At 64.4% G+C, this 56,818-nt stretch carries 52 protein-coding genes and 2 pseudogenes (2 of these 54 only partly in view); 35 read left to right on the top strand and 19 right to left on the bottom strand.

Annotated elements, in window-relative coordinates; translation table 11 throughout:
* The 3 genes from FQ755_RS15235 to FQ755_RS15245 form a co-directional block, all read left to right on the top strand.
* Positions 1-719: the 3' portion of a DMT family transporter gene (locus tag FQ755_RS15235; RefSeq protein WP_144155546.1), read on the top strand. 208 nt of this gene lie to the left of the window's left edge; only the last 719 of its 927 coding nucleotides appear in the window; its start codon lies beyond the left edge, outside the window; its stop codon occupies positions 717-719.
* 111 nt (positions 720-830) lie between these two features.
* A complete protein-coding gene (locus FQ755_RS15240) occupies positions 831-1,406 on the top strand; it encodes a GNAT family N-acetyltransferase (protein ID WP_144155548.1) in 576 nt (191 codons plus the stop codon).
* A 9-nt stretch (positions 1,407-1,415) separates the two neighbouring features.
* A complete protein-coding gene (locus tag FQ755_RS15245; RefSeq protein WP_260858604.1) occupies positions 1,416-2,306 on the top strand; it encodes a MerR family transcriptional regulator in 891 nt (296 codons plus the stop codon).
* A gap of 598 nt (positions 2,307-2,904) precedes the next feature.
* Here FQ755_RS15245 and FQ755_RS15250 read toward each other — a convergent pair.
* From FQ755_RS15250 to tssF, 3 genes are all read right to left on the bottom strand, one after another.
* Positions 2,905-3,192, bottom strand: a complete 288-nt coding sequence (locus FQ755_RS15250) for a hypothetical protein (protein WP_144155550.1) — start codon at positions 3,190-3,192, stop codon at positions 2,905-2,907.
* Positions 3,182-3,343 carry a hypothetical protein gene (locus tag FQ755_RS37370; protein WP_186308538.1) on the bottom strand — a complete coding sequence of 54 codons (162 nt, stop codon included), beginning with the start codon at positions 3,341-3,343 and terminating at the stop codon, positions 3,182-3,184. The genes FQ755_RS15250 and FQ755_RS37370 overlap by 11 nt, the downstream gene beginning before the upstream one ends.
* A gap of 65 nt (positions 3,344-3,408) precedes the next feature.
* The gene (gene tssF, locus FQ755_RS15255; protein ID WP_260858605.1) at positions 3,409-5,652 is read right to left on the bottom strand and encodes a type VI secretion system baseplate subunit TssF; all 2,244 of its coding nucleotides are present in this window, start codon (positions 5,650-5,652) and stop codon (positions 3,409-3,411) included.
* Between the two features lie 543 nt (positions 5,653-6,195).
* Here tssF and FQ755_RS15260 point away from each other — a divergent pair.
* The 7 genes from FQ755_RS15260 to FQ755_RS15290 all read left to right on the top strand — a co-directional run bounded on the left by FQ755_RS15260 (position 6,196) and on the right by FQ755_RS15290 (position 14,039).
* Positions 6,196-7,224: a sulfonate ABC transporter substrate-binding protein gene (locus FQ755_RS15260; RefSeq protein WP_144155553.1), complete on the top strand. Its 1,029-nt coding sequence runs from the start codon at positions 6,196-6,198 to the stop codon at positions 7,222-7,224.
* A gap of 284 nt (positions 7,225-7,508) precedes the next feature.
* A complete protein-coding gene (locus tag FQ755_RS15265) occupies positions 7,509-8,408 on the top strand; it encodes a mechanosensitive ion channel family protein (protein ID WP_144155707.1) in 900 nt (299 codons plus the stop codon).
* Between the two features lie 153 nt (positions 8,409-8,561).
* Positions 8,562-10,148 carry a flavin-containing monooxygenase gene (locus tag FQ755_RS15270; protein ID WP_144155556.1) on the top strand — a complete coding sequence of 529 codons (1,587 nt, stop codon included), beginning with the start codon at positions 8,562-8,564 and terminating at the stop codon, positions 10,146-10,148.
* A 98-nt stretch (positions 10,149-10,246) separates the two neighbouring features.
* Positions 10,247-11,152 (top strand): SDR family NAD(P)-dependent oxidoreductase, encoded by a 906-nt coding sequence (locus tag FQ755_RS15275; RefSeq protein WP_144155558.1) that lies wholly within the window; start codon positions 10,247-10,249, stop codon positions 11,150-11,152.
* Positions 11,153-11,198: 46 nt separating this feature from the next.
* Positions 11,199-12,077, top strand: a complete 879-nt coding sequence (locus FQ755_RS15280; protein ID WP_144155561.1) for a metal-dependent hydrolase — start codon at positions 11,199-11,201, stop codon at positions 12,075-12,077.
* On the top strand, positions 12,074-13,006 hold the full coding sequence (locus tag FQ755_RS15285) for an alpha/beta fold hydrolase (RefSeq protein WP_144155563.1): 933 nt from the start codon (positions 12,074-12,076) through the stop codon (positions 13,004-13,006). The genes FQ755_RS15280 and FQ755_RS15285 overlap by 4 nt, the downstream gene beginning before the upstream one ends.
* A gap of 145 nt (positions 13,007-13,151) precedes the next feature.
* On the top strand, positions 13,152-14,039 hold the full coding sequence (locus FQ755_RS15290) for an urea transporter (RefSeq protein WP_144155566.1): 888 nt from the start codon (positions 13,152-13,154) through the stop codon (positions 14,037-14,039).
* Here the strand turns inward: FQ755_RS15290 and FQ755_RS15295 are convergent.
* Positions 13,979-14,284 (bottom strand): hypothetical protein, encoded by a 306-nt coding sequence (locus FQ755_RS15295; RefSeq protein WP_144155569.1) that lies wholly within the window; start codon positions 14,282-14,284, stop codon positions 13,979-13,981. The genes FQ755_RS15290 and FQ755_RS15295 overlap by 61 nt on opposite strands.
* Before the next feature lie 730 nt (positions 14,285-15,014).
* Between FQ755_RS15295 and FQ755_RS15300 the strand changes: the two genes are divergently transcribed.
* The 6 genes from FQ755_RS15300 (at position 15,015) to FQ755_RS15320 (ending at position 19,720) form a co-directional block, all read left to right on the top strand.
* Complete coding sequence (locus FQ755_RS15300) at positions 15,015-15,350, top strand: type II toxin-antitoxin system RelE/ParE family toxin (protein WP_144155572.1); 336 nt, start codon at positions 15,015-15,017, stop codon at positions 15,348-15,350.
* Positions 15,334-15,624 carry a helix-turn-helix domain-containing protein gene (locus tag FQ755_RS15305; protein WP_144155575.1) on the top strand — a complete coding sequence of 97 codons (291 nt, stop codon included), beginning with the start codon at positions 15,334-15,336 and terminating at the stop codon, positions 15,622-15,624. The genes FQ755_RS15300 and FQ755_RS15305 overlap by 17 nt, the downstream gene beginning before the upstream one ends.
* Before the next feature lie 282 nt (positions 15,625-15,906).
* Positions 15,907-17,337, top strand: coding sequence for a cytochrome ubiquinol oxidase subunit I (locus FQ755_RS15310; protein ID WP_144155577.1), 1,431 nt, complete (start codon positions 15,907-15,909; stop codon positions 17,335-17,337).
* A 24-nt stretch (positions 17,338-17,361) separates the two neighbouring features.
* Positions 17,362-18,366 carry a cytochrome d ubiquinol oxidase subunit II gene (gene cydB / locus FQ755_RS15315; RefSeq protein ID WP_144155580.1) on the top strand — a complete coding sequence of 335 codons (1,005 nt, stop codon included), beginning with the start codon at positions 17,362-17,364 and terminating at the stop codon, positions 18,364-18,366.
* A complete protein-coding gene (locus tag FQ755_RS37375) occupies positions 18,341-18,493 on the top strand; it encodes a hypothetical protein (protein WP_186308539.1) in 153 nt (50 codons plus the stop codon). The genes cydB and FQ755_RS37375 overlap by 26 nt, the downstream gene beginning before the upstream one ends.
* 504 nt (positions 18,494-18,997) lie before the next feature.
* Entirely contained in the window at positions 18,998-19,720 is a 723-nt protein-coding gene (locus tag FQ755_RS15320; RefSeq protein ID WP_144155583.1) for a response regulator transcription factor, read from the top strand.
* Between the two features lie 22 nt (positions 19,721-19,742).
* On the opposite strand, the gene FQ755_RS15325 is transcribed toward FQ755_RS15320, so the two are convergent.
* Entirely contained in the window at positions 19,743-21,527 is a 1,785-nt protein-coding gene (locus FQ755_RS15325; RefSeq protein ID WP_144155586.1) for a hybrid sensor histidine kinase/response regulator, read from the bottom strand.
* Positions 21,528-21,810: 283 nt separating this feature from the next.
* Here FQ755_RS15325 and FQ755_RS15330 point away from each other — a divergent pair, with 283 nt between their 5' ends.
* From FQ755_RS15330 to FQ755_RS15340, 3 genes are all read left to right on the top strand, one after another.
* Positions 21,811-22,602, top strand: a complete 792-nt coding sequence (locus FQ755_RS15330; protein ID WP_144155588.1) for a hypothetical protein — start codon at positions 21,811-21,813, stop codon at positions 22,600-22,602.
* A gap of 179 nt (positions 22,603-22,781) precedes the next feature.
* Positions 22,782-26,192 (top strand): GMC family oxidoreductase N-terminal domain-containing protein, encoded by a 3,411-nt coding sequence (locus FQ755_RS15335; RefSeq protein ID WP_144155710.1) that lies wholly within the window; start codon positions 22,782-22,784, stop codon positions 26,190-26,192.
* A gap of 122 nt (positions 26,193-26,314) precedes the next feature.
* Positions 26,315-27,094: a hypothetical protein gene (locus FQ755_RS15340; RefSeq protein WP_144155591.1), complete on the top strand. Its 780-nt coding sequence runs from the start codon at positions 26,315-26,317 to the stop codon at positions 27,092-27,094.
* 95 nt (positions 27,095-27,189) lie between these two features.
* On the opposite strand, the gene hutC is transcribed toward FQ755_RS15340, so the two are convergent.
* The 7 genes from hutC to FQ755_RS15375 form a co-directional block, all read right to left on the bottom strand.
* The gene (gene hutC / locus FQ755_RS15345; protein ID WP_260858611.1) at positions 27,190-27,957 is read right to left on the bottom strand and encodes a histidine utilization repressor; all 768 of its coding nucleotides are present in this window, start codon (positions 27,955-27,957) and stop codon (positions 27,190-27,192) included.
* A gap of 113 nt (positions 27,958-28,070) precedes the next feature.
* The gene (hutH, locus tag FQ755_RS15350) at positions 28,071-29,699 is read right to left on the bottom strand and encodes a histidine ammonia-lyase (RefSeq protein WP_144155594.1); all 1,629 of its coding nucleotides are present in this window, start codon (positions 29,697-29,699) and stop codon (positions 28,071-28,073) included.
* A gap of 8 nt (positions 29,700-29,707) precedes the next feature.
* Entirely contained in the window at positions 29,708-30,499 is a 792-nt protein-coding gene (locus tag FQ755_RS15355) for an ABC transporter ATP-binding protein (RefSeq protein ID WP_144155597.1), read from the bottom strand.
* Between the two features lie 34 nt (positions 30,500-30,533).
* Positions 30,534-31,286: an ABC transporter permease gene (locus tag FQ755_RS15360; protein WP_144155600.1), complete on the bottom strand. Its 753-nt coding sequence runs from the start codon at positions 31,284-31,286 to the stop codon at positions 30,534-30,536.
* Between the two features lie 15 nt (positions 31,287-31,301).
* Complete coding sequence (locus FQ755_RS15365) at positions 31,302-32,024, bottom strand: ABC transporter permease (RefSeq protein WP_144155603.1); 723 nt, start codon at positions 32,022-32,024, stop codon at positions 31,302-31,304.
* 195 nt (positions 32,025-32,219) lie between these two features.
* Entirely contained in the window at positions 32,220-33,080 is an 861-nt protein-coding gene (locus tag FQ755_RS15370) for a transporter substrate-binding domain-containing protein (RefSeq protein WP_144155605.1), read from the bottom strand.
* Between the two features lie 463 nt (positions 33,081-33,543).
* On the bottom strand, positions 33,544-34,368 hold the full coding sequence (locus FQ755_RS15375) for an arylamine N-acetyltransferase family protein (RefSeq protein ID WP_144155608.1): 825 nt from the start codon (positions 34,366-34,368) through the stop codon (positions 33,544-33,546).
* 635 nt (positions 34,369-35,003) lie between these two features.
* Between FQ755_RS15375 and FQ755_RS15380 the strand changes: the two genes are divergently transcribed.
* From FQ755_RS15380 to FQ755_RS15405, 6 genes are all read left to right on the top strand, one after another.
* Positions 35,004-36,530 carry a carbohydrate porin gene (locus FQ755_RS15380; protein ID WP_144155611.1) on the top strand — a complete coding sequence of 509 codons (1,527 nt, stop codon included), beginning with the start codon at positions 35,004-35,006 and terminating at the stop codon, positions 36,528-36,530.
* 78 nt (positions 36,531-36,608) lie between these two features.
* Positions 36,609-37,775 (top strand): hypothetical protein, encoded by a 1,167-nt coding sequence (locus tag FQ755_RS15385; RefSeq protein ID WP_144155614.1) that lies wholly within the window; start codon positions 36,609-36,611, stop codon positions 37,773-37,775.
* A gap of 2 nt (positions 37,776-37,777) precedes the next feature.
* The gene (gene efeB / locus FQ755_RS15390; RefSeq protein ID WP_144155615.1) at positions 37,778-39,073 is read left to right on the top strand and encodes an iron uptake transporter deferrochelatase/peroxidase subunit; all 1,296 of its coding nucleotides are present in this window, start codon (positions 37,778-37,780) and stop codon (positions 39,071-39,073) included.
* Positions 39,074-39,238: 165 nt separating this feature from the next.
* Positions 39,239-40,267, top strand: a complete 1,029-nt coding sequence (locus tag FQ755_RS15395; RefSeq protein WP_144155618.1) for an iron ABC transporter substrate-binding protein — start codon at positions 39,239-39,241, stop codon at positions 40,265-40,267.
* The gene (locus FQ755_RS15400; protein ID WP_144155620.1) at positions 40,268-41,872 is read left to right on the top strand and encodes an ABC transporter permease; all 1,605 of its coding nucleotides are present in this window, start codon (positions 40,268-40,270) and stop codon (positions 41,870-41,872) included.
* Between the two features lie 38 nt (positions 41,873-41,910).
* On the top strand, positions 41,911-42,969 hold the full coding sequence (locus FQ755_RS15405) for an ABC transporter ATP-binding protein (protein ID WP_144155622.1): 1,059 nt from the start codon (positions 41,911-41,913) through the stop codon (positions 42,967-42,969).
* Here FQ755_RS15405 and FQ755_RS15410 read toward each other — a convergent pair.
* Complete coding sequence (locus FQ755_RS15410) at positions 42,954-43,889, bottom strand: LysR substrate-binding domain-containing protein (protein ID WP_144155625.1); 936 nt, start codon at positions 43,887-43,889, stop codon at positions 42,954-42,956. The two genes, FQ755_RS15405 and FQ755_RS15410, sit on opposite strands and share 16 nt — an antisense overlap.
* A 101-nt stretch (positions 43,890-43,990) precedes the next feature.
* On the opposite strand from FQ755_RS15410, the gene FQ755_RS15415 reads away from it, so the two are divergent.
* The gene (locus FQ755_RS15415; protein ID WP_144155627.1) at positions 43,991-44,914 is read left to right on the top strand and encodes a DMT family transporter; all 924 of its coding nucleotides are present in this window, start codon (positions 43,991-43,993) and stop codon (positions 44,912-44,914) included.
* Between the two features lie 55 nt (positions 44,915-44,969).
* Here FQ755_RS15415 and FQ755_RS15420 read toward each other — a convergent pair whose 3' ends face one another.
* The 3 genes from FQ755_RS15420 to FQ755_RS15430 form a co-directional block, all read right to left on the bottom strand.
* Positions 44,970-45,275, bottom strand: coding sequence for a Txe/YoeB family addiction module toxin (locus FQ755_RS15420; RefSeq protein WP_144155630.1), 306 nt, complete (start codon positions 45,273-45,275; stop codon positions 44,970-44,972).
* Complete coding sequence (locus FQ755_RS15425; protein ID WP_144155632.1) at positions 45,232-45,525, bottom strand: type II toxin-antitoxin system Phd/YefM family antitoxin; 294 nt, start codon at positions 45,523-45,525, stop codon at positions 45,232-45,234. The genes FQ755_RS15420 and FQ755_RS15425 overlap by 44 nt, the downstream gene beginning before the upstream one ends.
* Before the next feature lie 317 nt (positions 45,526-45,842).
* A complete protein-coding gene (locus FQ755_RS15430) occupies positions 45,843-47,141 on the bottom strand; it encodes an MFS transporter (RefSeq protein ID WP_144155635.1) in 1,299 nt (432 codons plus the stop codon).
* Positions 47,142-47,339: 198 nt separating this feature from the next.
* On the opposite strand from FQ755_RS15430, the gene FQ755_RS15435 reads away from it, so the two are divergent.
* The 8 genes from FQ755_RS15435 to mdcH are packed head-to-tail and all read left to right on the top strand — an operon-like array spanning position 47,340 to position 54,436.
* Positions 47,340-48,119 carry a GntR family transcriptional regulator gene (locus FQ755_RS15435; protein ID WP_144155638.1) on the top strand — a complete coding sequence of 260 codons (780 nt, stop codon included), beginning with the start codon at positions 47,340-47,342 and terminating at the stop codon, positions 48,117-48,119.
* An 8-nt stretch (positions 48,120-48,127) separates the two neighbouring features.
* The gene (gene mdcA, locus FQ755_RS15440) at positions 48,128-49,804 is read left to right on the top strand and encodes a malonate decarboxylase subunit alpha (protein WP_144155641.1); all 1,677 of its coding nucleotides are present in this window, start codon (positions 48,128-48,130) and stop codon (positions 49,802-49,804) included.
* A complete protein-coding gene (locus FQ755_RS15445) occupies positions 49,804-50,805 on the top strand; it encodes a triphosphoribosyl-dephospho-CoA synthase (RefSeq protein ID WP_144155644.1) in 1,002 nt (333 codons plus the stop codon). The genes mdcA and FQ755_RS15445 overlap by 1 nt, the downstream gene beginning before the upstream one ends.
* Positions 50,793-51,098: a malonate decarboxylase subunit delta gene (locus FQ755_RS15450; protein ID WP_144155647.1), complete on the top strand. Its 306-nt coding sequence runs from the start codon at positions 50,793-50,795 to the stop codon at positions 51,096-51,098. The genes FQ755_RS15445 and FQ755_RS15450 overlap by 13 nt, the downstream gene beginning before the upstream one ends.
* Positions 51,095-51,991 carry a biotin-independent malonate decarboxylase subunit beta gene (locus FQ755_RS15455; RefSeq protein ID WP_144155650.1) on the top strand — a complete coding sequence of 299 codons (897 nt, stop codon included), beginning with the start codon at positions 51,095-51,097 and terminating at the stop codon, positions 51,989-51,991. Before FQ755_RS15450 ends, FQ755_RS15455 begins: the two co-directional genes overlap by 4 nt.
* Entirely contained in the window at positions 51,988-52,803 is an 816-nt protein-coding gene (mdcE, locus tag FQ755_RS15460) for a biotin-independent malonate decarboxylase subunit gamma (RefSeq protein ID WP_144155652.1), read from the top strand. Before FQ755_RS15455 ends, mdcE begins: the two co-directional genes overlap by 4 nt.
* Complete coding sequence (locus tag FQ755_RS15465) at positions 52,803-53,498, top strand: malonate decarboxylase holo-ACP synthase (RefSeq protein WP_144155655.1); 696 nt, start codon at positions 52,803-52,805, stop codon at positions 53,496-53,498. The genes mdcE and FQ755_RS15465 overlap by 1 nt, the downstream gene beginning before the upstream one ends.
* A complete protein-coding gene (gene mdcH / locus FQ755_RS15470; RefSeq protein WP_144155716.1) occupies positions 53,498-54,436 on the top strand; it encodes a malonate decarboxylase subunit epsilon in 939 nt (312 codons plus the stop codon). The genes FQ755_RS15465 and mdcH overlap by 1 nt, the downstream gene beginning before the upstream one ends.
* Before the next feature lie 45 nt (positions 54,437-54,481).
* Here the strand turns inward: mdcH and FQ755_RS15475 are convergent.
* The 3 genes and pseudogenes from FQ755_RS15475 to FQ755_RS15485 form a co-directional block, all read right to left on the bottom strand.
* Positions 54,482-54,745 (bottom strand): annotated as a pseudogene (locus FQ755_RS15475) (ABC transporter permease subunit); the annotation flags it as partial.
* A gap of 36 nt (positions 54,746-54,781) precedes the next feature.
* Positions 54,782-55,096, bottom strand: a pseudogene (locus tag FQ755_RS15480) (LacI family transcriptional regulator); the annotation flags it as partial.
* 84 nt (positions 55,097-55,180) lie between these two features.
* The gene (locus FQ755_RS15485) at positions 55,181-55,813 is read right to left on the bottom strand and encodes an alpha-ketoglutarate-dependent dioxygenase AlkB family protein (protein ID WP_144155658.1); all 633 of its coding nucleotides are present in this window, start codon (positions 55,811-55,813) and stop codon (positions 55,181-55,183) included.
* Between the two features lie 193 nt (positions 55,814-56,006).
* Between FQ755_RS15485 and FQ755_RS15490 the strand changes: the two genes are divergently transcribed.
* A protein-coding gene (locus FQ755_RS15490; RefSeq protein ID WP_144155661.1) for a metallophosphoesterase crosses the window boundary here: on the top strand, positions 56,007-56,818 show its 5' portion. Its footprint extends 352 nt past the window's final position; the window shows 812 of its 1,164 coding nt (coding positions 1-812); the start codon lies at positions 56,007-56,009; its stop codon lies beyond the right edge, outside the window.

A 56,818-nucleotide genomic window follows, 5' to 3' on the forward strand; every position in this document is an offset into this window, starting at 1 on the left:
GGCCAGCGCGGCGCGAACTGCTGCCGTTACTGATCGTCGCGCTGGGTGTCGTGGTCGGGTTTCCGTTGCTGACCGCCCTCGCCTTGCGTCATATCACTTCGGCGCATGCGGTCGTGTTTATCGGCCTGCTGCCGCTTTCCACCGCGATTTTCGGCGTGCTGCGCGGCGGCGAGCGGCCACAGCCCGCGTTCTGGCTGTTTTCCGCGCTCGGCAGCGCCGCAGTGGTCGCATTCGCCGTGCGTGACGGCCTGCATGCCTCGCCGGCGGGCGACGCCTTGATGCTGGCCGCCATCGTGGTCTGCGGGCTGGGCTACGCGGAAGGCGCGCGGCTGTCGCGCCATCTCGGCGGCTGGCAGGTGATCTCGTGGGCGCTGGTGCTTTCGCTGCCGTTGATGGCGCCGCTCACCTGGTGGGCGCGCCCGGCGTCGTTCGAAGGCGTCAGCCACGCGGCCTGGTGGGGACTGGCGTACGTGTCGCTCTTCAGCATGCTGATCGGCTTCGTGTTCTGGTATCGCGGCCTCGCCTTGGGCGGCATTGCCAGCGTCGGCCAGTTGCAGCTGCTGCAGCCGTTCTTTGGCCTGGTGCTCGCGGGCGTGCTGCTGCATGAGCAGGTGCCGCCGGTGATGATCGTCGTCACGGTGGTCGTGGTAGCTTGCGTCGCCGGGGCGCGGCGCTTTGCGCGAACCGTGCCGGTGCGGCCTGTTGATGCGGCGACGTAACGGCATTGGGCACCTGAGCGTGACGACATTTTTTGCCCGGCTTCAATTTCATGCAGACCGCTGGCATAGTGAAGTGTTTCCGGAGCGGCTCCGGTAACCAGAGGAATCCGTATGAGCACGGCCATGCCATCCAGCGCGAAAATATCGACCGCAGCAGCGCTCGCGCCGTTGCTGCGTGACGCAACCGAAGCCGATTTGCCCGCCATCCAGGCCATCTATGCGCACCATGTCCTGCATGGCGTCGCCTCGTTCGAAGAAACGCCGCCTTCCGTCGACGACCTGCGCGGCCGCCTTGCATCCGTGCTGAGCCATGGGCTGCCGTACATGGTTGCCGAGGTCGACGGCAAGATTGCGGGCTATTGCTACGCGACGCCCTACCGGCCGCGCGTTGCCTATCGCCATACCATCGAAGATTCGATCTACATGGACGACGCCTTTCGCGGCCGCGGGATTGGCCGCCTTCTGCTGGAAGCGCTGATTACACGCTGCGAAACCGGTCCGTGGCGGCAGATGGTCGCCGTGATCGCGGATGGCGGCAGCGGCGGGTCGCTGTCGCTGCATCGCAGCCTCGGCTTCGAGTTGACCGGCACGCTGAAGGCGGTCGGATTCAAGCACGGCCGCTGGCTCGATACGACGCTGATGCAGCGCACGCTGGGGATCGGGGCTGCCGCGCCGCCGTCGCGTTAAAATCCCCGCATGCCGAAAACGCCTCGCTCCACCCCTGCCGCAACCGCTGCGCCCCATGCGCCCGCTGTTCCGCGCAACGAATACACCGTCGACGAACTCGCGCGGGTGACGGACAGCACCGTGCGCAACGTGCGCGCCTATCAGGACCGCGGCCTGCTGGCGCCGCCGGAAAAGCGCGGACGGGTTGGCGTGTACGACGACACCCATGTCTCGCGGCTCAAACTCATCAACCATCTGCTGGCCCGCGGCTACACGCTTGCCAATATCCAGGACCTGATCAAGGCCGTCGACGAGGGCCACGACCTGCGCTCGATTCTCGGGCTCGAGACGGCCATCGGCAGCCGCTGGTCGCGCGAGCGGCCGAGGAAATACTCGCTGGTCGAACTGTTGCAGATGTTCGGCGACAAGGCTTCGCCCGGCGCATTGTCGAAAGCGGTCGACCTGGGAGTGCTCGAGCGCCACGGCCTTTCATTTGTCGCCAACAGCCCCGCGGCGCTGTCGGCGGGCGCCACCATGGCGCGCGAGGGCATTCCGCTCGCCGATCTGCTCGATGCCGTGCGCATCTCACGTCCGCATTTCAACGCCGTCGCCAAGGCCATGGTGGATCTGGTGGTGCGCCAGCTCGACCGCTACGAAGCCGACGCCCTGCCGCCGCCCGCCGATGTGCCGGCGCTCGTCGAAGCAATCTGGCGGGTCCGGCCGGTTGCGATGGTGCTGGTTGAATCCGAAATGAACCGCGCGCTCGAAGAAGCCTCCGGCGACTATCTCGGCGATCGCGTCGCGGCCATCATGGAAAAACTCGGCAGCACGCAGCATGGGGACGGGTCGCCGGTTTCGTCCGGCATCGAGGTCAAACCGGCACGCCCAGCCGGCGCGGGCAAAGCGAAAGCCAAAAAGTAACCGCCGCAGTGGTTAGCTGCCCTTGAGCGCGCGCAGCGTCATCCGCGGTCTAAACCCCGAAGCGCACCTTTCGTACCCGTCGTCGTGAATGACAATACAGTTTGACACTGCATAATCAATAAAATCAGCGGGTTGGCGGCGAACCGATGCAGACATGGAAACATTAAGGTTGACACAACGATCATGCAACGCGGGTGAACGGCCGACTAAATTTCCCGGACGTCAGTTCCCGGCAGGTGGCTGCAGGCCATCCTCGTCAACTACCCAATGCCAGCGGGCAATGGCTTCAACCTTGCATGCAAATCAGGAGGCGACGACGGGCAGGACGAATTATCAAGGTTCCTCATTTTTATCGAAACTCTGAACGTGCTTTTGCGAGTGTGATCAGTTGCGAGCAACTTGACCGAATCAGTCCTGTTCCAGCGTGCCTTGTCAGACTGAATGACCATACCGTATTGAATAAACGCCGACAAGCGCGGCCCGCCTCGGTCACTCGCTGCGCATATGCAGGACATTGGCCAGACAGCGCCAGCCCAGAGTAGCAGCACGACGGGATGCGTTCACGCCTGACAGCCCTGCCGGGCAACCCGGCCCGTTTCTACGCCGCAGCTTCGACAGTCGACGGATCGGGGTCCAGTCGCTGCAATGCCAGGTCCCATTCCGGCAACCCAACTGCCTCGTACCGGCGCCTGGACTTGCGGGTACGGCAACGCTCCACGATCGCGCATTCCGGGCACCAGTGACCGTTCTTCACGCTCGCGGCCATCGTCCACCACGCGTGGCCCCGATGACATTGCCATTGCAGCTTCTGCCTGCTCGAAACGTAGGTATCGGACAGGCACGCCCCGCCACGCGAATCCGCCAGTGCCTGCATGTCAGCCAGCATGACCCGTCTCCCGCTGCACCTCAGGCACCATGAACCCCGCCCGATACTGGTCGGCGCCGCGAGCCGTGACGACGACATCCATCTGCTTGACCTTCGTCTCGAACACCGCTTGCGTGGCGGCCGCGGTGCCATCCTTCACGGACCGCCACATGCCGCATCCGCTGAGGGCCAGCGCGAGGGTGACACCGCAAGCGTCCCGGATCATTTTCCTGTGCATCAGAACGGTGCCCCCTCGAACTCGATGCGTGGATAGACTATCTCCCGGCCGTCGATGCCCAGCGTCAGCCCCGTCGCATAGTGGACGGCCCCGTAACGCCCGATGAAATGATTCAGCACGTCGCCGAACAGCACGGCATCGCCCGGCCCGTCAAAGGCACTGGCATCGAGATCGACGTGAAGCCGGACCTCCTTGAGCAGGCCGCCATGCCTCAGCACCCGCCGCCAGGACACCCGCACGTCACGGATCGCGTCGATACGCCGTGCCGCAGCATCGTCCGGCGTCCAGTCGTAAAGCTCCAGCACCTCGCGCAACGCCGACGCGCCCTCCGGATGGAAACGGTTCAGTTCGTTCGCGCCGCCCGCGGTGTGGTGGCCCAGCACGCGCCAGTCGTAGCCCGGGTAATAGCGCGGCGGATAGAGTGGCAGGCTCGGTGCCGTGAGGTTGCGCACCGACGCGATGCCGGTAAAGCCGGTGACCGTCTCGGTGATCGTCGCCTCGGATAGCGCCATGCGCGGCAGGCGCCCGTTGTTGGCGAACACCCGCGCCGTCAGGTAGCGGTCCGGCGGTGGACGGTCCTCATCATTCTTCGCGTCCGCAATTGTGCCCTCCCATAGCTGTCCCGAGAGCGATACCCACAATTGCCGCCCCGCCGGGCCGAAGCGCGTCGCGGTATGGAAGTACCGCTCCGGTTGCTCGTAACGCAGCATCCAGCCGCGATGACGGAAACCCGTGAACGCCTTGTAGGAATACTGTGCGCTGTCCTCCGGATCGGCCGCATCCAGCGCGAGCACGTCATACGGTTCGACGTGATCCGCCAGGCCCTCCTGCACGCGGATCTGGTGCTCCCGGTCATGCCAGCCAGCAGGACGCAACGGCAGCGCGTCGACCTCGAACAGGTTGATCACGGGCGTGCAAAACAGGCGGAAGCTGTCCCGGGTCACCGGATAGTCGCCGGAGATGCGCCCATCGAGTTCGATCTCGAAGGTCATCCGCTTTTCCCCGGCGGGCAGCACAGCGCTATCGAAGCCGCACAGGTCGACAAAGTGGAACTTCTGCGGAAACACGAAGTACTCCAGCATCGTCTGCTCGCGGTCGAGTTCCTCGTCGCGCTTCGGGTCCAGTATGGGCCACAGCCGCGTCGACGGACCGAACCCTGCCGGCTCGAAGTCCACCCGCCTCAGTCGCTCCAGCGCGCCGTCGCGTACCGAAGGCAGGCGCAGGCCAACGGACTCCACCTGATGGATCAACGCCGCGTAGAGCGCAGCGGCGGCAGGCCGGTCGCCGTGCAGGTACAGCCGGATACGCGACAGGTCGATCCGTTCGCGCTGTTCGCCGAGCCAGAGACCGAATGTGAGACGGATCACCGTGCGCCCATCGGCACGCACCGCGACCGCCGCATCGTCGACCGAGAGCGGCAACAGTTCGACGGGCTGGGTGGTCCGGTAGAGACATTGCACCGCCTTCGGGCCGACAGGCGCCGAGCGCACCACGGCGCCGGCCGGAATCTGCGCCGTCGTCGTGGCATTGCGGTTCAGGGGACTGCATTCGATGATCGACAGCGACGGGATCGGTCGCGCGGCATACTCGAACAGGTTGTCGAGTGGCGCCTCCGTGATCTCCGGCAACCCGTCGTCGAGTTTCCCAAGCAGCCGCGCTACCAGAAACGCAAAGCCTTCATTGACCGCCCGGACCTGCTCATCCTCCTGACCATACTGCATGCCGAGATGCCGCGCAGCATCGGGCTGGTCGCGCGCAAACTCGCGACCGGCTTCGCGCAGGTAGCGCATCTCGCCATCGAATTTAGCCAGGAACGGATTCGCCTGGTCGGCCTGGTACTTCTTCCACGGTGCAGTCATGGCTGCAACTCCGGAGGCAATGGCGGCAGGGAAGGGAGTCCGGAGATCTGCCCGGCCCGGCCCGTTATGAAAATGCGCTCCGGCATCTGGAAGCCGCGCAGCTTGAGCAGGTCTAACGGCCCGGCCCCTGACCGAGGGCACGGCCACGCGTTCGTCGATCTGCAGGCCCGCACGCCGGCCGACGTACTGTTTGCCGTCGAGATCGAGCTGGGACGAGGTCACCGTCACATCCGCCGTATAGTCCTTGCAAAATCCCCCGCGCACCCGGAACTTCACCACATCGAAGTCGTGTTCGAGAATCCCGACCCAGACCCGCAGACGTTGGCTCAGACGCGCGCTCGGGTGGCGCAGCGCATCGGTGAAGCCTTTGGTCACAGCATTCATTCACACATCCCATTCCGGTTGAAAGGCACGAGGTAAATCGTTGCATTCGCAGCTATCGGCACCGAAATTTAGGGGTTGCTACAGAAAAACGTCAATCAACTTAAGTGGAGACGTCGAAATTCATCAACGATTTTGTCAATAAATGAAATATAAAACTCATTATATTTTTTGAGATTGAATTCCGTGGTACCGGTGCGCGCTGACTGAAGGGGCACTGTCTACGCATTTTCAGGAAGCGTGTTAGCACCGACTGCCGCACTTGAGGATTCTCAATCCGCGTCACTTCCGACGTCGATATGCGCGGTCCCGATAGCCGGACCTCGCCACGCAAGGGGGCCGTCCTATTTGATAGTGATTCCCGCTCCGGACAGTTTTTCGAGCACATCGATATTTGCAGCGAGTGGTAGCAAATGCTCCCATCGGCACTATATTGTCTTGTGTCAGACTTTATTGTTCGTTCACAGTCATATGCAAATCTCCATTGCTTGGTTTGCGGCTGGCGACGTCCATGCGACGATCCTTTTCACGCATGGAGACTCCCGAATGACACGCAGACCAGGCTCGCGCCCGCGCCTTCCCGTCCGTAACACGCCCGGCGCAATCGCCGCACTTGTCACGCTCACCGCGTTGACGCTGCTCGCGTGCGGCAACAGCCTCGCCCAGGACGCGGGCGACGCCAAGGGCAACGTGTTGCGCATCGGCTATCAGAAAGCCGGCCTGCTTGGAATCGTGAAGGCGCAAGGCTCGCTCGAACAGAAGCTCAAACCGCTCGGCTACAGCGTGAAATGGTTCGAATTTCCCGCCGGCCCGCAACTGCTCGAAGCACTGAACGCCAACAGCATCGACTTCGGCTATACGGGCGCACCGCCGCCGGTATTCGCGCAAGCCGGCGGCGTCGGTTTCGTGTATGTGGGCGCCGAGCCCGGCGGCGTGCATACCGAGGCGGTCATTGTCAGGCCCGACTCGCCCCTGCGTACCGTTGCCGATCTGAAGGGCAAACGCGTCGCGCTGCAAAAGGGTTCGAGCGCGAACTATCTGCTGCTTGAAGTCCTGCAGAAAGCCGGCTTGCGTTTCGAGGACATCCGTCCGGTTTACCTTGCCCCAGCCGACGCCCGCGCTGCATTCCAGAACGGCGACGTCGATGCCTGGGTCATCTGGGATCCTTACTATGCCGCGGCGCAGGACGCACTGAAGGCGCGCACGCTGGCGGACTATTCGAACGTCAATACTTCGTACAGCTTCTATGAGGCAACCCGCGGCTTCGCCCAGCAACATCCCGAGGTGATCGGCACGTTGCTCGGCCAGTTGCGCACCACCGGCCAATGGGTCACCCAGCATCCCGGCGAAACCGCCGCGCTGATCGCCCCGAAGGTGGGGCTCGACCAGAAGCTCGTCGAGACCTGGGTGCGCCGCTATCCCTACGGCACCACCGCCGTGACCGACGAGATCGTGCGGTCCCAGCAGAGCGTCGCAGACGCGTTTTACGGCGCGCATCTGATCCCGCAAAAGATCACAGTGCGCGACAACGTCTGGCAAAACCGCGACGTGGCGGCGAGTCTCGCGGTGAAATGAGCGCCTGATAGCAACGGGCCATAAGGCTGCGCGCCCTGGTTCGCGTCGCGCGTCTCGGTTCGCGCATTTTTGCCGCTCCAACTGTTAAAGATCTTCAAGCGGCAGAACTTTCTCTTTTTTGAGCAGTCCCTTCCCCGCACGACGCTTCATGCGTCGTTGTCCAGTTGCCTCGCCGCCAAGGCGTAGCGCCCGTTTCCGCGAGCGCGCCGGTACACCTCTCCCCTTTTTGAACCAACGCGCGGCGCCCTACAGGCCGTCGTGTGAAAACCAGGACCGTCAAGGCCATGCAGAATCTTCTCGCCGAGATCCACCCAGACCGGTGGACCTTCCTTTGGGATGCGCTCACCACCATCTCGATGCACCTGTGCGCCGCCGCGCTGATCCTCGTGGTCGGCTGGTGGTTTGCACGCCACGTCGCCCGCTCGCTCAATCGCCTGCTCACGCGGCAGTCGCGCATGGACGCCACGCTGCGCCCCGTCCTGTGCGATACCAGCCTGTGGGGCATTCGCGTGGTCGCCATCATCGGGGCGCTGTCGCAACTCGGCATCCAGACGGCCAGCATCGTCGCGGTGCTCGGCGCCGCCGGCCTCGCGATTGGTTTGGCGCTGCAAGGCACGATGCAGAACATCGCGGCCGGCATCATGCTGTTGCTGCTGCGGCCCTTCAAGGTGGGCGATTCGATTGAAGCCGGTACGGGCAGCGTGGCAGGCACGGTCGAAGAAATCAGTCTCTTCACCACGCGCCTCACCAAGGCCGACGGCATCTGCGAATACGTGCCGAACAGCACGCTATGGAGCAATTCGATCCGCAATTACAACCGCAATCCGACCCGCCGTCTCGACCTGGAAGTGGAAATCTCCGTGCGCGACGACGTGGATCACGCTCTCGCCGCACTGCGCGCCCTCGCCGCCGCCGACCCGCGCGCGCTGCAGACTCCCGCACCGCAAGTGATGGTGAGCCGCTTCGACGACAGCACGGTGGTGCTCAACATCCGCGTGTGGGCGAACACCGATGTGTTCTGGGATATGCGCTGGGATCTCGCGCGCCAGGTGCGCCAGACGCTCAACGACGCGCAATGCGGCCTGCCGGTGCGCACGCGGGAATTGCACATCGTGCAAAGCCGCGAGGCCAACGAGCCGACGGTCAACCGTGCGGCCACTGTGCCGCGCGCCATCACGCAGTAACCGGAAAGCGGCGCGGCCCCAGAGCCGCGCCTTTCTGCTTCCGTATCTCATAGAGTCCGCAATCTAACGCGCTGCTTGCGCGATCCAATCTCAGCCCCTATTGTTACATCACACAATGTAACAGTTAAGAGTGGAAAATAGGAGACGGATCGGATGAACGCACGCACGATGCCCCCCGACGCATTGGCGCCTCTCGAGACCGATGTCGCCATCATCGGCTCGGGCTTTGCCGGTCTCGGCATGGCGATCCGGCTCCGGCAGGCCGGCATGAGCGACTTCATGGTCGCCGAAAAGGCCGATTCGGTCGGCGGCACCTGGCGCGACAACCATTACCCCGGCTGCGCGTGCGACGTGCAATCGCACGTCTATTCGTTTTCCTTTGCGCCCAATCCGCGCTGGACCCGAATGTTCGCGCGCCAGCCGGAGATTCGCGATTACCTCGAAGATTGCACCCGGCGCTTCGGCGTCAGGCGGCACATCCGCTTCGGACACGAACTGGTCAGCGCGACCTACGACGAAACGCGCCACCGCTGGCAGATGGTGTTCGCCAACGGTCAGCAGTGGTCGGCGCGCGTGCTGGTGTCGGGCATGGGCGGCCTCTCGCGTGCGGCGCTGCCGGACATCCCGGGGCTCGCCAGCTTCAGGGGCAAGACCTTCCACTCGCAGCAATGGGATCACAGCTATTCGCTCGAAGGCAAACGTGTCGCCGTGATCGGCACCGGCGCCAGCGCCATCCAGTTCGTGCCGCAGATCGCGCCGCGCGTCGCGCAGTTGACCCTGTTCCAGCGCACCCCGCCGTGGATCATGCCGAAGGCCGACCGCGCCGTGAAGCCGCTCGAACAATGGCTGTTCCGGCACCTGCCGTTCACGCAGAAGATCATGCGCGCGAGCCTCTATTGCATGCTCGAATCGAGAGCCTTCGGCTTTGCCATCCATCCTTCGCTGATGAAGACCGCGCAGAAAATCGCCCTGCGTCATCTGCACCGCCAGGTGGCCGATCCCGGTCTGCGCGCCACGCTGACGCCCGATTACACGATGGGCTGCAAGCGCATCCTGATTTCGAACGACTACTTTCCGGCCCTGTCGCGCCAGAACGTCTCCGTCGTCACAAGCGGGATAGCGCGCGTCGAAGAGGATGCCGTGATCACGGCCGACGGCGTGCGCCATCCCGCCGACTGCGTGATCCTCGGCACCGGCTTCCAGGTCGCGGACCCATTTCCACGTGGTGTGGTGCGCGGTAAAGGCGGTGTCGATATCGTCGACACGTGGCGCGACGGCGCGCATGCCTATCTCGGCACCGCATTGCCTGGTTATCCGAACTTTTTCATGATCGTGGGCCCGAACACCGGTCTCGGTCACAACTCGATGGTGTACATGATCGAGTCGCAGGTCGAGTACATCCTGCGCGCCCTGCAAGGCATGAAAACCCAAGGCACCACGGCGATCGAGGTAAGGCCGCAGGTCGAACGCGCCTACAACGAGCAGATCCAGCAAAAACTCGGCCGCGCGATCTGGTCGACCGGCGGTTGCAAGAGCTGGTATCTCGATCCAAAGACCGGCAAAAACACTACCCTGTGGCCCGGATTCGCGTTCCGTTTCCGCCAGGCCACCAGCAGTTTCAGCATGAACGATTACTTCGCCTATGCGCCTGCCCCGCAGCCGGCAGCCGAGCTCAAGGTGCACAGCGACGCGGCGATGCAGGGCGGCACGGCGGCGGCAGCTTCCGCCAAAGCGAGTTGAGACGTGGTGAACATTTGCCGCATGCACATCACGCGCCGCCATCGCAGTTTCACAGACAGATAAAAACAACAAGGCATTATTCAGGGAGGACCGACACGATGAAAAACTTCACCGACCGGGTGGCCGCGATTACCGGCGCAGGCTCGGGCATGGGCCGCTCGCTCGCCATGCAGTTGGCGCGCGAGGGCTGCCATCTGGCGCTCGCGGACCGCAACGCCGCGAGTCTCGCCGAAACGGCGAAGCTCGCGCTCGCCGAAGCGCCGCAGATCGTCGGCGCACCGCTGCGCATCACGACACGCGTGCTCGACGTCGCGGATCGCGCGGCCATGTTCGATTGGGCCGCCGACACCGTGGCCCAGCACGATCGCGTCAATCTCGTGTTCAACAACGCGGGCGTGGCGCTGTCGAGCACGATCGAGGGCATGGACTACGCCGATCTCGAATGGATCGTCGGCGTCAACTTCTGGGGCGTCGTGCACGGCACCAAGGCGTTTTTGCCGCATCTGAAAGCGTCAGAGGCGGGACATATCGTCAATACTTCGAGCGTGTTCGGTTTGTTCGCACAACCAGGCATGAGCGGCTACAACGCCACCAAATTCGCCGTGCGCGGTTTTACCGAAGCGCTGCGCCAGGAACTCGATCTGATGAAGTGCGGCGTGTCGGCCACCTGCGTGCATCCGGGCGGCATCCGCACCAGCATCGCGCAGTCGAGCCGGATCGCCTCGAACATGGTGGGCTTCATGATCGAGAGCGAACAGCAAGGCAAGGATGACTTCGAAAAGTTCTTCATTACCACCGCCGACGAAGCCGCCCGCGTGATTCTCGACGGCGTGCGCAAAAACAAAAGGCGCGTGCTGATCGGCCGCGATGCGCGGGCCGCCGACTGGCTCGCACGCACACTGCCGGCTGCATATCAGGCGCTGGTCGTGATGCAGACGCGCCGCCTGCAACGCATCGCCCACAGGCGCGCCCGCGCGGCGCAAGCCACCGGACGGCGTGCATAACCCGGCAGTGCTGCATGCACCAACCGAACCCAAAAGGAGAAAGGCCATGATGCCCGTTCGCCGTGACCTGCGGTTTGCCTTACCACCCGAGCGTGCCTGCGACTGGCATCAGCAGGGCTCGCATATCACGCATTTTTTTAACGCCCTCTCCCTGCTGTTTCCCGCGGGCGAGCGCTTTTTCATGGATAGCGTGCGCAACTACCGTGACCGGGTCGACGATCCGGTGCTGAAAAAGCAGGTGCTGGGTTTTATCGGTCAGGAAGCGATGCATACCCGCGAGCACATCGAGTACAACGACCTGTTGCAGAACGCGGGGCTGCCCGCGCATAAGCTCGACCGGCGTCTGACGATGTTCCTCAATCTCAACCGCAAGCTGCCGAAATCGTTTCAACTGGCGATAACGGTCGCGCTCGAACACTACACCGCTATGCTGGCCGGCCTGCTGCTGGAGGACGATACCCGCGTGGGCGGATCGGTCGAAGGCTATGTGCAGATGTGGACCTGGCATGCGCTCGAAGAAACCGAACACAAGGCGGTCTCTTTCGATGTGTGGAAGACCGTGCTCAAGCCCGGTCTCGGGCGTTATCTGCTCCGCACGGGCACCATGCTGAGCGTCACGCTGGTGTTCTGGCTGATCGTATTCGACTTCCACGTGCGGCTTTTGATCGCCGATCGCAAACGCGGCGGCCATGTGCGCGGCATGGCACGCGTGATCAAGTTTCTCTATGGACCGAAGCATGGCGTGTTTCCGGGCATTGCAATGGAATGGCTGCGTTTTTTCAAACCCGGTTTCCATCCATGGGATCACGATAATCGCGCGCAACTCGCGCGTATCGACGGCCTGGTCGCCGCGGTCGAATCCACTCATGCTGCCGGTCCCGCCGCGCTGAAGGCGAGCCGCCGCGGCGTGCGGGCGGCCGCGTGATCCGCGACACGCTCGTGGTCGACGCCGGCGATGTGCGCCTCGCCGTCTACGTCAGCGGACCGCGCGATGCACCGCCGCTGATTCTCGTGCACGGCTATCCGGACTCGGCTGCCGTGTGGGAGCCGCTGCGAGCCCAACTCGACGCGCGTTATCGTGTGATTGCCTACGACGTCCGCGGCGCGGGCGGATCGGAAGCGCCGACGCAGCGCGCCGGCTACCGTCTGGAACAGCTCGCCGCCGATCTCGCCGCCGTCGCCGACGCCACCTGCGCGGGCCGGCCGTTTCATCTGGTCGGCCACGATTGGGGCTCGATCCAGAGCTGGGAGGCTGTCACCAGCGACGCATTCGCGGGCCGGATTGCGTCGTTCACGTCGATCTCCGGTCCGTGTCTCGATCATGCCGCGCTCGGCTTGCGCGGACACGGTGCACCGCCCTCCGGCCTGCACGGCGTGCGGCGATTCGCAAGCGGTCTGCGGCAAATGATCAAGTCGTGGTACATCTTTGTGTTCCATCTGCCGCTCGTGCCGGAACTGGCCTGGCGAGCCGGCCTCGCGCGCGGCTGGCCGCTCTGGTTACGACTCTTCGAACGTGTGCGTCACGCGCGAGACCCCGCCCAGCTGCGCAACTGCATTAACGGCCTGAATCTGTATCGGGCCAACTTTATCGACCGTTTGTTTCATCCCAGGACACGGCGCGCTCATGCGCCGGTGCAATTCATCGTGCCGTTGCGCGACCGTTACGTGGGACCGGCGCTGTCGCTCGGACTCGAAACATGGCTCGGCGACTACACGCGTGAAACAATCGACGCAGGCCATTGGGTCGTGCTGCGCGATCCCGTGGATATCGCGGCGAGAATCGACCGCTTTGCCGCCCAGCATCCCGCGCGCGACCGCGCACACCACGTCGGCGCGGTCGCGGCAAGCACGTAAAAAGCGCCGGGTAGGCGGATCACAAATAGCCACTATCATTGGGCAGGAATGCCAGGGGCGGTGCGGCTGCCCTATGCTCGCGGTTTGCAGAGAACCGACCGCCGTGTCCGCTGGGCGCGCGAATCCATCGCACCGCCTCATCACCATGCACGCCGCAGCCAATCAGGCAGAATTCACTGCGCTACGCACGCTGCTGCGCAGTCTCGGGCAGATCGCCCTGCAGCCTGACGCGATCACCGGCGCCTGCCTTCTCGCGGCATGGCTCGTCACCAGCCCGCGCCTTGCCTGTGCCGCGCTGATGGGCGCCGTCGCGGCGAACGTCTGCGCCGTGCTGGCCGGGTATGACGAAGCCGACACCCGCGCTGGACTCCACGGCTTCAATGGCGCGATAGCGGGACTCGCGACCTTCACGTTCATTGCCGACGACGCCACCGCTGCCGCCGTGGCACTTCTCGCCGCCAGCGCCACGGCCTGGGGACTTGCGCCCTGGTCACGCTGGCTGCGCGCGCGAGGCCTGAGCATCTATTCGAGTCCGTGTCTGATCGTCACGTGGCTGTGGCTGCCGTTGATTCAACCGGTAGCCGCGCCACATGCGCCCGCGCATCCCGCTACGTTTTCACGTATCACCGACGGTGTGCTTGGAGGACTCGCGCAGATGGGCTTCGCATCAGGCGCCGTCGCTGGCGTGCTGGTGCTGGCAGGCATTGCCGCGTCCTCATGGCGGCTTGCGATGTGGGCGCTCGCGGGCGCCGGATTGACGAGCGCCGCGCATCTATGGCTGGGTGGGAGCCCCGCCGCGTTTGACGCAGGACTGCTGGGGTTCAATGGCGCGCTGACGGCGCTCGCGCTCGCCGATGCCGGCTGGCCAGCCGTGCTCGGCGGGCTACTGGTGAGTACCGTCTTGCAGCAGGCGGCCGGTCATTACGGATTGCCCGTGATGACGGCGCCCTTCGTGATCGCTACGTGGAGCGCTCAAAAGTTTTCGAAACGCTTTTCGACCAGATTTCCGTTCTTGAACAGAAACACGACATGAAGCTGGCCGGATGCGCCGCCGACATAATCCCAGCGGCTGATATCGCCCGAGGAGTTGGCGGCGAAGGGACTTCCCAGCTTGTCGAGCACCTGTGCCTTCGACGTTCCCGCTGGAAACCGCTGTTCCATACTCTCGCGTGTCCAGTTATGCGTATGGATCTCGTTATAAGAATGCGTGGGTGTCACACAGCCACTGAGTCCAGCCAGGCAGACGGTCAGTGCCGTCACAACAGCTAACGTTTTCATCTTTCTCTCACTCGAATCGGATGCATCAAGAATCACACGCCCGGCTTCGAACGACGATCAGACACATCCCAATCCACTGTCTGCGCGGCGATCTGGCGCATGGACAAGGGCGAGAGCATAAAAAGACGGCGTCGCTGCCTGTCAGCAGGACGCCGCTAGAACCACACTCGCGTGTCGGGGTCGACCGCACGAGAACCCCGACGATAGCCGTTCACTAATCGCTTCTCAAGATGAAAAACCTGCCCTTGTAACGAAACGGCCGGTAGTCCTTACATCCGAGGAATGCCAGGCCGGACGCAGTCCCGCGTTGTGCGGACCTGACCCGCGCATAGCCACATTGGCCCGACCAGCAGCGAACTTACAGATTCAAACACTTATTACGACAGCTTCGCAGTCCACGCGTCATCTCGCGTGAGCATCGCGCGGTCATAGAGCCGCTTTTCTCGCCTGATACTGGCCATCCGGCCAATGTTCAGGGTGAAATCAATCCGTTATCCTGACTTTTATCCGTTAGCAAAGCATTCGCTCTCCAGCGCCGGTATCGCGTGCGTCGCCTGCAAACTGCAAGCAGGTTGCAGGCGACGCGCCAGCCTTAAAAGCCTGTTGCCGGACGCGGTCCATCCGTGCAGCGCGGCCCTGTTATCGCCCGCCGCTTGTCATCCTGTCTCCGGCCCGGTCGGCCAGGTGGATGGCTTGTTTTCGAATAACATATTTGTTATGATGAGGTCCAATGGCATTTGAGATCGACTTTTACAGTGAGAAGGTCAAAATCCAGATCGCTTCGTTGCCCAAAACACTATTGGCGCGCTTCATTACGCTGGCCGATCGCATGGAGCAATACGGTCCGAATCTCGGCGAACCGCACACCCAATCCCTGGGTGGCGGTCTCTTCGAAATGCGGCTGAAGGGAGCGGAAGGGATTGCCAGAGTGTTCTACTGCACCGTCGTCGGCTGTCGGATCGTGATGCTTCACTCCTTTGTGAAGAAGTCGCAGGACACGCCGCTTCATGAGCTGGAAGTGACTCGTACAAGATTACTGGAGGTCAAACGTGGCAACCTCGTATAAGGAACTGCGCAAATCGGCCCTCGCGGACCCCGAAGTCCGCACCGAAGTCGAGAGGCTGAATCGCGAAGAATATGCCCTGCTCGATGCGATTCTCGCGGCGCGGCACGCCGCCGGGCTGAATCAGGCACAAGTCGCCGAACGCATGGGCACCCAGGCGCCGGCGATCACGCGGCTCGAACGCGCGCTCGCCTCGGGCAAGCATTCGCCGTCCATCGACACCCTGCGCAAATACGCCGCTGCTTGCGGCAAGAAACTCATCATCTCGATCGCCTGACCTGCAATACGCCGCGCGCGGCAGCGTCTGCTGCAGCGCGGTGTATTGACGCACTTTTCATTTCCGGGGCCGCATCGTCGTTCGCAGCACGATCGCAAAAACTTGATATCAATCAACGATTTGGTATCTTAAAATTATCAAATCGCACTGTGTGGCGCGTCTTATCGACGCACGCCGCGTCGCAGCAAAACGCTGCACATTCCCCTACTCTTGCGCCATCTGCCCACGGCAGTGCGTTTCGACAGCGGTCGATACGCGTAGCTTGCTTCCGGTATCAAAGCTATGAATCCCGCAACCAGCATTTCCGCATTCGACCTGGCGCGCATCCAGTTCGCGTTCACGGTTTCGTTTCATATCGTCTTTCCCGCCCTGAGCATCGGGCTCGCCAGCTTCATTGCGGTGCTCGAATGGCGCTGGCTCAAAACCGGTAAGGCCTACTACAAAGATCTGTGCCTGTTCTGGTCGAAGATCTTTGCAGTGGCTTTCGGCATGGGCGTGGTCTCCGGCGTCGTCATGAGCTATGAGTTCGGCACCAACTGGTCGGGCTTCTCCAGTTTCGCCGGTCCGATCACCGGGCCGCTGCTGATGTACGAGGTCATGACGGCGTTCTTCCTCGAAGCCGGCTTCCTCGGCATCATGCTGTTCGGCTGGCAGCGCGTGGGTCCGCGTGCACACTTCGGCGCCACGCTGATGGTCGCCATCGGCACGCTGATCTCGACCTTCTGGATCCTCGCCTCGAATAGCTGGATGCAGACGCCGCAAGGCTTCGCGGTCGAAAATGGTCATGTGGTGCCGCTCGACTGGTTCAAGATCGTGTTCAATCCGTCGTTTCCGTATCGCCTCGCGCATATGGCGCTGGCCGCGTTCATCGTCGCCGCGCTGGTGGTGGCCGCGGTGGGCGCGTGGCATCTGCTCAAGGGCCGGCGCGATCCGGCCGTGAAGAAGATGTTCTCCATGGCGCTCTGGATGCTCTTGATCCTCACGCCGATCCAGGCTTTCGTCGGCGACCAGCACGGCCTTAATACCCGCAAATACCAACCGGCCAAGATCGCGGCCATTGAAGGCCTGTGGAACACCGAAAAAGGCGGCACGGCGCTCAACCTGTTCGGCATTCCCGACATGAAGGCCGAAACCACCCGCTACGCGGTATCGGTCCCACACCTCGGCAGCCTGATTCTCACGCATAGCTGGGACGGCGAGATCCGCGGTCTGAAGGAATTCCCACCCGAAGACCGGCCGAATTCGACCGTCGTGTTCTGGAGTTTCCGCGTGATGGCGGGCCTGGGCGTGCTGATGATCCTGATGTCGGTCACCGCCTGGGTGCTGCGCCGGCGCGGCACGCTGTATGAGGCGAAGTGGTTCCAGAAACTCGCGGTGGCCATGGGTCCGACCGGTTTCGTCACGCTGCTGGCCGGTTGGGTGACCACGGAAGCCGGCCGTCAGCCGTGGGTCGTGTATGGCGTCATGCGCACCTCGCAAGCGGTGTCGCCACTCACCACCCAGCAGGTGGGCATCTCGCTGATGGCGTTCGTGATCGTCTACTTCCTCGTGTTCGGCACCGGCATCTACTACATGCTCAAGCTGATGCGCTCGGGTCCGGCGTTGCCCGGCCAGACGCCGCACGGCGTGCCTGATGTCACGCCCGGCGCGTTTCCCGGCGGCCCCGCGCGTCTGCCCCTGGCGGCAACCCGGTCGATCGCCGACGCCGCCTGAACCACACCGTCACGAGGTTAGAAAATGGATGTCACCGTAGTGTGGGCCGCGATCATCGCGCTAGGCCTCTTCATGTATGTGGTGCTCGACGGCTTCGATCTGGGCATCGGCATCGTGTTTCCGTTCTTTCCCGATGAGAAGGAACGCAATCTGATGATGAACACCGTCGCGCCCATCTGGGACGGCAACGAGACCTGGCTCGTGCTCGGCGGCGCGGGACTGTTCGCGGTATTTCCGGTGGTCTACGCCACCGTGTTGTCGGCGCTGTATCTGCCGCTGATTTTCATGCTGGCCTGCCTGATCTTCCGGGGCGTGTCGTTCGAACTGCGCGCCAAGGCGAATCGCACGAAGCATCTGTGGGATCTGGCCTTCATCGGCGGCTCGACGGGCGCGGCGTTTTTCCAGGGCATCGTGCTCGGCGCGTTTCTGCAAGGCATTCCGGTCGCCAACGGCAGCTACGCGGGCGGCGCCTTCGACTGGCTCACGCCGTTCAGCCTGCTGAGCGGCCTCGGCCTCGTCGCCACCTATGCGCTGCTCGGCTGCTGCTGGCTGGTCGCCAAAACGGAAGGCGATCTGCAGCGCCGCCTGCACAAGGTCGTGTGGCCGCTGACGATCATCCTGCTCGCCTTCATCGCCATGGTCAGCCTGTGGACGCCGCTGCAGGATCCAACGATCGCCCAGCGCTGGTTCGCCTCGGGCCTGTTCTATCGGTTGCTGCCGGTGCCGTTCCTCGTCGCGGTGTGCGCGTTTTTCATGCGCCGGGCGGTGCGTGGCCGGCATCACAAGACGCCCTTCGTGCTGGCGCTCGCGCTCGTGCTGATTGGCTACCTGGGTCTGCTGGTGAGCCTGTGGCCCTACGCCATTCCGTCGAGCATGACCCTCTGGCAAGCGGCCGCGCCGCGTTCCAGCCAGATGTTCACGCTGGCGGGCGCAGCGGTGATCATTCCTATCATCCTGACCTATACGACGCTCGGTTATTGGGTATTTCGCGGCAAGGTGAGTCATGACGACCAACATCACTATCACTAAGCGGCAGCGCCCGCTGCCCGGCTGGGTCTGGTTTATCGCACTGTGGTGCGTCGGCGTGGGCGGGGCGATGTCGCTTGGCTTCGCCTTCAAAATCCTGATGAACCTGACGCTCTTCGCCGTCAAGTGACCACACAGGCAGTCGCCGGCAAGGCAATTGCTAAACCTTGCACCCGGCGCTTCAAAATCGGGCGGCTGTGGGCGTCTATGTAGCAGGCTGCAGCAAAAATAGTCGTCAGCGGAATGGATGTGAGACGGCGTGTGCAATAGCGCATGACCGGGCCGCCTACCGCGAGCGCAGGAGACCTACCCGACGGCCACAGTCAGCACGGTTCCACGTTTTCGAGTGCCGCGCGGGGGGAACCGCGCACGAAAAAAACGAAGACGCCACCCGAGCGCCCTGAGAGACACCTGTTGACGCCGATCCAGCCTATGATCGCGTCATCAGGCAATGAAGTAGCGGCAGTCCAGAATAAGCCTTGCATTCAGGGAGGCTCGCGGTAGACGAGGCCACGCGTTTTGGGGTGGCCTGACGGGACGGATGGCGCCGGACGGGGGACGCGCCATCCGCGTCCGGCATCGGCGAAATAACGATGGAAACGACCAACGCGCAGGGCCGACACGCGGAGACATCATGAAGTTTCTTGTGGCCGACGACCATGAACTGATCCGCCAGGGCGTCAAGGGATTGCTCCGCGGACTCGACCCCGACGCCCAGTTCGACGAAGCCGACAGCTGGGAAACCCTCGCCGCCGCCGCGCGGCCCGACGCCGACCACGATCTGGCCATCGTCGATCTGCACATGCCCGGCATGAGCGGCGCGGCCTCGCTCGAAATCCTGTTCAAAGAGAATCCGGCGCTGCCGGTGGTGGTGCTCTCAGCCGAAGAATCTCCCGACGAGATGCGCGCTGTCCTCGCGGCCGGCGCCCTTGGCTTCGTACCGAAGCGCCAGCCTGCCAGCGTCATGCTCAAAGCTATCGAACTCGTGCTGTCCGGCGGCGCGTATGTGCCGATGGAAGCGCTGAGCCTGCTCGGCACGCGCGAAGCCATCCCGCCAGCCGCGCCGGCCAACAGCGCCGCCGCGCCAGCAGCTTCCCTGACCGAACCGCTGGCCCAGGTGGCTGCATTGCAGCCGCATCAGCAGCATCTGCTGGAAAACCTCTCGCCGCGGCAACAGGACATCATGCGGCTCGTACACCGCGGTTGGACCAACAAGATGATCGCGCGCGAGCTGGGCGTCGCGGAAGGAACCGTCAAGGTGCATCTGTCGGTAATCTTTCGGGCGCTCGGCGTTCATAACCGCTCGACGGCGATCGCCGTCATCAATGGCTGGCTCGAGGCCGGCAAAACCCTGTAGACGCGGGTTTCATGCCGCCCGCCTAGACGGCTGCGCGCGCGCCGTCGCGTTCGGCCTGCGGCCACAGCGTCTCCAGTGTGCGCCGCAGGCGCGCCGGCGTGACCGGCTTGTGCAGCACCGGAATCCCCTGCGCGGCGAGGGTTGCGAGTTCGCCGGACGCCATGTCGCCGGTGATCAGCAGCATCACCGCGCCTTCGTGGCCGCTGCGCTGTAGCGCGTCACGCACCGCGCTCAGCGCCTGGGCACCAGTGCGATGGTTCGCCAACTGGTAGTCGCATAGCACGGCGTCCGGCACGAAACCGTCGGCGAGCGCCCGCAGCGCCAACGCCTCGTCGCGCACGCCGCGCGCCACGCAGCCCCAGCGTCCGAGCAGGCTCGTCAGACCTTCGAGAATCGACGGGTCGTCGTCGATGCACAGTACGTGGCGCCCTTGCGCGGACGGTCCGACAGCCACGGTGTCGCTCAGGCTCGCCACGATCCCGTCAGGATCGCCCGCCTGCACCGGAAAGCGGAACACCGAGCCGCGTCCCGCCGCCGAGCGCAAGCTCAACTCGCCGCCCAGCAGTTCCACCAGACGCCGGACTGTCGGCAAGCCGAGGCCGTGTCCCTGGCGCGCGTCGCGCTGCGGATTGGCGACCTGGTAGAACTCCTCGAAAATACGCGCCTGTTCGCTCGCCGGAATGCCGATACCGGAATCGCGCACCTCGATATAACCGCCGCCGCGCCGGCCGGCCTGTCGCAGACCCATCCAGATCGCGCCCTCTTCGGTATAGCGCACCGCGTTAGAGAGCAGATTGCTCAACACCCGTTCGAGCAGCACCGGATCGTCGTAGACCACCATCGTGGTGGGCGCGATGCGCAACGCCAGCCCTTTTGCCGCCGCCTGCGGCCGGTACTGGCTGCCGACCCGCTCGAACAGTTCGTCGAGCCGGAAATGCAGCCGGATGACCTGGGTGACGCCGCTTTCGAGCCGCGCCAGATCCAGCACCTGGTTGAACAACTGATTGAGGGCTTCGACGTTGTTGACGATGTGATCGGCAGTTTTGCCATGTTGTGCCGGCGTCACGGCGACGTCGTTGAGCGAGGCAGCCAGCAGGCCGATGGCATGCAGCGGCTGGCGCAGATCGTGGCTCGCGGCGGCAAAAAAGCGCGTCTTGGCGAGACTCGCCTCTTCAGCGACCTGCTTTTGCTCGGCCAGCGATTCCGCCAGTTGCTGCTGGTCCACGCGCGCCTGCACGACACGCCGGAACAGCTTGCGATAGCTCGTCGCATAGACGTTGATGGCGCAAAAGAAGAACGCGAGGACGACGGCGAGAATCGTGCGGTCGAAGTTGTGGCTGCCGAACAGCAGCACGATCGCCGGCAGCAGCACGAAGATGATGCCGGTGGAGAAATTGAGCACGTCGAAACCGTTCGACATGAACACGCCCGCGGCCAGCGTCACCAGCATGACGGTATGCAGCACCGGCAGGTCCGCCTGATGGCTATGGAACGCGAACCAGATGGCGAGGCCCGGCGCGCTATATAGCAGCGCCCCACGCAAGGCATGCAGGCGAATCCAGCCACGTGCGGTGAGCGCGCCGGGGCGACGATGCCGCCACAGCCACAGACCCAGCGCGGCGCAATTCGCTACGCCATAGAACACGAAGCAGGCGCCGAAGCGCTGCGGATACGGCATGTCGTCCCAATAGATCGAGACGAGCACGACGATTGCAAACCAGTGCGTAAAAAACGCGATGGGGTCTTGCGCATAGAGCACGCGCACCAGGTCTTCGTCGATCGCTCGCTGGATGGGATCGGCCCGCATCGTACGGTCTCCATGTCGACGGCAGTTGACGCGTCACGCTGCCGACGATGCCCAACATGGTGCATGCACCGCGGGCGATGGCGAGCCTGGCGAGTCGGCGAATTGTGCAAGTTTACCCGGCGGTTTACCTGTCAGCTATCACTTAATCCATATAGGCGAAAGCGGGCGAAAAAACCATACTGAAGTCACTTTCCAGCGCGGCCCACGGTCTTCCCGACCACCTTCGCCGCCCCGCCCTTCGGGGCTGCCGCGCTCCTCGTCCGATCTTTTGCCGGAGGCTGTCATGGGTGCTGTGCCGAGCCGCGAATTCGTCCGCAATCTGGACAATGCGATCCTGCCCGATCTGTGGCGCCGCCGCACTCACCTCTGCGGCGACGAAATGGTGTCGATGGTCGAACTGGTGAAACGGGCGCTGCGCACCTATCATCCGCTCGAATTGCAGGCGCTCGGCGAGGACAAGGAGGAACTGGTCGCGCAATTCATCTTCTCGCGGGTGCTGCGTCTCACACCCGGCCATTCGGACACGCATGCCTGCGCCGAAAGCGCACCATCCAACGGCTACGCTCTGTGCGCGTATTTCCGCCGCTATCTGATCGACTGCCTGCGCAGCGCGGGACATCAACGCAACGTGTCGATGGAAAACGAAGGCATGGAGCAGGAAATCGACCTGCACGCCCACGCGCTCGAAGATCCTGTCGAAAGCGTCCTGCTGCAATACGGTCTCGACGAAGCGCGCGTGCGGCGGGCAGCGCGCAGTTTCATCGACGGCCTCGACGAGCCGGAGCGCATCGTGCTGGCCGGCAGTCTCGGCTGGTTTTCGGAATGCAAAGGCGGTCTTTCGGCTGTGGCTGCACAGCATCGCGTGCCCTCGTATCACTATCGCGCCGTCAAACTGGGCGTCACGATGAAAAAGACGAGCGACGCCGCCGATTTTTCCAATACGAAGATCGGCCGCTGGCTGATCGACGTGCTCGGCATCGAGATCGAGCCTGAAAATCGTGCAGCCATTCTGATCGCGCTGAACCTGCTCGCGGCGCAATCGTGCGATGGCGAACCCTATCAGGCTGCCGCGTAGACGCACCAAATCGTTCTGTTAAGGCGCAAGCGCGCTCGCAGTCGCACTGCGTCTGCCGACGACGCCCCTTTGTTTGCAGGCTTACACCGCCTACGATAAGAAAGCCGCGCAGCGCTCAGTCATCCTTACCAATCAGGGCTCCCCGCCCCTGGTCAAAATCGAGTCACGAGGTGGTCATGATGAATCGCTTGTCCAGCGCCATTGAAGCGCTGCAGCCGCACTACGAAATCGTGATTGTGGGTTCGGGCTACGGCGGCGCCATTGCGGCCAGCCGGATGGCGCGCGCGGGCCGCAAGGTGTGCCTGCTCGAACGCGGGCGCGAATTCATGGCGGGTGAGTTTCCGTCCACGGCCTTCGAGGGCGCGAGCCAGGTGCAGTACAACACCGGGCTTGCGCAGATCGGGCCGCCGCTCGCGCTGCTCGAAGTGCACGTCAATCCGGAGGTCAACGCGGTGGTCGGCTGCGGGCTGGGCGGCACCTCGCTGATCAACGCCAACGTGGCGCTGCGGCCCGATCCGCGTCTTTGGCTCGACCCGCGCTGGCCGGCTGCCGTGCGCGCCGACGAGGCCGGCCTGCAAGCGGGCTATGCGCGCGCCGAGGCCATGCTGCAGCCCGCACCGGTTCCCGCCGATTTTCCGCCGCTCCCTAAACTGGACGCGCTCGCCCGTTCGGCTGAGGCGCTCGGCAAGCGGGATCGCTTCTCCCGTCCGCCCATCACCGTGACCTTCGAAGATGGCCAAAACGCGGCCGGTGTCGGGCAGAAGCGCTGCGTCGGCTGCGGCGACTGCAACTCGGGTTGCAACTATGAGGCGAAGAATTCCACCCACATGAATTATCTGCCGGACGCCGTGGCGCACGGCGCGCAGATTTTCACCGGGGTGGCGGTACATTCCGTGCTGCGCGATGCGGCCATGAAGCAATGGCGCGTGCGCTATCAACTGGTGGGACTTGGCCGCGAGATCTACGACGCGCCAGAGTTGGCAGTGAGCGCGGATATCGTGATTCTGTCCGCCGGGACGCTCGGCTCGACGGCGATCCTGTTGCGCTCCCGCGATGCCGGACTGCCGATGTCCGCGCAACTGGGGCAGCATTTCACCGGCAACGGCGACGTGCTCGCGTTCGCCTACAACACGGATGTGCCGATCAGCGGAGTCGGCTGGGGCGCGCACAAAGACGGCGCAATCCCGCCAGTGGGACCGACCATCACCGGCCTGATCGATCTGCGCAACACACCCGACGTCAACGACGGCTTCGTGATCGAGGAAGGCTCGCTCGCCGGACCGGTCGGGCTCGCCATGATGGGCGTGCTGGGCGTCGCCGCGCCGGCCGAGGGTGTGACGGTGCCGGATCCGGATGCGCGGCCGGATTCGCTGGACGCCGGAGCCCGCGTCGTCGAAAGCCTGTTGCGCGGCCCCTATCACGGCGCGATGAACCACACGCAGACCTATCTTGTGATGGCCCATGACGACGACAGCGGGCAGATTGTCGTCGAACAGGGACGGCCGCGAATCCGTTGGCCCGACGCGGGCAAGCAGCCCATTTACGCCACCATCGAAAAGACCCTGGAGGCGGCCACCGTCGCGCTGGGCGGCGAATACGTGCGCGACCCGATTTCCGCCAGGCTGCTCGGCGGCGGCCTCGTGACGGTCCATCCGCTGGGCGGCTGCGCGATGGCGGAGACGGCGCAAGGCGGGGTCGTCGATCAGGCGGGCCGCGTGTTTTCAGGCGCGGCGGGTGCTGACGTGCATGCCGGCCTGTATGTCATGGACGGCGCCGTGGTGCCGCTCTCGCTCGGGGTGAATCCGCTGTTGACCATTTCGGCACTGGCCGAACGCAACTGCGCGCAGCTCGCCGCAGCACACGGCTGGCAAATCGACTACACATCCCAAGGCGACGCAGCGACGCCGCCACCGCAGAAGATCGGCCTGCGCTTCACGGAGACCATGGTGGGCAGCTACCAGGCCACGACGTCCACGGACAACACAGCGCCCGACGATAGCCGCCGCCCCATTCCGATGAGCTTCACGCTCACCGTCGAATCCGACGATCTTGCCGAGATGCTTGGCAATCCGAATCATGCCGCGCGCACGGTGGGTACGCTGACGTGTCCCGCCTTATCCGCGCAACCGATGACGATTGCCGACGGCCAGTTCAATCTGTTCGTCGTCGACAAAGACGAGGTCGACCGGCGCAACATGGACTACCGGATGACGCTCGAAGCCGTGGAAGGCACGCGCTATTTCCTGACCGGCCAGAAGATCATCACGCATTCTTCGCTGCTCGAACTGTGGCCGCAAACCAATACGCTGTACGCAGAAATCCGCGCCTCGGCCGCGGCGGACGCAGCGCTGATCGGCACGGCGACGCTCATCATCACGCCCGAGAATTTCCTGCGCCAAATGCGCACCATCGAAGTGACAAACGCGCCGGATCTGGAAACGCGGCTCGAATGGACGCTCAAGTTCGGCAAGTTCTTCGGCGGCGTGCTGTTTACGGAATATGGCGGCGTCGCGGCGCCGCTGCAGTTTCTGAGTGAGGACAACGCGAAGCCGCGTCTGAAGCGCGCCTTGCGCGCCCCCGCGCCCGAGCTGAGCTGGTTCAACACGCCTGAGCCGCACAGCAAGACGCTGAAACTGACGCGCTATCACGCCGGCGGCAAAGGGCCCGTGCTGCTGATCCACGGCTCCGGTGTATCGAGCCGGATCTTTGCGACGGATCTGGTCGAAACCAATCTTGTCGAATTTCTATGCGCGGCCGGTTACGACGTGTGGCTCGTCGATCTGCGCGTGAGCATCGAACTGCCGAGCGCGCTCGAACCGACCACAGCGGATGCGATCGCGCGCGAAGACATCCCCGCCGCCGTGGCGCAAGTCAGGCAGCTCACCGGCGCGGCGCAGATCCAGGTGGTGGCGCACTGCTTCGGCGCGGTGGCTTTCACGATGTCGCTGCTATCGGGACTTAAGGGCGTACGCTCGGCGCTGCTGTCACAAGTGTCCGCGCATCTGGTTCCCGGCGCGATGCAGCGCATCAAGGCGGGGCTGCACATGCCGGAAATGCTGCAGCATCTCGGCGTGCGCGATCTCACCGCGCTGACGCGGGCGGGCAACTGGCCGGACAATCTGCTCGACGAGGCCCTGCGCGTTTATCCGGTCGGGCACGACGAAGGCTGCGACAGCGCGCTCTGCCATCGCGCCACGTTCCTCTACGGTCTCGTCTACGAACACGCGCAACTCGGCGAACAGCTTCACGCCAATCTGCAGGAACTGTTCGGCGTGCATGACATCGAGCTGTTCAGCCAACTGGCGGCGATGGTGCGCGCGGGCCACGTGGTCGACGCACATGGCGCGGACGTCTATCTGCCCAACCTGGAGGGCATGAACCTGCCCATCGGGTTCATCCACGGCGCGGAGAACCGCTGCTATCTGCCGGTCAGCACGGAGACCACCTTCAACCTGCTGACGGCGCGCTTCGGCGCGCAGCAATACGAGCGGCATCTGATTCCGGGGTATGGACATCTCGACTGCATTTTCGGCAAGAATGCCGCGCAGGACGTGTATCCGCTGATCACCCGCTATCTGGACGCGCATTGAGGCGCACGCCAGCGGGTTGATTTGTACGTGGTTAAGGTCGGTGTCTTACAGACCCGGTCGGCGAATTGATTTATGATCCAAGCCATTATTTCAATGACCCATGCAACCACGCCAATCACCCTATGGAACAGTTGACCTTCGGAAGCAGCATCAAGAAGAGCTGGATCAGTACCTGGCAAGCCATTGTCCACATGCCGGGACTTTTTCTCGGGGTATTCGCCGTCATCGCCTGCACGGCCGTCCTTTCTTCGTCCTTTCAGCAACCGCTCGTGGCCGGCGGTGACTTTGACCCGTCCATGGCGACCTATCACGCCTTCGAAAGGCTGATTCTTTCGCTTCTGCAACTGGCGGTCTCCGGCTGTCTCGTCGTCAAGGTCGTGCGTTTCGTGCTGCTCGGCGAAGGCACCCAGCCATTGATGCCGCTCGGCGGCAAGCCGCTCGGCCGTTATCTGCTGTTCTCGCTGGGCATCGGTATCGGCATGATCATCATTACGGTCGGCACGGCGATGGTTTTGCATACGATGCGCTCGGCGACCATCGGGCTGATCATCCTGCCCCTGTTGGCCGTATATCTGTTCGTTCTGATCCGTCTGAGCCTGCTCTACCCGGCCATCGCGCTGGGCAGCCGGCTGGCCCTGCGCGCCGCGTGGCAGGACAGCCGTGGCCACTTCTGGTACATCACCGGCGTGGGCGTGGTCACGTACCTGCCGTTGCTGCTCGTCTGGATCATTGCGATGCAGGTAGGCGGCCGGACATTGCTGATGGCGAGCCTCGAGGGGTCGCTGGCGATTACGATTGTGATGGCGCTCGGCAACACGCTGTTTCTCGTGCTCTCGGCCTCCGTGGTGTCGTGGGTATACCGCCGCTACGCCAATGCCTTGCTGGACCACGTGGCGTACTGAATCCCAAAGAGCCTGGCGCTGCCCGGCTTCAGACGAGGCGCCGGATCCAGGCCGCCCCGCGTGATCCACGCCTCGTCCACTGCACGCGTCCCGCCTCACACATTGCCGGCCAGATGAAAGCGCGACGCCGGATGCCAAAGCTGCACCGAGGTCGCCACCGCCTCGCCGACCCATGTACGGCGCCGCAACAGCAGACACGGCTCGCCAATCTCCATCAATAGATGCCGGCGCACATGCGCGTCGGGCTTTTGCGCGTAGATGCGAAACTCGGCGCGCTGGATGGGCGCAAGCCTCACCATGTAGTGATTCGGCGTTTCGAGCGTGAAGTCCTGTTGCAGATAGTCCGGAAACACCTTCGGATTGACATAGCGGTCTTCGTATTGAATCGGCTCACCTTCTTCACTATGCACGATGCGCGAGTGAAACGCCGGACCGGCGGACAGGCCGAGCGCATCGAGCGCCTCGACGTCGTCGCTCGGTTCGAGCGCCAGCACGTGAGCCATATGCCGATGACCGCGCGCGGCGATTTCGTCGGCGATGTTGCGAATCTCCAGCACTGTCGATTCATAGCGCTGCGGCGCGACGAAGGTGCCTGAGCCTTGCACCCGTGTCAGCACCCGTTCGGCAGTCAGTTCGCGCAGCGCGCGCGACACCGTCATGCGCGCCACGCCGAATTCCTTGACCAGTTCGGTCTCCGAAGGAATCAGACCACCGGGCTTCCAGTCGCCCTGTGCAATCCGCTTCAGAACGTAGCGCTTGATCTGCTGATAGGCCGGCGTCGCTTTGGCTGGCGCTTCGCTGGTGCAGACGTTGCCGCCGGGGCGCGCCAGGACGGCGTCGGGTGGCGTGTTACCTGTACTCATATTCACGTCGACCTCGTGGGCGGTACGCGGATGGTATGCAATGCGCCGCTGCGCCGACCGGTAGGCCGGCCGCATCGGCTCGTCGGACGAACGCCGCTTTCATGGCGCGGTTTTCATGCCGCGGTTTTCAGCCCGCCAACAGCGGCGTCGGGCACGTGGGCGGCCGCAGCGTGATTCGCGCTGCCCGCCGCGGCGTAACCCGTATCCTCCAGCGCGCTGGCGTCGACTGGCCGCAGCTTGCCTGGAGTCGGCAGCGGCGGCGGCGCGCTGTCGGCGATCATGTGGAATGCGAGCGCCATATCGTCGGCGAGCGGCCGGTCGTCGCGATACGTCTGCACCAGACTGCGCACGCTGCGCCACAGCGAATCGGTGTACGGCGCACGCGGCGCATCGATGGTCTGCAGGTCGTATGCCTGAGCTGCGGCCAGCAGTTCGATGGCAACGATGCGCCCCGCGTTGTCGATGATCTCCAGCGCCTTGAGTGCCGCCGGCGTCGCGTGGCAAAGGTGGTCTTCCTGCAGACCGGACGTGATACCGCCGTCGAGGCTCGCCGGCATCGCAAGGCGGCGGTTTTGCGCGACCAGCGAGGCCGCGGTGTACTGCGCGATCATGAAACCCGAGCAGGTGCCGCCCGGCTCCGCGAGGAATGCGGGCAAGCCGCTCACCAGCGGATTGACGAGACGGTCGAGGCGCCGTTCGGCCATCGCCGCCACCTGGGCGATCGCGGTGGCGAGGCTATCCATGGCGAGCGCGATCGAAGCGCCCACCGCGTGCGCCTGGGAGTACACGCGCGGCGCTTCGGGCGTGCCGGCGACGATCGGGTTATCGGTGATGGAAGCCAGTTCGCGGTTGACCACTTCTGCCGTCGCCGTCAACACGTCGCGCGCCGCGCCGTGTACGTGCGGAATGGTCCGCATGCTGAGCGGGTCCTGGGTATGCTGGCCGATTGCCGCCGCGAGGATGCCGCTATCGGCAAGCGCGCCGCGCATTCTTTGGCCTACCAGGTTGAGTCCTGGCGAGATGCGCAGCGCCAGCGATTCGGCATCGAACGCGGCCAGTTGGCCACGCAGGTTTTCGAAGCTCATCGCCGCCACCGCGTCGCTCCAGTCGAGCAGCCGTTCGGCGCGTGCGAGCGCCAACGCGGCCAGTCCCGTCACGCATGGCGTACCGTTGATCAGGCTAAGCCCCTCCTTTGCTTCCAGCACGAGCGGTTCAAGCCCGAGACGCTGCAAAGCCTCGCGGCCGCTGATGCGCTCGCCGCGATACCGCGCATGCCCTTCGCCGATGCACACCAGCGCGATATGCGCCATATGGCTCAGATAGCCGACCGAGCCGAACGCCGGCACTTCGGGCAGGCAATCGGCGCCAAGCAGCGCCACCAGCCGCTCGGCCACCACGAGCCGGATGCCCGAATGGCCATGAGCAAAATTGTTCACCGCCGCGACGATGATGGCGCGCGTCTCAGCAACGCCAAGCGGCGCGCCGACGCCCACCGCGTGGCTCATCAGAATGTTGCGCGACAAGGCCCGTTGTTCGGACGGCGAAACAATCACGTCGCACAGCGCGCCCACGCCGGTATTCACGCCGTAGGCACGAATACCGCGCTCGACGATCTGTTCGACCAGCACATGGGCCGCGGCGATGCGCGCCCGCGCATCGGAGGAAAGCTCGAACGCGGCGCCCGCGGCCACCGCCGCAACCTGACGCCAGTCCAGAGGACGATCGGAACGGATGACAGCCATGATGACGCTCAGTTCGCGGTACGGTGATGGTGGCTCGAAACGAACTGCCTGAAACGCTCGGACTTGAGTTCGCCGAACACTTCGTCGGGCGTGCCGTCCGCTTCGACCTCGCCTTGATGCAAAAACATCACGCGGTTCGATACGTGGCGCGCAAAGCCCATTTCGTGCGTGACGACCAGCATCGTGCGGCCCTCTTCCGCGAGCGAGCGCATCACGCGCAAGACTTCGCCCACCAGTTCGGGATCGAGCGCCGAGGTCGGTTCGTCGAACAGCATGACCTTCGGGTGCATCGCCAGCGCCCGCGCAATCGCCACGCGCTGTTGCTGGCCGCCCGACAGATGCGCCGGATAGTGGCCGCGCTTCTCCGCGAGGCCCACTTTGGCGAGCAGCGCTTCGGCCTCCTCGACCGCCTCGGCGCGGCTGCGCTTTTGCACGCGCAACGGACCTTCGATCAGGTTATCGAGCACCGTCATATGCGACCACAGGTTGAAGTTCTGAAACACCATGCCGAGTTGCGAACGGATGCGGTCCACCTGGCGGCGGTCGCTCGGCTGCAGCTTGCCGTCGCTGCGGCGCTTCATCTTCAGCTCTTCGCCGGCCAGCGCGACCGAGCCGTCATCCGGCGTTTCCAGCAAATTCAGGCAACGCAGAAAGGTGCTCTTGCCGGAGCCGCTCGCGCCAAGAATCGAGATCACGTCGCCCTGGTGCGCGTCGAGCGAGATGCCCTTGAGGACATGATGGTCGCCGAACGACTTGTGGATGTTCCTGACCGACAATGCAACGGGTGCCGTAGCGTTCATGTGATGCTCCAGACGTACCGAAATGCGCCGCCGCTCAATGCGCGGCGCGACGTGCTTCGGGGGTGGCGGAAACCGGGCTCGGGGCAGCCTGGACGGGCGCCGCGCGCAGATGGCGCGACAGACGCACTTCGAGCAGACCGAGCAGGCGCACGATGATGAAATTCAGGAACAGATAGATCAGCGCGGCGCAGATAAAAACTTCAGTTGTCCGATACGTCTGCTGGATGATCTGCTGCGCGACACCGGTGACTTCCCATACCGTGACGAGACTCGCGAGCGCGGTGGACTTCACCAGCAACACGGCTTCGGTCGAATATGCGGGCAGACACTGACGCAGCGCAATCGGTCCGATCACGCGGCGCAGCAGCGCGAAGCCCGACAGGCCAATCGCGTAGCCCGCTTCGATTTGCCCTACCGGCACGGCCATCAGGCCACCGCGGATGATCTCGGCGGTATAACCGGCGGTACACAGCGCCAGCGACAGCACGGCGCACATATACGGTTCGCGCAGCACCGGCCAGAGGAAACTCTCCCGTATCACGCCGAACTGACCGAGTCCGTAGTAGACGAGAAACATCTGGATCAACAGCGGCGAGCCGCGAAACACGAGGATGTAGGCGCGCGCAAACCGGTTCGGCAGCCAATGCGGCGAGACGCGCAGCGTGACGATCACGAGCGACAGCAATCCGCCCAGCACCAGTGACGAAAAAAACAGACCGAGCGTGGTCGGCACGGCCGCGAGCAACTGGCGCAGCGTGTCGAGCAGGAAATCGAAGTCGATATGCATGATGGCGCGGCCTCGTCAGTTGCGGGCGAAATTGCGGCGGAAGGACCGGCCCACGCGCGCTTCGGCGTGATTGAACACCCGGTTGGAGATGCTCGTCATCACCAGATAAAGCGCGCCGCCCACGACGAAGAAGGTGAAATATTGATGAGTCGAACCGGCGACCACCTGGCTCACGCGCAGCAGTTCGGCGAGGCCTGTCACCGAAATTAGTGCGGAGTCCTTGAGACTCAGTTGCCAGACGTTACCGATTCCCGGCAAGGCGAAACGTAGCACTTGCGGGATCAGAATGCGCCGCGCCATGGTGAGCGTGGACATGCCGATCGAGCGCGCGGCCTCCAGTTCGCCGCGCGACACGGCCAGCACCGCCGCCCGGTACACCTCCGCCTGATACGCGCCGGAGATCATCCCCACGGCGAGCGCGCCGATCACGAAAGGCGGCACACCGACAAAGCCGTCAGCGCCGAACCATTGGCCGATGGTCGTCACCAGCGTCGAGCCGCCGAAATAGAACAGGTAGATGACGAGCAGTTCGGGTACACCGCGAAACACGGTCGTGTAGAAGTCGCCAAGCACCCGCAAGCTGCGAAAGCGCGACAGCTTCGCCGCGGCCACCAGTGCGCCGAACACCGCGCCGACGGCCAGCGCCGCGAGCGTCAGCGCGACGGTCATCAAGGCCGCCAGCAGCACGACGCCGCCCCAACCATCCGGGCCGAAGCCGAGCATCCCGATCAGAGCCATACGCTACTCCTCGTCCAGTCCGTTGAATCGATCAGGCGGCACGCGCGGAGCTTGCCGCGCGTGCTGGACCACCTGCCGGTGCTGCCTCTATTGCCTGTACTGCCTTGCTCTGGCCGACACCGCCGTTCGCGGCGCGACGCGGCGAGACCCGCACGCCACTCAGGAAACAGCTCATGGCGCCATTCCAGACACAACTCAAGGCGTGACGTCGGTCTTGAACCACTTCGCGGAGAGCTTCTTCACCGTGCCGTCGGCGAGCGCCGCGCTGATCGCCGTGTCGAACTTCGCTTTCAGGTCGCCGTCCTGTTTGCGGAACGCGAGGCCCTCACCCGGCCCCCAGATCGGACCGCCGATCTTCGGCCCGGCCATCACGATCGACGCGGTCTCTTTCTTGTCGGTATTGGCGGCGTAGTAGGTCACGTCGTCAAAGGACGCGTCGATGCGGCCATTCGCGAGATCGAGGTCGCGCTCCGGCGAGGTCTTGTAGACGCGGATGGTGGCGATGTCCTTGAAGCCGTCATTGATGAACTTGGTGTAGACCGTGCCCGACTGAATACCGATAGTCTTGCCCTTCAACTCTTTACGCAGCGAATCGACGGTCGGCTGATCAGTTTTCGGATCGCCGGTCAGCTTGAGGACCGCGCTGGTCGGGCCGGCTTTCGGCAGGATTTTGGTGTCGGTCACGGCAAAAGTCGCCGGCGTAGCTGCATAAGGACGCGAGAAGGCGATGATCTTTTCGCGCTCGGGCGTGATCGAGATGGCGTCCATCAGCACGTCGAACTTGCCGGCCTGCAAGCCCGGGATCATGCCGTCCCAGTCTTGCGCAACGAGGTTGCACTGCAACTGGATGCGCTCGCACAGGTTCGCCACCAGTTCGGGTTCGAAGCCGCCCAGCTTGCCGCCCGGCAGCGTCAGGTTCCACGGTGCATAGCCGCCTTCCAGCGCGATGGTCACCGTCTTCCAGTCCTTCGCCTGCGCGGGCGCCGCGAGAATGGTCGCTGCGCCGAGCACGGCGCCAATCAATGCTTTAGCCAACGTAGTGCGCTTTACCTTCACGTCGAAACTCCTTTGATTGAGGGAACACCATTCAGCTGACCGAGCGATTCGTTCACTCGCTTGAATTGACTAGACAAGTCTGCATGAGTAAAAAAATCGTCGCAAGCGGAATCATAAAATTTTCACCCAATCCTCGGGTAAGCCCTAGCAGCAAAGGCTTGTGGCGATGAATCCGTTAAATGCGGAGCTTCGAAGGCGGTGCGGAAACACGCCGCTTTGGTGCATTTTGTCTAGACAGGTTCATTAGATGCCGTGACGTGCATCGTCCCGGTGCAGGGGCGGCAACGCCTGAGCACTCGGCTGGACGAAGCTGGACGCGAAGGGCGAGCGCCACGGGGAAGCGGCGCGATGAAATCCGCCAGGAGATATGCGGCACGCAGCGGCACCAAGCGAGACGCAGCGGCAGCATGCCGCGGACCGCATAGTCCGCGCGGCTTTGAGCTACGTGCCGAAGACGGTCGCCTCAGCGCCCCTCGCGCACGCGCTCGAAAAGAGCCGCTGCGTCGATCTCGGCGGCAGGCAAGCCGAAACGTTCTACCAGACATGCCGCAAATTCGTCGGCAGTTGCAAGCATGTGCTCGCTGACGAGTTGGCCGTCGGCGGCGCGTTCCATCAAACGATGGTTGCGCAGTGCCAGGCGCCCCTGCGGCAAGACCCGGCACACGATCAGATTATTGACGAAGTTCGATTGCGGCCAGGTCGAGGTGTACCAGCTCGCCACTTCGTAGTCGATCCATTCGGCGCACTGCAAGTCGAAGCGGTAGGCCTTCGCCCATGCATCGCCGGTCTGCACTTCCAGATCGAGCGCGCCGTGCGAGGCATCCGCGAGACGAAACACTTCGAGCGGCGTGGGCTGCGGCATGCCCGCCTCGAGCCGCAGGGGTCCGGTGAGCGTCGTGCCGCCGAAACCCACATCCGCAAGCCACGCCGTCTCGTCGATCTCGACGCGCAGCAGCATATGCGTGCGAGCCGTGACCGCATCCGCTTCCTGTCCCCACAACACGCGGGCCATCAGCGGCGTCACGCGAAAACCCAGTTGCGTCAGCACATGCGCGAACAGGCGGTTGTGCTCGAAGCAATAGCCGCCGCGCCGCCGTTCGAGCAGCTTGTTGGCAAGCGCCGGCAACTCCAGCGAGACAGCGCGGCCGGTCAGCGGATCGAGATTTTCGAAGGGGATCGCCAATGGATGCAGATGGTGCAGCTCGCGCAGCACGGCGAGCGTCGCGGTGTGCGGCCCGTCGTAGCCGACTCGGGAGAAATACAGATCGAGGTCCACTGCGTTTGACATGAAAGTAAGCCCTGAAATGACGGTACCGACCGGTGCGACGCCCTGCTGCGACGTCACTCGTAGCGCGGCGGATAGTCAAAAACCGCCACCGCCGCAGAACCGTAACAGATTGACCCGCCCATACGACACGCTGCTGACAGGCCCGCATGTCCGGCGAGGAAAGAGGGCCAAAAGAGTGCAACGCGTCACGCAATCGTCATCTGACAATCAGCTTTCGTTGTATTCACGGTCTGGCCAGGAAAAATGCGCCTGCGGACTCACCTCATGGTTGCGTGCGGCCAAAGGCGGCGGGTAACCACGCCATCGGACCCTCCCGCAAAAGCTCACCACGAGCCTGCCATCAAAACTCAGGTCCTGACGAAACCGCCCGCTCAAACCATACTATTTAATTACAGTTCAATTACTTTCTAGTGAGTCATCGTCGAATAAAAGCCAGAAAACGTAAAGTTGCCAATTACACCTCAGTAATATTGTTGCGAATCGTTCTCATTTGTATTGACGCACCTATCCCGCATGCGTACGATCTCGTCATTGCCCTGAGGCGTCGCGAGCCGCGGCGGCAATGCGCGGAAAGCTGGTTATCGCCGCCCGACGCAGATAGCCGGAACAGTCGATACAACACAACAAGGATTTCGATGAAGTTCGCCCAGTCCACAGGACCCGCGCCAGCCGCTCGTCCCTTCAAGAATGCTACCCCGCGCGGTCGCACCGCACGCACCTTGGGTCTGCCCTCGATCCGCAGCGTGGCGTTTTACACAGCATTCGCATGGGCGTCACTGACGGCCGCCACCGCGATGGCCGAAACCAATCCCGACGCGACCCCGAACGACGCGCCCGAAGCCGACCTGCGCATCCAGGCCCAGCCCACCAGCCAGTGGACCGGCGTCTGGAACCGCGGCAACCTGCTCGGCGACATCGGCGGCCTGCGTCCGTGGCTCGGCAAGTACGGCATTACCTTCGGTCTCACCGAAACCAGCGAGTATCTCTACAACACGCGCGGCGGCCTGAACACCGGCGGCACCTACGACGGCCTGACCACGGCCACGGTGCAGGTGGATACGAAGAAGGCATTCGGCCTGCAGGGCGGCCTCTTCAACGTCAGCGCACTGAATATCCACGGCCAAAACCTGAGCGCCGACAATCTCGGCACGCTGAATACGGCGAGCGGGATCGAAGCTCAGGACACGACGCGCCTGTGGGAACTGTGGTACCAGCAGTCGTTCCTGAACAACAAGATGGACGTCAAGGTCGGCCAGCAGAGTCTCGACCAGGAATTCATCGGCAGCCAAAGCGCGGGCCTGTTCGTCAACACGATGTTCGGCTGGCCGGCGCTGCCGTCCTACGACATGCCTTCGGGCGGCCCGGCCTATCCGCTCGCCGACCTCGGCGTGCGGGTGCGCGGCCAGATCACCCCGACCATTACCGCCCTCGCCGGCGTGTTCGACGGCGATCCGCTCGGCAACAATCCGAACAATATCAGCGGCACGAACTTCAACCTGCACACCGGCGCGCTGTACATCGGCGAACTGCAATACGGCCTGAACCAGCCGGGCGACGGCGAAATGGTCAGCGCGGCCAACACCGGTTTGCCGGGCAGCTACAAGATCGGCTTCTGGTACAACACCGGCAGCTTCGCCGACCAGCACTTCGACAATACCGGCCTGTCGTTGGCTAATCCGAATTCGACCGGCGTGCCCGAGCAGCATCGCGGCGACTACAGTTTCTACGCCGTGGCCGACCAGATGGTATGGCGTCCCGATCCGGACGAGCCGCGCGCCATCAACGTGTTCACCCGCGTCATGGGCGCGCCGGGCGACCGCAATCTCGTCAACTTCTCGGCCAACCTCGGCGTGGTGATGAAAGCGCCGTTCGCCGGCCGCGATTTCGACAGCGTGGGTCTTGCACTGACCTACATCAAGGTCAGCAACAGCGTGCAGGATCTCGATCTGGACAGCCGCGCCTTCAGCGGCGGCCCGTATGGCGTGCGTACCCAGGAAACCACTCTGGAGGCGACCTATCAGTATCAGGTCAACCCGTGGTGGCAGATCCAGGCCGACGCGCAATACACGTTCAATGCCGGCGCCGGACAGAACCCGAGCGACCCGACTCAACCGCTGCGCAACACGTTTGTTGTCGGCGTGCGAACCAACATTACGTTCTGACCGCTTTCATAACCTGGACACCATGTTTTCGATCATGACCGCATTCAACGCTTTGTGCGCAGGCACGGAGGCTCATTCATGAACAACCCCAAGCGCAAGTCTGTGCCACGCGCTACGCGGGCACTGGTAGCAGCAGCGGCCACCGCCGCCGCGCTGATCGCGGCCGGCACCGCGCACGCCGATCCGCAAGGCTTTCTGGAGACGGTGCATCACCATACGACGCTCATCAACACGGTGCCGGACAACGGCGACCAGAACCCGTATGCACTCGTCGTCGCGCCGGTTTCGGCCGGCTCGGTGAAGAAAGACGACGTCCTCGTCGACAACTTCAACAACTCCACCAACCTGCAGGGCACCGGCTCCACGATCGTGGACTACCATCCGGATACCCAGAAGATGACGCTGTTCGCGGTAATCCCGCGTGACCTGAAGGAATGCCCGGGCGGCGTCGGCCTGTCGACGGCAATGACCATGCTGAAGTCGGGCTGGGTGATCGTCGGCAGCACGCCGAGCAACGACGGCACCACCGGCACCAAAGGCGCCGGCTGCCTGATCGTGCTGGATCCGCAAGGCAAGGTGGTCTCGGCCATCAATAGCCCGAACATCAACGACCCGTGGGGCAACATGGCGGTCGTCGACAACGGCACCAGCGCCACGCTGTTCGTGAGTAATGCGGGCTTCGGCGTGGGCCCGGCCACCGCGGTCGGCCCGGGCGGCGAGCCGCCAGTGTTCAAGCAGGCCACCGTGCTGCGACTGGAGCTCGACATTCCGGACGGCAAGCCACCGGTCGTGAAGAGCGAAACGGTGATCGGCAGCGGCTTCGGCGCGCAGGCCGACAAGGGCGTGTTCCTGATCGGGCCGACCGGCCTCGCGCTCTCGTCCGACCAGAAACTGCTATATGTCTCAGACGCCATCGGCAACCGTGTCAATGTGATCGAAGATCCGATGACACGCGACACCAGCGCTGGCGTCGGCCGCCAGCTCACCGCCGACGGCCTGCTGCACCGGCCGCTGGCGATGGTCACGGCGCCCAACGGCCACCTGCTGGTGACCAACGCGCTGAACGGCCAGGTCGTCGAGATCGACCCGGCGAGCGGCAAGCAGATCTACGCACGCTGGATCGATACCGACAAGGCGCAGTCGCCTCCGGGCAACGGCGACCTGTTCGGCATCGTCATGACGCCGGCGGGCGATGGCTTTTATTACGTGCAGGACGACGTGAACACTTTGGTACTCGCGAAGTAATCATGGCAAACGATACAGATCCCCCTAAGCGGCCTGCCCGGCGCGGCTTTCTGAAAGCGGGGGGGGCGGCGGTCGCAGCAGGCGCGAGCCTGGGCGCGTCCGGCGTCGCCCACGCCGCGCTCAACAGGTCGCCGGCGCATGCCGCCGATCCCTACCTCGCCGTCGAGCCGTTTTTCGGCGAGCATCAGGGCGGCATCGTCACGCCGCAGCAGGCGCATATCTATGTGGCCGCGCTCGATCTCACCACCACCAAACGTGACGACGTGATCGCGCTGCTGCGCACGTGGACCGACTCCGCCGCGCGCATGACGCAAGGCCAGCCCGCCGGCGCCCTGCCCGGCGCCGACGGCAAGGCCGCGCCGGATTCCGGCGACGTGCTCGGCCTCGGTGCGGCCGGCCTGACGGTGACCTTCGGCTTCGGCCCGGGACTCTTCAGCTCGGACGGCAAGGACCGCTACGGCCTCGCCAGCAAGCGCCCGGCCGCGCTCGTCGATCTACCGCGCTTTAACGGCGATCAGTTGCTGCCGGAAAAAACCGGCGGCGACCTGTTCATCCAGGCCTGTGCCAACGACGCGCAAGTGGCCTTCCACGCGGTGCGCCAGCTGGCTCGCCAGAGCTACGGCGTGGCGACCATGCGCTGGGGCCAGGCCGGTTTCGTGTCGGGTCCGCGCGGCCAGACGCCGCGCAACCTGATGGGTTTCAAGGACGGCACCAACAACCCGTCGACGAAAAATCCCGAGCTGATGAACCGGTTCGTCTGGGCCAACGGCGCGGATGCTCCGTGGATGCAAGGCGGTTCGTATGGCGTCGTGCGGCGCATCCGCATCACGCTCGAACACTGGGACATGACGGAAGAAGACTTCCAGGAACAGGTGTTCGGCCGTCACAAGTACAGCGGCGCGCCGATCGGCAAGAAGAACGAATTCGAGCCGCTCGATCTCGACGCGCAGGACAAGGACGGCAATCCGCTGATTCCGGAAAACTCGCACGTCCGGCTGTCGAACCAGGCCACCAACAACGGCGCGCAGATCCTGCGCCGTTCGTACTCGTACAACGACAGCTCGAATTTCTACATCGAGCGCTGGCCGCCATGGCGCCAGGAAACCGAGTACGACGCGGGGCTGATTTTCATTGCCTACCAGGGCGACCCGCGTACCGGCTTTATCCCCATCAACGAAAAGCTCGCGAAGTTCGACATGATGAACCAGTTCACGACGCACGTCGGCAGCGCGGTGTTCGCCTGCCCGCCGGGCGCCAAACCGGGTTCGTACATCGGCGCGGGGCTGTTCGAAACGTAACACGCGAGCGCCGCCCACGCGGCGCGCACGCAGCAGGCTTAGCTGAACTTGACTGAGCGCGCGGGGACCGCATCGTCGAAGCCGCGACCGGCATCCGCAAGGGGCCGGCCGTGGCTCGCCGCGCATGAAATAGACCGATACCATCACAAAAGGAATTTCTGAATCATGACTCATTCCTGGCTTGGCAACCGCGTCCGCGCAATCAGCGGCGCGGCGGCTCTTCTGCTGGCGACCGTGGGTACAGCGCCGCTCGCCCACGCGGCTTCCATCACGCTCTACAGCGCGCAGCACGAGCAGGTCGTCAACATGCTCGCGAAGGACTTCCAGAATCAGACCGGCATTTCGGTCAAGATCCGCACCGGTGAAGGCCCGGCGCTGGCGGCCCAGCTCGTCGCGGAAGGCGCGGCCTCTCCGGCTGACGTGTACTTCACGGAAAACTCGCCGGAACTGATGCTGCTCGAAGAAAAAGGCCTGCTCGGCAAGGTGGATGCAGCGACGCTGTCGGCGGTCCCGGCGCGTTTCGATTCGCCGAGCGGCGCATGGGTCGGCGTCACCGCGCGTGAAAACGTGCTCGCCTACAACACCAACAAGGTCAAGCCGGACCAGTTGCCGCAATCGCTGTTCGATCTGGCCAAGCCGCAATGGAAGGGCAAGGTCGGCATCGCGCCGAGCGACGGCGACTTCCTGCCGCTCGTGAGCGCCGTCATCGCGCTGAAAGGCGAAGCCCAGACGCTCGAGTGGCTAAAGGGCCTGAAAGCCAACTCGCAGATTTTCGACGACGACGAAGGCGTGGTGGCTGCGGTGAATCGCGGCGCGGTGGAAACCGGCATCATCAACAACTACTACTGGGCGCGTCTGAATGCCGAAATCGGCGACAAGGCAACCCGCAGCGCGCTTTATCACTTCAGCAATGGCGACGCCGGCGCACTCGTGAACGTGTCGGGCGCGGCCGTCCTGAAGTCGGCTCACAACGAAGACGGCGCACAGAAATTCCTCGCCTATCTGGTCAGCGAACGTGCCCAGACGCTGCTGGCAAAGAGCCATGTGGACTTCGAGTACCCGCTGCATGGCGGCGTGGCGCCGGATCCGATCCTCAAGCCGTTCGCCGAACTGAGCCCACCGGCATTGACGGTGCAGCAACTCGGTGACGACAGCCAGGCCGGCAAGCTGCTGCGTCAGGCCGGACTGCTGTAAATGAGCGACGCCGTGTCAGCCGCTTTGCCGGCTGTTGCTTCCGAACCGGCGCGTGCCCGCAGGCGCGCGCCGCGTGGTTTGTTCGCAGCGGCCGCGCTAAGCGCGCTGCTGGTGTTGCTGCCGCTCGCTTTCACCGTCTGGCGGGCGGCGAGTTTTGGCTTCGGCGAAGCGGCGGATCTGGTGTTCCGGCCGCTCGTCGGCGAACTGCTCGTCAATACGCTGATGATCACGGTGTCGGCGACGCTGGCCTCGGCGGTGCTCGGCACGGCGGCCGCGTGGTTCGTCGAACGCACCCGTCTGCCTGGACGCCGCTTCTGGGCCGTGGCGATGGCCGCGCCGCTCGCCATGCCGCCGTTCATCACGAGCTATGCGTGGGTGTCCTTCAGTCTCGATCTGCAGGACTTCAATGGCGCGCTGCTGGTGATTACCTCGGCGTATTTTCCGCTGGTCTATCTGCCGGTGGCCGCTGCTTTGCGCAGCATGGACCCGGCTCTCGAAGAAAGCGCCCGCTCGTTGGGATGCGGCCGCTGGAATACCTTCTTTCGCGTGATCCTGCCGCAACTGCGCCCCGCTCTGCTGGGTGGCATGCTGCTGGTCGCGCTCGGCGTGATGTCCGAATTCGGCGCGTTCACCCTGCTGCGTTTTCGCACTTTCACGACCGAAATCTATGCCGAATACCGCACCAGTTTCGACGGCCCCGGCGCCTCGCTGCTGGCCTGTCTGTTGATCCTGATGTGCCTCGTGGTGCTCGCCTGCGAGTTCCGCGTGCGCGGCGCGGCGCGCTATGAACGCGTCGACCGCGGCACACGCCGCGCCGTGCTGCGCTACGAACTCGGCGCGTGGCGCTGGCTGGTGGTGGCCGGTTTTGCCGCGCTGACCGTCGCGACGCTCGGCGTGCCGCTCGGCATGATCGGCTACTGGCTCACCCAGCCGGGCGCGGCCGCCGTCACGCCCGCCGACGTCTCGCCGGAACTGCTGTTCAACGCGACCCTCTCCTCGCTCGGCTTCGGCCTGGGCGCTGCGGTCCTCACCACTTTGCTGATCGTGCCGCTGGCGTTCCTGCTGGTGCGTTACCCAGGACGACTCGCCACGCTGTTCGAGCGCACCGTATTTCTCGCGCAAGGCATCCCGGGTCTCGTGATCGCGCTCGCGATCGTCTCGCTCGCGGTCCATGCGCTGCAGCCGCTGTATCAAAGCACCCTCCTGCTGATCATTGCCTACGCCATCCTGTTCCTGCCGCTCGCGCTGGTGAGCGTGCGCGCCGCGCTGATGCAGGCGCAGCCGCGTCTCGAAGAAACCGCACGGGCGCTGGGACTCGGCTGGCGGCAGACGCTGGTGCGCGTGCTGCTGCCGCTCGCCGGACCCGGTCTGGGCGCGGCGGCGTCGATGGTGTTCATCTCGGTCGTCACCGAACTGAACGCCACGCTGCTGCTTTCGCCGATCGGCACCCAGACGCTCGCCACCCAGGTCTGGTCCGACACGTCGACCATGGCCTTTGCCGCCGCCGCGCCCTACGCGGCGCTGCTCACGGGCATCTCGCTGTGCGCCTCCGGGCTGCTGTTCGCGCTGCTCGGACGCTCGGCGCTGCTCGGCGAACGCGGCTAAGACCGCGTCGCACTCCCCGCTATCCCCATCGGATTCTCATGAGCGAACTTCGTATCTGCGGCCTGCAAAAATCGTTCGACGGCAACCCGGTGCTGCACGGCATCGATCTGTCCGTCGAACGCGGCACGCTGCTCGCCCTGCTCGGTCCATCCGGCAGCGGCAAGACCACCCTGTTGCGCGTGCTGTGCGGCTTCGAACGCGCGGATCGCGGCAGCGTGGAAATCGACGGCCGGCGCGTGGCCGGCGACGGGCTGCACGTGCCGTCGGAACAGCGCCGCATCGGTTATGTGCCGCAGGAAGGCGCGCTGTTTCCGCATCTGTCGGTGGCGGACAATATCGTGTTTGGTCTGCCGCGCACACAGCGGCGGGCGCGGCATCGTGTCGGCGAATTGCTTGAGCTGGTAGGCTTGCCGGCTTCGTTCGCGGATCGCGCGCCGCAGCAGCTTTCCGGCGGCCAGCAGCAACGGGTGGCCCTGGCGCGCGCGCTGGCGCCCTCGCCCACGCTGGTGATGCTCGACGAGCCGTTTTCCTCGCTCGACGCCGCCCTGCGCCTCGAAACCCGTCAAGCCGTGGCGAGCGCGCTGGCAGCCGCCGGCGCCACCGCCGTGCTCGTGACGCACGATCAATCGGAGGCGCTTTCGCTCGGCCATGAGGTGGCGGTGCTGTGGCAGGGCAAGCTGATCCAGACCGACACGCCGGAGATGATCTACCGCCGTCCGGTGACGCGCGAACTGGCGTCGTTCATCGGCGAGGCGGTGTTGCTGCAAGGCGTCGCCGCACGCGACCGGGTGAGCTGCGAGCTGGGTGAACTGACGCTCGCCGCGCCCGCCAGAGACGGCGCCGTGGACGTGATGGTGCGCCCGGAACAGATCCGCCTGTGGCGTGCCGACGAAGCCACGCCAGACGGCACCGCGTCGTTCGATGCCGTCGTGCAGGAGGTGATTTTCCAGGGCCAGGATGCTGGCGTCGGCTTGCGCCTGCAGTCGGCCGCCGGCACGCTGGTGCGCGCCCGCGTGCCGGGCTACCGGACGCCGCAGCCGGGCGAGCGCGTGAGACTTGCCGTCGACGGCGACGTCACGGCTTACGCTCGCGCCTGAACGTCGGCGGCACGCTCGTCGCGCGGCGCGGCGGGCGAGCCTGAGGACGCGGCGCGCGGCTGAGCCCGGATCGACAGATCCTGGATCATTTGCGCCGCGAGGTAGTCGCAAGTCGGGCGATCCGACTTGGCGCTGCGCGCCACCACGATTTCCAGCGGCTCGATCCTCGGCAGGCCCTGCGCGTCGCCGAGTATGGCGAGACGCGACGGCACGCTGCAGCGCGTGAGCGCGACCACCGCGAGCCCCGCGTCGACGGTGGCCACGAGGCCAAGCAGACTCGCGCTGCTGTAGGCGGCACGGTAGCGAATCCGCGCCGAATCCAGCGCCGCCAGCGTGTGGCTGCGCGCCACGCAGCCCGGTTCATACAACCCCACCGGCAACGGCGAGGCCGCCAGCACCGGCGTGTCCTCCGACGCGCCCACCCACACCATCGGCTCGCTGCGCACGTATTCGCCGCGCAGTTTGCGGTCGCGCGTGACGAACGCCAGATCGATCTTGTTGTCGGCGAGCATCGGCGCGAGCGCCGTGCTTTGCGCGCAGACAATCTCGATTTCGACGTGTGGATACAGGTTCGAAAAGCGCCTGAGCACCGGTGACAGCAACGACGACACGTAATCGTCCGGCGCCCCCAGCACGACCCGGCCGGTGACTTCGGGCCGCACGATCGCCGACCACGCTTCCTCATGCAGATCGATCACGCGCCGCGCGTATTCGAGCAGCGTGTTGCCTGGCCGGGTCAGCGCCAGGTTGCGGGTATCGCGGGCGAACAGCGTGGTGCCGAGCATGCCTTCGAGCCGCTTGATCTGCATGCTGACGGCCGCCTGCGAGCGGTGCACGGTAGCGGCTGCCCGGGTAAAGCTGCCCGCCTCGACCACGGCGACGAAAGTGCGCAGCAGATCCACGTCGAATTCAGGGTGCATGATTTATAAGCCCGGCTTATCGAATTTCTCAATTTTATTCGTTTGCCGCCACCCGGCAAGTCCCCGATACTCGACTCCGTTATCGACACGGAGCGTTTTGCATGTCACTCACCACACGTCAACAAGGCGCCATCACCCTCGCCAGCGGCGGTCTGCTGATGGGGACGATCGGCATCTTCGTCGAGGAAGCACGGCTCGACGCCATGACAATGGTGTTCTTCCGCTGCCTGTTCGGTTTTCTGGCGCTGGCCGGTTACTGCGCATGGAAGGGGTTCTTCAGGGCGCAGCGTTTTACGCCGCGCATGGTGGGGCTCGCCGTGCTATCCGGCCTGCTGATGGTGACGCAATGGGTCTGGTTCTTCGATGCGATTCACCGCACCAGCATCGCGGTTGCGACGGTGGTATTTCATGTGCAGCCGTTCTGGGTGGTGCTGATGGGCGCGGCGCTGTTCAAGGAGCGTCTGGGCGGCGACCGGCTCGGCTGGATCATGACGGCGTTCATCGGGCTCGTGCTCGCCTCGGGCGTGGCCACGAGCGAAAACCTGCAGGGGCATGCCAGTTATCTGTTCGGCGTGGGCGAGGCGCTGGCGGGTTCGGTGCTCTATGCGAGCGTTACGCTGATCGCCAAGAGTCTTGGGCAGTTGCGTCCACATTTGCTGACGCTCGCGCAGTGTCTGGTCGGCGTGGTGTGTCTCGGGTTTATCGCGCCGCTGCATTCGGTGGCGCATATCGGCCCGGCGCAATGGTTCTGGCTGGTGGGCATGGGCGTGCTGCATACGGGTCTGTCGTATGTGCTGATCTACGGCGCGCTGCCCAAGTTGACCACGCCGATTATCGCGGTGCTGCTGTTTGTCTATCCGCTGACCGCGATCGTCGTCGACGCGGTGGTTTATGGGCGGGCGTTGTCTGCCCCGCAGTTGGCAGGAATGGCGTTGATCGTAACCGCGAGTCTTGGGGTCAATCTGGGATGGCCGTTGCTGTCCGTGCTGCGTCGCGGCATCCACGCAAGGCATCCGGCGGAGTGAGAAGAAATTGAGGCGAATTGCTCGCGACCGAAGCGGGCATGATGCCCGGCTTCGTTCAATCGTCGTAGTGAAAACGGCACGCGGCGACGTAGATCAAGCCGTCCTGTGGCATATAAACGAGGCGATCGGCGAGGCTAACGCGGCGTGACCAGAAGCCCGTCAGATTACCCACCAGCGGCTCCGGCTTGCCGGTGCCACTGAAGGGACCGCGCCGACACTCTTCCAGCAATTCGTTCACCTTGCGCAAAACCTTGCGATCGACTCTTTGCCAATACAGATAGTCGTCCCAGGCTTCATCCGTGAAGACAAACACACTCTCAGACCTCACGGTCTCCTTGTTGCGGGCTTTCTGGTTGCTCATCGGTCAGCAGTTTGCGCGGCGTGCCCTTGCGTGCATTGATCTGGGCGACGGAACGCACGAGCCGCTCGGCATTCTTCGGAGAGCTCAGCAGATACAGGGTTTCCTGCATTGCGCTGAAGTCTTCGAGCGAGACCATCACCACATGGTCGCCACCTTGCCGGGTGATCAACATAGGGGTGTGGTCGCGGCAGACGTCATCCATCGCTTGTTTAAAGCCGGCACGGGCCTCGCTGTAAGTAAGGGTGTTCATGGCCTATCCGGCCCGAAGGCTGATCCTTCGGCCGCTCCTGATAAAAAAGTTAGCGGTATTTGCTGTGGCGAACCACGCCCACCAGAGAAGCGCGCGAGTCCACCAGGCGCACCCGGAATGAAACTCTTAGTGGGCGGAACCATTGTACAGAAACCGGTACAACATCGCAAGCCTGAATCGGGACGCTGCATACCGACTAACCAGAACGAAGCATGCCCCGTATCGCGGCCGGACACCATTCGGCCAAACGGCCAACGCGCGGCGCACGAATCCGTGCGCCGCGCGCATCCTGCCTGAATGCTTGCTGCGTGTCATGCCTACTGCGGCAGCACTTCGCCCTTCGTTTCCGGCGCAAACGGGATGATGAAGAGCCCGACGACAAACGCCAGCGCGGTCAACGCCACCGGGATGCCAAGCGTATGCATATGCAGCACCGCCGCGCCCAGCAGAAAGTTCACCCCCGCACCGACAAACCGTCCGAACGACGTGCAGAAGGCAAACGCCGTCGCCCGCACGCGGGTTTCGAACTGCTCCGGCAGCCACAGGCTGAACAGCGCGAAATTGCCGCCGAAGAAACCCAGCACGCACAGCCAGGCGATAAACGGCACCAGCCCATTCGGCATATAGAACGACCAGCCAAAGCTGCCGACAATCGCCACCGCCATGCCAGCAAAATAGATCGCCAGGGTCTTCTTGCGCCCGATCCGCTCGGCGAGCGGCGGCAGCGCAAGACAGCCGAGAACCGTCGCGATGGACAGCAGGCCCGTCGCAATCGAAGCCGTGCGGATCGCGTCGGGCTTGTCCATGCCGGCGCGCGTCGCGAGCTGGATCACCGCCGACGGCTCGTACACCGCGCCGGCCCACAGGCCGATGATCGCAATGGTCAACAAGGCGCAGGCGACCCACGTGCGACGCCGGTACACGGGTCCGAGAATCTCGCGCATCGGCCTGCTGCGCACGGCTTGCGGTTCCGCTTTCTGCCACTTTTCCGGCTCTTTCACGCGCAGCAGAATCAGAATCGCCACGACGACCGGCACCGCGCCGGTCAGAAACATGGCGCGCCAGCCGTAATGCACGCCGATCGTGTAGTTGAGCGCGGCAGCCAGAAAGAAGCCGGCGTAATAGCCCGTTTGCAGATACCCCGCCCCCATCTTGCGACGGTCCTCCGGCCAGGCTTCCGCCACATAGGTACCCGCCAGCGCCCATTCGCCGCCGATCCCCACCCCCGCGATAAAGCGAAAAATGGCCAGTTCCCAGACGTTCTGCGAGAGCGCCGACAGTCCTGTAAAGATTGCAAAAGTGAAAATCGTGCCGGCCAGAACCTTGGTGCGGCCAAAGCGGTCGGCAAGCGGTCCCCAGATAAACGACAGGCCCCAGCCGATCAGAAACAGCGCAAACAGGATCGAGCCGGCCAGCCCGACGTTCGCGGGCGTGGCCGCGTAACCCGAGCGCGGCAACAGTTCAGTGAGCGCGGGTGTGAGAACCAGCGCGTAGATGAACGAATCCATCCCGTCCAGCGTCCAGCCCGCCCATGCGCCCCAGAAGCCCGCGATCTGCGAGCGGTTCAGCGGCGTGCGATGCCGCGCGACACGCGCGCGGTCCGAGATTGTGTTCATCGTGCTCCTCCGGCCCTACGGTTGAATTGCGTATTGCCTATTCTTAACAACGAGTTAGCGTGCGTGCGGCGGCTACTACGGGCCTGCACGGACAGGCCCCTGACACGTCCCGACCCGGTCTCCAAATTCCGCTTACAACCCGGACCCTGGATTTACCCTCGTGCAAAACGCGCCATTTCATATATAATATTTGAACTTATGAACGACGCAACCGATGGTTTTCCCCTGGACGGCGCAACGCGCGTCCCTTTTCTGCCCGTAGCGGTCACGCCGCGGGCCAGCACGTCGCGCGTGATTGCGGACGCCCTGCGCACCGCGATCGTCGAAGGCACGCTGGCGCCCGGCGCCCCTTTACGGCAGGACGCGATCGCCCGTCACTTCTCGGTGAGCGCAATTCCCGTGCGCGAGGCGCTGCGTCAACTGGAAAGCGAAGGCTGGGCGAAAGTTGCCGTGAACAAGGGCGCGACGGTGGCGCCGCTGTCGGCGCAGGAAGCCCGCGAAATCTACGAAATTCGCTCGGCTCTCGAGAGTCTTGCCATCGGGCTCGCCATTCCCCGGCACACCCCGGCCACCCTGCGCGCGGCCGAAAAACTGTGCCGCGCCGCCGAGGCCGAACTGGACCCGTCGCTTTACGTGGCCCGCAACGAAGCCTTCCATATGAGCCTGTATGCGCCCGCCGCACGGCCTCAGATCGAAGAAATGATCACTACGCTGCATCGCCGCGGCGAGCGCTATTTGCGTCTCAAATTCGGACTACCCTTGTACAAGGACGAGTCCGACCGGGAGCACGCAGCCATTCTCGACGCGGTACGCCGCGGCGACATCCCCGCAGCGCGCACGCTGGTGAGCGAGCATCTGCTCGGCACCGGCGAGCTGCTCTACCGTTTTCTGACCGAACGTGCGCAGGCCGAGGCCGCGCAAACCAACGGCCGCAAGCCGCGCGCACGACGCGCACGCACCACCCCTACCGGGAGTTGAATCCGCCGATGAACCCACGAGCCGAACCCTCCACCCACTCCGCCGCGCCTGCGGCCCGGTCCTGGACCACCATGCGCGACGAGAAAGCCAGGCGGCTTGCCGCCATCGCGCCGTGGCTCGAAGACGGCGTGCTGCGCAGCGAGCGCATCGTCGATGCGCTGGAAACGCTGATCCGCCCCGGCGACCGCGTCGCCCTCGAAGGTGATAACCAGAAGCAGGCCGACTTTCTCTCGCGTTCTTTCGCCAAGGTGGACCCGCAAAAGATCCACGACGTGCATCTGCTGATTTCGAGCATTAGCCGCCCCGAGCATCTGGCACTGTTCGAACGCGGCATCACCCATAAGGTCGATTTCGCTTTCGCCGGGCCACAGAGTCTGCGCGTCGCGCAACTGCTCGAAGACGGCCAGCTCGAAATCGGCGCGATCTACACTTACGTCGAGCTGTACGCGCGCATGTTCGTGGACCTGACGCCGCACGTCGCGCTCCTGTGCGCAGACAAAGCGGATCGCCACGGCAATCTCTACACGGGCCCGAACACCGAAGACACACCGACGATTGCAGAGGCCGCCGCGTTTCGTCACGGTATCGTGATCGTTCAGGTGAACGAAATTGTCGACGAATTGCCGCGCGTGGATATTCCGGGCTCATGGGTCGACGTGGTCGTGCAGGCCGACCGGCCGTTCGCGGTCGAGCCGCTGTTCACGCGCGACCCGCGCCATATCGGCGATCTGCAGGTGCTCACGGCGATGATGGTGATTCGCGGCATCTACGAAGCGTATGGCGTCACCTCGCTCAATCACGGCATCGGCTTCGATACGGCGGCAATCGAATTGCTGCTGCCCACTTATGGCGAAACGCTCGGGCTGAAGGGCAAGATCTGCCGCAACTGGACACTCAATCCGCATCCCACGCTGATTCCGGCCATCGAATCGGGCTGGGTCGAAAGCGTGCATTGCTTCGGCAGCGAAGTGGGCATGGAGAACTACATCGAGGCGCGCCCCGACGTCTTCTTCACCGGACGCGACGGCAGCCTGCGCTCGAACCGCGTGCTGTGCCAGTTGGCGGGACAATACGGCGTGGATCTGTTTATCGGTTCGACGCTGCAGATCGACGCGGACGCGAATTCGTCGACCGTCACGCGCGGCCGGCTCGCCGGTTTCGGCGGCGCGCCGAACATGGGACACGACCCGCGCGGGCGCCGTCATTCGAGCGAAGCATGGCTCAAGCTGCTGAAGGACCAGGGGCCGGTTTCGCGTGGACAGAAACTGGTGGTCCAGCTCGCCGAGACCTACAAGAAAGGCGGCGAACCGACTTTCGTCGATGAACTCGACGCAGTCGCCGTCGGCGCCAAAAGCGGCATGCCGGTCGCGCCAGTGATGATCTACGGCGACGACGTCAGCCATGTCGTCACCGAGGAAGGCATCGCGCATTTGCACAAGGCCGAAGGCATCGACGAACGGCGCGCTGCGATTGCGGCAGTGGCGGGTGTCACGCCAATCGGTCTGCGCGCGAAACCGGAAAAGACGGCTGAGCTGCGCCGGCGCGGCATCGTCGCGTATCCCGAGGATCTCGGCATCCGCCGCGGCGAAGCGAAGCGTTCGCTGCTGGCCGCGCGCAGCATCGACGATCTGGTGACCTGGTCGGGCGGCCTGTATGTGCCGCCGGCACGTTTTCGGAGCTGGTAATGGCCGCGCCCGCGCTTATGCCGGCGTCGGCTGCGAGAGCGGCTTCGAACGGCGCCGCTACCGGTTTGACAAGCGGCGCCGCCGATGCGCGGCTGGCATCGTTCGCCACAACCGCGCTCATCGAAGAGGCGCAACTCACGCCGAAACCCGCGCTGGTGGACCGGCGCGGCAGCGGCGCGCATCGCGATCTCGATCTGGACATCATGTTGCGCTCCGCGCAGGCGCTCGAACCGACCTTCGCGGCGTTGTCCCGGGCTGCGCGTCATGGCACGCCTTCAGCGATTCTGCGTACCGAACTCGCGCAAATCGGCCGCGCCGGTGAGCAAACCATGCTGCGGGCCACGGGCGGCAGCAATGCGCATCGTGGCGCCATCTGGATTGTCGGATTGCTGGTGGCGGGCGCCGCGATATGCGAGGCCACAGCCGCGATGCCGCTGACGCCGGTTGTGCCTGTTGGCCGCCCTCTGACCAGCCCTGCAAGCGACGGCGCTTCTCTGCGCAGCGCTGCGGCGATCTGCACGGTCGCCGCGCAGATCGCCTGCTTCCCCGACCGCTTCGCCGCCTCCACGGATAGCCACGGCGAACGCGTGCGGCAGCGCTATCAGGTGGGCGGCGCGCGGCGCGAGGCGCAGGACGGCTTCCCGCACGTCATCGCCGCCGGTCTGCCCGCATTGCTCGCCGCCCGCACCAACGGCGCGCCGGAAGACGCCGCGCGCCTCGACGCGCTGCTCGCCATCATGGCCTCGCTCGACGATACCTGCCTGCTGCATCGCGCCGGCCTGCCCGGCCTGCAGGCTGGCCAGGACGGCGCACGCCGGGTGCTGGCGCTGGGCGGCAGCGGCACCGTCGCTGGCCGCGCCGCGCTCGCCGAGCTCGACCGTCGGTTGTTGTCCCTTAATGCATCCCCCGGCGGCGCAGCCGATCTGCTCGCCGCCACTCTCTTCATCGACATGCTGGTGCATCGTGGCACCGGCGGGAGCCAGGCCTCATGGAAAATCTGACGTTCGACTACCCGGCGCAGCGCGCCGTCACGACCCGAGCCCATGTCGGCGTGGTCGGCTCGGGCGACCTCGAAGTGCTGCTGTCGCCGGCGGCTTCGATGACAGCGCGTGTCGTCGTGCGCACCAGCGTCGACGGCTACGGCCACATCTGGAAAAGCGTGCTCGACCGCTTCTTCTCACGCTATGACGGCGCGGCGCAGATCGAGATCAACGACTTCGGCGCGACCCCCGGCGTGGTGGCGCTGCGGCTCGCGGAAGCGGTCGAGGAAGCCGAACAGGGAGGTAAGGCATGAGCACCATTGATACGCCCACGAACGCGGCGCAACCTGCCCTCGTGCTGCACGACAGTTTCATCGAATTGCCGGCGCGCGAACGTGCGCGCGCCCTGCTCGACCCCGGCACGTTTCGCGAACTGCTGGGACCGTTCGATCGCATCGAATCGCCGTGGCTGCCGCTGCAAGGCATCGTCTGCCAGGCGGACGACGGCTGCGTGATCGCGCGCGGCACCATCGACGGCGAGCCGGCCGTGGTCGCGGCGATCGAGTCCGCGTTTCAGGGCGGCAGCATCGGCGAGGTCTCCGGCAGCAAGATCGCCGCGGCGCTCGAACTCGCCTTGCGCGACTGCGAGCGCGGCAAGATCATCCGTCCGGTGGTGCTGTTCGAAACCGGCGGCGTGCGGCTGCAGGAAGCCAACCTGGGCCTCGCCGTGATCGCCGAGATGCAGGCGGCGATCGTCGCCTTGCGCCGTCATGTGCCGGTAGTGGGCGTGATCTCGGGCATGGTGGGCTGTTTCGGCGGCATGTCGCTGGCGGCCGCGCTGTGCTCGTATCTGGTCGTCACCAAACAGGGACGGCTCGGCATGAACGGACCTGAAGTGATCGAGCAGGAAGCCGGCATCGACGAGCTCGACGCCAGCGACCGCCGTCATGTCTGGCAACTGATCGGCGGCGAACAACGCGCGTTGACGGGCTTCGCGGATGCGCTCGTCGAAGACGATCCCGCGGCGCTGCGCGCGGCCGTGCAGAATGCCTTTGCCCAAGGCATACCGGCGGCGCATCGCAGCGAGCAGGTCGACGCCTATCTCGAACGCCTCGCCCGCATGGATCCCGCCAACGTCACCCCCGACACCATGCGCCACGTGTTTCATGCGAGCGCATCCATCCCATCTTCCAAGGAGCAGGTATGAGCGACGCCTCTCTCACTCGCGGCGCCCGCTGGTTTCGCGCCCTCGCCGGCGAACCGGCCAGCCCTGCGCCGGTATGGAGCGGCAATGCGGCGCTCGATGGCGAAACCACGCACTTCTTCTCGGTCGTCCCCGATCCGCAAAACCGCTTTCCACGCGCGACCGATAACGTGGTCGGACTCGAACAAGGCTGGCTGCTCGCGCGCGCCGTGCGCAAGGCCGTCGCCGAGGATGCACAAAGCGGCACGAAGCGTCCGATCGTTGCGATCGTCGACGTGAAAAGCCAGGCCTATGGCTATCGCGAAGAGACACTCGGCATACATCTCGCCTGCGCCGCCGCAGTCGATGCGTATGCGACGGCACGCGAGGCCGGTCATCCGGTGGTCGCGCTGATCGTGGGACCGGCGATGTCCGGCGCGTTCCTCGCGCACGGCTACCAGGCCAACCGCATCCTCGCACTCGATGCGCCAGGCACCATGGTGCACGCCATGGGCAAGGAAGCGGCGGCCCGCGTCACGCGCCGCACGGTCGAAGCACTCGAGGCACTGGGCGAAACCATCGTGCCGATGTCGTATTCGATGGCTTCGTTCGCCAAACTCGGCTTGCTCGACGAACTGATCGAAGGCGTCGATGCGGATGCCCCCACCGACGCGCAGATCGAGCACGTGCGCGAGGCGCTGAGCGCGGCGATTCGCAGTGCACGCGACGACAAGTCGGGGCTCTCGCACCGGCTCCAGTCCGACACCGCGAAAAAGACCCGCGCCGCTTCGGTCGAAGTGCGGCGGCGCCTCGCCGAACAGTGGGACGCTGCGTAATGCCGACCTGCGCCGCGCCGCCGTTTGCGCCTGGCAGCGAGCTGCAATGCGATGCTCGCTGGCGGCCGCACGATCTGCTGCGCCTGCGCCGTTTGCCTTCGTTCGACGGCGAACCCGAATGGGTTCGCGGCGCGTTTTCGACCGCGCCGTTCGTCGTGGTCAGGCGCGCGCAGACGGCGGCGGGGGTCGTCCCAATCGGCGTGCGCGGCAACGGACGCGCGCAACGCCATGGGACGTGGGCCGAAGCCGGCGATGTCGAAACAGCAATCGCCCCTGAAGACCTCGCGGCCAGTTCGCCTATGGATGCCGAACGTCGCGCCTTGCCGGCCTTCGCGCTGTATGCCGCCTTGCGCCAGGAGGCGCATGGCCTCGACGCGTTTTTGTGGGGTCCCACCGGCAGTACCGGCTTCGAACTGGTGAGCGGCCTACCCGTCGTCACGGCGACCAGCGATCTCGATCTGCTGATCCGCACGCCGCGGCCGCTTCCGCGCGAACGTGCCGTGCAGATCTTGAGCGATCTCGATTCGCATGCGCGACGCGCGGGGATTCGCGTCGACGTGCAACTCGACACGCCCACCGGTGGCGTCGCCCTTACGGAGTGGGCCGCCGGCAAGGCGCGTGTGATGGTGCGTCATGCGCAAGGCCCGCGTCTGCTTGCCGATCCGTGGGCGGTGCTTACAACGCTGCACGCATGATGCTCGCTTACCAGTTTCCCGGCCAGGGCGCACAAAGCGCCGGCTTCCTGCATCGATTGCCGCAGCACGACGTGGTCAACGCCACGCTCGACGAGGCTTCGCAGACGCTCGGCATCGACGTGCTGACGCTTGATACATCTGAGGCGTTACGCTCGACGGTTGCCGTCCAGGTGGGCCTCGTCGTGGCCGGTGTGGCGATGGTTCGCCTGTTGGCCGACGCCCAGCTGACGCCCGACATGAGCGCGGGACTTTCCGTGGGCGCCTACGCGGCGGCAGTTAGTTGCGGCGCGCTCGAGTTCGCGGACGCGCTGCATATGGTGCGCAAGCGCGCCGAGTTGATGGAAGCCGCGTATCCAACCGGCTATGGATTAGCCGCCATTTCCGGCCTGACCGAGCGGCAACTGGAAATGCTGGCCGCGCGGCAGATACAGGACGGCTTGCCGCCCGTCTACATCGGCAATGTGAACGCGCCCCGGCAGATTGTGATGGCCGGTTCGGACGCCGCGCTCGATAGGTTGATAGAACGCGCGTTGGCAGCCGGTGCACGCAAAGCGACGCGTCTCGCCGTGAGCGTGCCTTCACATTGCGAACTGCTTGCAGATGCCGCCGCTAAACTGATCGACTACGCACGCGACGTGCCGTTTCGCTCGCCGCGCGGCATCTATGTAGGCAATCGCGGTGGCCGGCCGCTGCATACCGCCGAGGCGATTCGCGACGACCTCGCGACGAACATGCGGCATACGGTTCGCTGGTTCGATGCGCTTACCGTCATGCTCGAAATGGGCGCCCAGTTGGTGGTGGAAGCGCCGCCGGGCCAGGTGCTCACCGACATCGTGCGCGAGCAGTGGCCGCAGACCACGGCGCTTGCATTGAGCAGCATTGCGCCCGACCGGTGGACGGCGACAGTCCGGCGCCGGCTCGTTGCGAGCGGGGGCTGAGCGAAACGGTGCGGGTGTGCCGGACGTCGTCATGGGCGCCACCACGATCACGGTCGCCGCAATCGCGTCGAGCTCCATGCCCTGCCCCTGCAATCCACAGCCGGACAGCACGTAGAACGTGAAGACCGCGCATCCAGGCGCCGGACAGTATCCGCTCAGCGCATACACGCCAATGCGCGTTTGCGCCACCGGCAAACCCATCAGCAATGCCGAGCGCGGATTGCCACCGACCGCATACACATTGCACCCGAAGCGCGTGAAATGCGCGATGAAAATCGCCGCCGCGAGCGTCCCCGGCGCGATCAGCGCCGAACAGCGCGCCCATCAACAGCACGATCGGCAGGATCAACCAGACGGAGACGTGCACAGGGTCTGCGCCGCGACACTCATCGGGACCACCGTTTCCTGCGTCAGAATCCGCTTCGGCAATGTTTTGCCGGCCACCACGTCCTTGACGGCCGACATCAACTGCGGCCCGAGCAACGGACTGCATTCCTCGTCGACATTCATCTTGTCCGCCGCCATCGGCTGAATGGTGCCGAGGGCCATATCTTCGTTATGCGCATAAACTACATTTATTTTATTTCTATAAGTTTCTATAAAGGATTCCATGATCTGCTTGCCGCCGGCCAGCGTGAAGTCGCCGCTTTGCGAGGCAATGGTCATCGTGACGTAGAGGGAAGTCCAATCACATGATTCGCGCATCCCATACCCATTCTGGTATAGCGATCCGGAGAGCATCGCTCAGTCGCGCATACCCTGGTTGCGCGATCCGCTGAAAGCCGCGACGCGGGCCGGCGTCACCCAACGGAACGTCAGATTGATCCGTTCGCCGGTCACACGCGGTTCTTTCGGCACGCGGTGACGCCACTCGGCCTGGGTGTTGCCGCGCATCACGAGCAGGCTGCCGCCTTTGAGCTGATACGACTGCACAACTCCCGTCCGGTTATGGCGCAAATCGAAAGTGCGGGCGACGCCCAGACTCACGGAGGCAATCACCGGTTGTGCGCCCAGTTCGCGCTCGTGATCGGCGTGCCAACCCATGCTGTCCATGCCATTGCGGTAACGGTTGATCAGCACGCTATTGAAGCGGCACGCGCAGATTGCTTCGGCCGCGGCCTTCAATTCCGCAACCATCGGCGTCCACGGCTGCGGCACGTTGCGAATGCCGGAATACACGTAGATCGCGTCCGCTTCGCCTTGCCACGCGGTGAGACGCGGCAGCGCGACGCGGCCGCCCGGCGTGCCCATCGACTCCTGCCTCCACGCGACTTCGTCGATAAGTTGCCGCAATGCGCATTCAGCGGTGTCGGGTGCCAGCCAGTCGGGATACCAGGCGACGTCGGGCGCGGGGAGATCGTCGAACAGATCGTTCATGGGATAGCGTGAAGTGGTCTCGTTATTATGGAACGAGTTGCCGCTATCGGCCATGTTTCAGGCAGCTTCGGCAGGCGTGACGACATGCCGGTAGAATGACCTGCCTTGCCGGCAAATCCGTAGAAAACGCCGCATCAAACGCGTAACAGCTTTGGTGCGTTCGTCCGGCATCCCTTCCGCCCTCGTTCCCTCTATGCGCCGCTTATCGTTCCTGGTCCGCATCATTTGCATTGGCGTCCTGCTGCACATTTACGTCGGTTTTCGTGTCATTCCAGACCTGCCCGTCGATACCGCCATACGGTGGCTCGCGGTCCTCTGGCTCGTGCTGTCGTGCCTGCTGATTCCGCTCGGCATGCTCGCACGCACGATCGAGCGTCAGCCGCTCGGCGACCGGCTCGCCTGGGTCGGCCTGCTGGCCATGGGCTTTTTCTCCTCCTTGCTGGTGCTCACTTTCGTGCGCGACCTGGCGATGGCATCGCTGCTGACCGTCGATGCGATCTGGCCGCACGCCATCCCGCTGAGCGCCTGGCGGATGGATTCCGCCGCGGCCGTGCCGCTGCTTGCATTGCTGTCGACGGCAGTCGGCTTCTTCAATGCGCGGCGGCGAGCGCGTGTCGTGACGATCGACGTGCCGATCGACGATCTGCCGGCGGCCCTCGACGGCTTCACGATCGTGCAGATCAGCGACATCCACGTTGGGCCGACCATCAAGCGCCGCTACGTGGACGCGATCGTCGATGCCGTCAATCACCTCAAGCCCGATCTGATTGCGGTGACCGGCGACGTGGTCGACGGCAGCGTGCCGCAACTGCGCGATCACACCCGCCCGTTGTCGCGCCTGAGCGCGCGACACGGCGCGTTTCTGGTGACCGGCAATCACGAGTATTACGCCGGTGTCGACGCGTGGGTCGACGAATTCCGCCGGCTCGGCTTACATGTGCTCCTCAACGAGCACGTGGTAGTGGAACACGAAGGCGCACGCGCGATCATTGCGGGCGTCACCGA

This window comes from Paraburkholderia sp. BCC1885 (genome assembly GCF_900996235.1).
Lineage (GTDB): Bacteria > Pseudomonadota > Gammaproteobacteria > Burkholderiales > Burkholderiaceae > Paraburkholderia.

Coding starts and splice junctions, on each gene's coding strand:
- FQ755_RS15425 (WP_144155632.1), bottom strand. CDS start 45,525: ATGAACACCCTTACTTACAGCGAGGCCCGTGCCGGCTTTAAACAAGCG.
- FQ755_RS15420 (WP_144155630.1), bottom strand. CDS start 45,275: ATGAGCAACCAGAAAGCCCGCAACAAGGAGACCGTGAGGTCTGAGAGT.
- FQ755_RS15445 (WP_144155644.1), top strand. CDS start 49,804: ATGGCCGCGCCCGCGCTTATGCCGGCGTCGGCTGCGAGAGCGGCTTCG.
- FQ755_RS15270 (WP_144155556.1), top strand. CDS start 8,562: ATGAACGCACGCACGATGCCCCCCGACGCATTGGCGCCTCTCGAGACC.
- FQ755_RS15450 (WP_144155647.1), top strand. CDS start 50,793: ATGGAAAATCTGACGTTCGACTACCCGGCGCAGCGCGCCGTCACGACC.
- FQ755_RS15415 (WP_144155627.1), top strand. CDS start 43,991: ATGTCACTCACCACACGTCAACAAGGCGCCATCACCCTCGCCAGCGGC.
- FQ755_RS15400 (WP_144155620.1), top strand. CDS start 40,268: ATGAGCGACGCCGTGTCAGCCGCTTTGCCGGCTGTTGCTTCCGAACCG.
- FQ755_RS15455 (WP_144155650.1), top strand. CDS start 51,095: ATGAGCACCATTGATACGCCCACGAACGCGGCGCAACCTGCCCTCGTG.
- efeB (WP_144155615.1), top strand. CDS start 37,778: ATGGCAAACGATACAGATCCCCCTAAGCGGCCTGCCCGGCGCGGCTTT.
- FQ755_RS15405 (WP_144155622.1), top strand. CDS start 41,911: ATGAGCGAACTTCGTATCTGCGGCCTGCAAAAATCGTTCGACGGCAAC.
- FQ755_RS15265 (WP_144155707.1), top strand. CDS start 7,509: ATGCAGAATCTTCTCGCCGAGATCCACCCAGACCGGTGGACCTTCCTT.
- FQ755_RS15360 (WP_144155600.1), bottom strand. CDS start 31,286: ATGCATATCGACTTCGATTTCCTGCTCGACACGCTGCGCCAGTTGCTC.
- mdcA (WP_144155641.1), top strand. CDS start 48,128: ATGAACCCACGAGCCGAACCCTCCACCCACTCCGCCGCGCCTGCGGCC.
- FQ755_RS15300 (WP_144155572.1), top strand. CDS start 15,015: ATGGCATTTGAGATCGACTTTTACAGTGAGAAGGTCAAAATCCAGATC.
- FQ755_RS15385 (WP_144155614.1), top strand. CDS start 36,609: ATGAACAACCCCAAGCGCAAGTCTGTGCCACGCGCTACGCGGGCACTG.
- FQ755_RS15380 (WP_144155611.1), top strand. CDS start 35,004: ATGAAGTTCGCCCAGTCCACAGGACCCGCGCCAGCCGCTCGTCCCTTC.
- mdcE (WP_144155652.1), top strand. CDS start 51,988: ATGAGCGACGCCTCTCTCACTCGCGGCGCCCGCTGGTTTCGCGCCCTC.
- FQ755_RS15485 (WP_144155658.1), bottom strand. CDS start 55,813: ATGAACGATCTGTTCGACGATCTCCCCGCGCCCGACGTCGCCTGGTAT.
- FQ755_RS15250 (WP_144155550.1), bottom strand. CDS start 3,192: ATGCTGGCTGACATGCAGGCACTGGCGGATTCGCGTGGCGGGGCGTGC.
- cydB (WP_144155580.1), top strand. CDS start 17,362: ATGGATGTCACCGTAGTGTGGGCCGCGATCATCGCGCTAGGCCTCTTC.
- FQ755_RS15335 (WP_144155710.1), top strand. CDS start 22,782: ATGAATCGCTTGTCCAGCGCCATTGAAGCGCTGCAGCCGCACTACGAA.
- FQ755_RS15410 (WP_144155625.1), bottom strand. CDS start 43,889: ATGCACCCTGAATTCGACGTGGATCTGCTGCGCACTTTCGTCGCCGTG.
- FQ755_RS15240 (WP_144155548.1), top strand. CDS start 831: ATGAGCACGGCCATGCCATCCAGCGCGAAAATATCGACCGCAGCAGCG.
- FQ755_RS15395 (WP_144155618.1), top strand. CDS start 39,239: ATGACTCATTCCTGGCTTGGCAACCGCGTCCGCGCAATCAGCGGCGCG.
- FQ755_RS15310 (WP_144155577.1), top strand. CDS start 15,907: ATGAATCCCGCAACCAGCATTTCCGCATTCGACCTGGCGCGCATCCAG.
- FQ755_RS15355 (WP_144155597.1), bottom strand. CDS start 30,499: ATGAACGCTACGGCACCCGTTGCATTGTCGGTCAGGAACATCCACAAG.
- FQ755_RS15365 (WP_144155603.1), bottom strand. CDS start 32,024: ATGGCTCTGATCGGGATGCTCGGCTTCGGCCCGGATGGTTGGGGCGGC.
- FQ755_RS37375 (WP_186308539.1), top strand. CDS start 18,341: ATGACGACCAACATCACTATCACTAAGCGGCAGCGCCCGCTGCCCGGC.
- FQ755_RS15295 (WP_144155569.1), bottom strand. CDS start 14,284: ATGAAAACGTTAGCTGTTGTGACGGCACTGACCGTCTGCCTGGCTGGA.
- FQ755_RS15280 (WP_144155561.1), top strand. CDS start 11,199: ATGATGCCCGTTCGCCGTGACCTGCGGTTTGCCTTACCACCCGAGCGT.
- FQ755_RS15435 (WP_144155638.1), top strand. CDS start 47,340: ATGAACGACGCAACCGATGGTTTTCCCCTGGACGGCGCAACGCGCGTC.
- FQ755_RS15325 (WP_144155586.1), bottom strand. CDS start 21,527: ATGCGGGCCGATCCCATCCAGCGAGCGATCGACGAAGACCTGGTGCGC.
- FQ755_RS15290 (WP_144155566.1), top strand. CDS start 13,152: ATGCACGCCGCAGCCAATCAGGCAGAATTCACTGCGCTACGCACGCTG.
- FQ755_RS15320 (WP_144155583.1), top strand. CDS start 18,998: ATGAAGTTTCTTGTGGCCGACGACCATGAACTGATCCGCCAGGGCGTC.
- FQ755_RS15430 (WP_144155635.1), bottom strand. CDS start 47,141: ATGAACACAATCTCGGACCGCGCGCGTGTCGCGCGGCATCGCACGCCG.
- FQ755_RS15465 (WP_144155655.1), top strand. CDS start 52,803: ATGCCGACCTGCGCCGCGCCGCCGTTTGCGCCTGGCAGCGAGCTGCAA.
- FQ755_RS15340 (WP_144155591.1), top strand. CDS start 26,315: ATGGAACAGTTGACCTTCGGAAGCAGCATCAAGAAGAGCTGGATCAGT.
- mdcH (WP_144155716.1), top strand. CDS start 53,498: ATGCTCGCTTACCAGTTTCCCGGCCAGGGCGCACAAAGCGCCGGCTTC.
- FQ755_RS15330 (WP_144155588.1), top strand. CDS start 21,811: ATGGGTGCTGTGCCGAGCCGCGAATTCGTCCGCAATCTGGACAATGCG.
- FQ755_RS15245 (WP_260858604.1), top strand. CDS start 1,416: ATGCCGAAAACGCCTCGCTCCACCCCTGCCGCAACCGCTGCGCCCCAT.
- hutC (WP_260858611.1), bottom strand. CDS start 27,957: ATGAGTACAGGTAACACGCCACCCGACGCCGTCCTGGCGCGCCCCGGC.
- FQ755_RS15275 (WP_144155558.1), top strand. CDS start 10,247: ATGAAAAACTTCACCGACCGGGTGGCCGCGATTACCGGCGCAGGCTCG.
- FQ755_RS37370 (WP_186308538.1), bottom strand. CDS start 3,343: ATGTGGCGGTCCGTGAAGGATGGCACCGCGGCCGCCACGCAAGCGGTG.
- tssF (WP_260858605.1), bottom strand. CDS start 5,652: ATGAATGCTGTGACCAAAGGCTTCACCGATGCGCTGCGCCACCCGAGC.
- hutH (WP_144155594.1), bottom strand. CDS start 29,699: ATGGCTGTCATCCGTTCCGATCGTCCTCTGGACTGGCGTCAGGTTGCG.
- FQ755_RS15375 (WP_144155608.1), bottom strand. CDS start 34,368: ATGTCAAACGCAGTGGACCTCGATCTGTATTTCTCCCGAGTCGGCTAC.
- FQ755_RS15260 (WP_144155553.1), top strand. CDS start 6,196: ATGACACGCAGACCAGGCTCGCGCCCGCGCCTTCCCGTCCGTAACACG.